General features: G+C 55.0%; 52 protein-coding genes, 1 tRNA gene and 4 pseudogenes (1 of these 57 cut by a window edge). 23 read left to right on the top strand and 34 right to left on the bottom strand.

All coding sequences use genetic code 11. The annotated features are described in order from the left end of the window. A protein-coding gene (locus tag PMI28_RS01340) for a hypothetical protein (RefSeq protein ID WP_157395797.1) crosses the window boundary here: on the bottom strand, positions 1-4,667 show its 5' portion. It extends 871 nt beyond the left edge of the window; the window shows 4,667 of its 5,538 coding nt (coding positions 1-4,667); it begins with the start codon at positions 4,665-4,667; its stop codon lies beyond the left edge, outside the window. Between the two features lie 541 nt (positions 4,668-5,208). On the opposite strand from PMI28_RS01340, the gene PMI28_RS31735 reads away from it, so the two are divergent. The 4 genes and pseudogenes from PMI28_RS31735 to PMI28_RS31330 all read left to right on the top strand — a co-directional run. Then, positions 5,209-5,415 carry a JAB domain-containing protein gene (locus PMI28_RS31735; RefSeq protein ID WP_081501480.1) on the top strand — a complete coding sequence of 69 codons (207 nt, stop codon included), beginning with the start codon at positions 5,209-5,211 and terminating at the stop codon, positions 5,413-5,415. A gap of 221 nt (positions 5,416-5,636) precedes the next feature. After that, positions 5,637-5,831: pseudogene (locus tag PMI28_RS30185) on the top strand (TraI domain-containing protein); the annotation flags it as partial. A 771-nt stretch (positions 5,832-6,602) separates the two neighbouring features. Next, entirely contained in the window at positions 6,603-7,445 is an 843-nt protein-coding gene (locus PMI28_RS29170; protein WP_007992507.1) for a hypothetical protein, read from the top strand. A 253-nt stretch (positions 7,446-7,698) separates the two neighbouring features. Continuing rightward, positions 7,699-7,948: pseudogene (locus PMI28_RS31330) on the top strand (site-specific integrase); the annotation flags it as partial. Between the two features lie 207 nt (positions 7,949-8,155). On the opposite strand, the gene PMI28_RS01345 reads toward PMI28_RS31330, so the two are convergent. Continuing rightward, a complete protein-coding gene (locus tag PMI28_RS01345) occupies positions 8,156-12,289 on the bottom strand; it encodes an NACHT domain-containing protein (RefSeq protein WP_007992505.1) in 4,134 nt (1,377 codons plus the stop codon). 111 nt (positions 12,290-12,400) lie between these two features. Between PMI28_RS01345 and PMI28_RS31325 the strand changes: the two are divergent. The 5 genes and pseudogenes from PMI28_RS31325 to PMI28_RS01360 form a co-directional block, all read left to right on the top strand. Beyond that, a pseudogene (locus PMI28_RS31325) lies at positions 12,401-12,622 on the top strand (helix-turn-helix domain-containing protein); the annotation flags it as partial. Then, positions 12,621-13,293: pseudogene (locus PMI28_RS0128990) on the top strand (site-specific integrase); the annotation flags it as partial. The pseudogenes PMI28_RS31325 and PMI28_RS0128990, both read left to right, overlap by 2 nt. A 773-nt stretch (positions 13,294-14,066) precedes the next feature. Further along, positions 14,067-15,284: a hypothetical protein gene (locus tag PMI28_RS01350; RefSeq protein WP_007992501.1), complete on the top strand. Its 1,218-nt coding sequence runs from the start codon at positions 14,067-14,069 to the stop codon at positions 15,282-15,284. Further along, on the top strand, positions 15,281-15,742 hold the full coding sequence (locus PMI28_RS01355; RefSeq protein ID WP_007992499.1) for a three component ABC system middle component: 462 nt from the start codon (positions 15,281-15,283) through the stop codon (positions 15,740-15,742). Before PMI28_RS01350 ends, PMI28_RS01355 begins: the two co-directional genes overlap by 4 nt. After that, complete coding sequence (locus PMI28_RS01360) at positions 15,739-17,739, top strand: DUF3732 domain-containing protein (protein WP_007992497.1); 2,001 nt, start codon at positions 15,739-15,741, stop codon at positions 17,737-17,739. Before PMI28_RS01355 ends, PMI28_RS01360 begins: the two co-directional genes overlap by 4 nt. A gap of 902 nt (positions 17,740-18,641) precedes the next feature. On the opposite strand, the gene PMI28_RS01365 is transcribed toward PMI28_RS01360, so the two are convergent. Then, positions 18,642-20,036: a B12-binding domain-containing radical SAM protein gene (locus tag PMI28_RS01365; protein WP_007992494.1), complete on the bottom strand. Its 1,395-nt coding sequence runs from the start codon at positions 20,034-20,036 to the stop codon at positions 18,642-18,644. Positions 20,037-20,075: 39 nt separating this feature from the next. Between PMI28_RS01365 and tmk the strand changes: the two genes are divergently transcribed. The 3 genes from tmk (at position 20,076) to PMI28_RS30175 (ending at position 23,748) form a co-directional block, all read left to right on the top strand. Further along, on the top strand, positions 20,076-20,708 hold the full coding sequence (tmk, locus tag PMI28_RS01370) for a dTMP kinase (RefSeq protein WP_007992492.1): 633 nt from the start codon (positions 20,076-20,078) through the stop codon (positions 20,706-20,708). 47 nt (positions 20,709-20,755) lie between these two features. Continuing rightward, a complete protein-coding gene (locus PMI28_RS01375; protein WP_007992490.1) occupies positions 20,756-23,458 on the top strand; it encodes a tetratricopeptide repeat protein in 2,703 nt (900 codons plus the stop codon). Between the two features lie 89 nt (positions 23,459-23,547). Then, positions 23,548-23,748 carry a hypothetical protein gene (locus PMI28_RS30175; RefSeq protein WP_007992488.1) on the top strand — a complete coding sequence of 67 codons (201 nt, stop codon included), beginning with the start codon at positions 23,548-23,550 and terminating at the stop codon, positions 23,746-23,748. Between the two features lie 97 nt (positions 23,749-23,845). Here PMI28_RS30175 and PMI28_RS01380 read toward each other — a convergent pair whose 3' ends face one another. From PMI28_RS01380 to PMI28_RS01405, 6 genes are all read right to left on the bottom strand, one after another. After that, on the bottom strand, positions 23,846-24,058 hold the full coding sequence (locus PMI28_RS01380; RefSeq protein ID WP_007992487.1) for a hypothetical protein: 213 nt from the start codon (positions 24,056-24,058) through the stop codon (positions 23,846-23,848). Positions 24,059-24,422: 364 nt separating this feature from the next. Further along, positions 24,423-26,624: a hypothetical protein gene (locus tag PMI28_RS01385; RefSeq protein WP_007992486.1), complete on the bottom strand. Its 2,202-nt coding sequence runs from the start codon at positions 26,622-26,624 to the stop codon at positions 24,423-24,425. A 27-nt stretch (positions 26,625-26,651) separates the two neighbouring features. Next, positions 26,652-26,831, bottom strand: coding sequence for a hypothetical protein (locus tag PMI28_RS01390; RefSeq protein WP_007992485.1), 180 nt, complete (start codon positions 26,829-26,831; stop codon positions 26,652-26,654). 466 nt (positions 26,832-27,297) lie between these two features. Then, complete coding sequence (locus PMI28_RS01395; protein WP_007992484.1) at positions 27,298-28,848, bottom strand: TIGR04141 family sporadically distributed protein; 1,551 nt, start codon at positions 28,846-28,848, stop codon at positions 27,298-27,300. A gap of 228 nt (positions 28,849-29,076) precedes the next feature. Continuing rightward, positions 29,077-30,177: an XRE family transcriptional regulator gene (locus PMI28_RS01400; protein WP_007992483.1), complete on the bottom strand. Its 1,101-nt coding sequence runs from the start codon at positions 30,175-30,177 to the stop codon at positions 29,077-29,079. Continuing rightward, entirely contained in the window at positions 30,170-30,787 is a 618-nt protein-coding gene (locus tag PMI28_RS01405) for a hypothetical protein (RefSeq protein WP_007992482.1), read from the bottom strand. The genes PMI28_RS01400 and PMI28_RS01405 overlap by 8 nt, the downstream gene beginning before the upstream one ends. A 557-nt stretch (positions 30,788-31,344) precedes the next feature. Here PMI28_RS01405 and PMI28_RS01410 point away from each other — a divergent pair. After that, the gene (locus PMI28_RS01410; protein ID WP_007992481.1) at positions 31,345-31,629 is read left to right on the top strand and encodes a hypothetical protein; all 285 of its coding nucleotides are present in this window, start codon (positions 31,345-31,347) and stop codon (positions 31,627-31,629) included. Positions 31,630-31,729: 100 nt separating this feature from the next. Here PMI28_RS01410 and PMI28_RS30840 read toward each other — a convergent pair whose 3' ends face one another. The 11 genes from PMI28_RS30840 to thrS form a co-directional block, all read right to left on the bottom strand. Next, positions 31,730-32,029, bottom strand: a complete 300-nt coding sequence (locus tag PMI28_RS30840) for a hypothetical protein (protein WP_177318991.1) — start codon at positions 32,027-32,029, stop codon at positions 31,730-31,732. 44 nt (positions 32,030-32,073) lie between these two features. Then, the gene (locus PMI28_RS30835; RefSeq protein ID WP_007992479.1) at positions 32,074-32,316 is read right to left on the bottom strand and encodes a hypothetical protein; all 243 of its coding nucleotides are present in this window, start codon (positions 32,314-32,316) and stop codon (positions 32,074-32,076) included. Between the two features lie 345 nt (positions 32,317-32,661). After that, positions 32,662-32,738, bottom strand: a tRNA-Pro gene (locus PMI28_RS01415). 89 nt (positions 32,739-32,827) lie between these two features. Continuing rightward, positions 32,828-33,184: a MerR family transcriptional regulator gene (locus PMI28_RS01420; RefSeq protein WP_003179985.1), complete on the bottom strand. Its 357-nt coding sequence runs from the start codon at positions 33,182-33,184 to the stop codon at positions 32,828-32,830. Further along, the gene (gene ihfA, locus PMI28_RS01425) at positions 33,165-33,467 is read right to left on the bottom strand and encodes an integration host factor subunit alpha (protein WP_002553164.1); all 303 of its coding nucleotides are present in this window, start codon (positions 33,465-33,467) and stop codon (positions 33,165-33,167) included. Before ihfA ends, PMI28_RS01420 begins: the two co-directional genes overlap by 20 nt. Before the next feature lie 3 nt (positions 33,468-33,470). After that, complete coding sequence (gene pheT, locus PMI28_RS01430) at positions 33,471-35,849, bottom strand: phenylalanine--tRNA ligase subunit beta (RefSeq protein WP_007992478.1); 2,379 nt, start codon at positions 35,847-35,849, stop codon at positions 33,471-33,473. 26 nt (positions 35,850-35,875) lie between these two features. Continuing rightward, entirely contained in the window at positions 35,876-36,892 is a 1,017-nt protein-coding gene (gene pheS / locus PMI28_RS01435; protein ID WP_007992477.1) for a phenylalanine--tRNA ligase subunit alpha, read from the bottom strand. 109 nt (positions 36,893-37,001) lie between these two features. Then, positions 37,002-37,358 (bottom strand): 50S ribosomal protein L20, encoded by a 357-nt coding sequence (gene rplT / locus PMI28_RS01440; protein ID WP_007905879.1) that lies wholly within the window; start codon positions 37,356-37,358, stop codon positions 37,002-37,004. A 28-nt stretch (positions 37,359-37,386) separates the two neighbouring features. Continuing rightward, complete coding sequence (gene rpmI / locus PMI28_RS0128980; protein WP_002553160.1) at positions 37,387-37,581, bottom strand: 50S ribosomal protein L35; 195 nt, start codon at positions 37,579-37,581, stop codon at positions 37,387-37,389. Positions 37,582-37,641: 60 nt separating this feature from the next. Continuing rightward, the gene (gene infC, locus PMI28_RS0128975) at positions 37,642-38,193 is read right to left on the bottom strand and encodes a translation initiation factor IF-3 (protein ID WP_172435703.1); all 552 of its coding nucleotides are present in this window, start codon (positions 38,191-38,193) and stop codon (positions 37,642-37,644) included. Further along, positions 38,193-40,115 (bottom strand): threonine--tRNA ligase, encoded by a 1,923-nt coding sequence (thrS, locus tag PMI28_RS01445; protein WP_007992473.1) that lies wholly within the window; start codon positions 40,113-40,115, stop codon positions 38,193-38,195. The genes infC and thrS overlap by 1 nt, the downstream gene beginning before the upstream one ends. 383 nt (positions 40,116-40,498) lie before the next feature. Between thrS and PMI28_RS01450 the strand changes: the two genes are divergently transcribed. Continuing rightward, positions 40,499-40,798: a hypothetical protein gene (locus PMI28_RS01450; RefSeq protein WP_007992471.1), complete on the top strand. Its 300-nt coding sequence runs from the start codon at positions 40,499-40,501 to the stop codon at positions 40,796-40,798. A gap of 292 nt (positions 40,799-41,090) precedes the next feature. Further along, positions 41,091-41,303 carry a cold-shock protein gene (locus PMI28_RS01455; protein ID WP_003179963.1) on the top strand — a complete coding sequence of 71 codons (213 nt, stop codon included), beginning with the start codon at positions 41,091-41,093 and terminating at the stop codon, positions 41,301-41,303. Between the two features lie 70 nt (positions 41,304-41,373). Here PMI28_RS01455 and PMI28_RS01460 read toward each other — a convergent pair whose 3' ends face one another. Further along, positions 41,374-41,694 (bottom strand): I78 family peptidase inhibitor, encoded by a 321-nt coding sequence (locus PMI28_RS01460; RefSeq protein WP_007992470.1) that lies wholly within the window; start codon positions 41,692-41,694, stop codon positions 41,374-41,376. A 170-nt stretch (positions 41,695-41,864) separates the two neighbouring features. Further along, positions 41,865-42,170 carry a hypothetical protein gene (locus PMI28_RS01465; RefSeq protein ID WP_007992468.1) on the bottom strand — a complete coding sequence of 102 codons (306 nt, stop codon included), beginning with the start codon at positions 42,168-42,170 and terminating at the stop codon, positions 41,865-41,867. A 132-nt stretch (positions 42,171-42,302) separates the two neighbouring features. Here PMI28_RS01465 and PMI28_RS01470 point away from each other — a divergent pair, with 132 nt between their 5' ends. After that, entirely contained in the window at positions 42,303-42,515 is a 213-nt protein-coding gene (locus PMI28_RS01470; RefSeq protein WP_007992467.1) for a hypothetical protein, read from the top strand. Positions 42,516-42,548: 33 nt separating this feature from the next. Here the strand turns inward: PMI28_RS01470 and PMI28_RS01475 are convergent, their stop codons facing one another. From PMI28_RS01475 to PMI28_RS01510, 8 genes are all read right to left on the bottom strand, one after another. Continuing rightward, a complete protein-coding gene (locus PMI28_RS01475; RefSeq protein ID WP_007992466.1) occupies positions 42,549-43,595 on the bottom strand; it encodes a nucleoside hydrolase in 1,047 nt (348 codons plus the stop codon). 25 nt (positions 43,596-43,620) lie between these two features. Continuing rightward, positions 43,621-44,025 carry a D-ribose pyranase gene (gene rbsD, locus PMI28_RS01480; RefSeq protein ID WP_007992465.1) on the bottom strand — a complete coding sequence of 135 codons (405 nt, stop codon included), beginning with the start codon at positions 44,023-44,025 and terminating at the stop codon, positions 43,621-43,623. Beyond that, positions 44,022-44,939 (bottom strand): ribokinase, encoded by a 918-nt coding sequence (gene rbsK / locus PMI28_RS01485; RefSeq protein WP_007992464.1) that lies wholly within the window; start codon positions 44,937-44,939, stop codon positions 44,022-44,024. The genes rbsD and rbsK overlap by 4 nt, the downstream gene beginning before the upstream one ends. A 75-nt stretch (positions 44,940-45,014) precedes the next feature. Further along, positions 45,015-46,034, bottom strand: coding sequence for a LacI family DNA-binding transcriptional regulator (locus tag PMI28_RS01490; RefSeq protein WP_007992463.1), 1,020 nt, complete (start codon positions 46,032-46,034; stop codon positions 45,015-45,017). A 3-nt stretch (positions 46,035-46,037) separates the two neighbouring features. Beyond that, complete coding sequence (locus PMI28_RS01495; protein WP_007992462.1) at positions 46,038-47,015, bottom strand: ABC transporter permease; 978 nt, start codon at positions 47,013-47,015, stop codon at positions 46,038-46,040. After that, entirely contained in the window at positions 47,012-48,565 is a 1,554-nt protein-coding gene (locus PMI28_RS01500; protein ID WP_007992460.1) for a sugar ABC transporter ATP-binding protein, read from the bottom strand. Before PMI28_RS01500 ends, PMI28_RS01495 begins: the two co-directional genes overlap by 4 nt. 55 nt (positions 48,566-48,620) lie before the next feature. Next, entirely contained in the window at positions 48,621-49,577 is a 957-nt protein-coding gene (locus tag PMI28_RS01505) for a sugar ABC transporter substrate-binding protein (protein WP_007992459.1), read from the bottom strand. Positions 49,578-49,768: 191 nt separating this feature from the next. Beyond that, on the bottom strand, positions 49,769-50,230 hold the full coding sequence (locus PMI28_RS01510) for a hypothetical protein (RefSeq protein ID WP_007992456.1): 462 nt from the start codon (positions 50,228-50,230) through the stop codon (positions 49,769-49,771). A gap of 351 nt (positions 50,231-50,581) precedes the next feature. Between PMI28_RS01510 and PMI28_RS01515 the strand changes: the two genes are divergently transcribed. The 3 genes from PMI28_RS01515 (at position 50,582) to PMI28_RS01525 (ending at position 52,816) form a co-directional block, all read left to right on the top strand. Then, positions 50,582-51,670: an asparaginase gene (locus PMI28_RS01515; protein ID WP_007992455.1), complete on the top strand. Its 1,089-nt coding sequence runs from the start codon at positions 50,582-50,584 to the stop codon at positions 51,668-51,670. Between the two features lie 182 nt (positions 51,671-51,852). Continuing rightward, complete coding sequence (locus PMI28_RS01520) at positions 51,853-52,122, top strand: DUF1654 domain-containing protein (protein ID WP_050548714.1); 270 nt, start codon at positions 51,853-51,855, stop codon at positions 52,120-52,122. A gap of 4 nt (positions 52,123-52,126) precedes the next feature. Beyond that, a complete protein-coding gene (locus PMI28_RS01525; protein ID WP_007992451.1) occupies positions 52,127-52,816 on the top strand; it encodes an endonuclease in 690 nt (229 codons plus the stop codon). Positions 52,817-52,908: 92 nt separating this feature from the next. Here PMI28_RS01525 and PMI28_RS01530 read toward each other — a convergent pair whose 3' ends face one another. Continuing rightward, positions 52,909-53,271 carry an SPOR domain-containing protein gene (locus tag PMI28_RS01530; RefSeq protein WP_007992450.1) on the bottom strand — a complete coding sequence of 121 codons (363 nt, stop codon included), beginning with the start codon at positions 53,269-53,271 and terminating at the stop codon, positions 52,909-52,911. Between the two features lie 250 nt (positions 53,272-53,521). Here PMI28_RS01530 and csrA point away from each other — a divergent pair, with 250 nt between their 5' ends. Then, a complete protein-coding gene (gene csrA, locus PMI28_RS01535) occupies positions 53,522-53,713 on the top strand; it encodes a carbon storage regulator CsrA (RefSeq protein WP_007975691.1) in 192 nt (63 codons plus the stop codon). A gap of 181 nt (positions 53,714-53,894) precedes the next feature. Here the strand turns inward: csrA and PMI28_RS01540 are convergent, their stop codons facing one another. Beyond that, positions 53,895-54,350: a DUF2214 family protein gene (locus PMI28_RS01540; protein ID WP_007992449.1), complete on the bottom strand. Its 456-nt coding sequence runs from the start codon at positions 54,348-54,350 to the stop codon at positions 53,895-53,897. 203 nt (positions 54,351-54,553) lie between these two features. On the opposite strand from PMI28_RS01540, the gene PMI28_RS01545 reads away from it, so the two are divergent. Continuing rightward, the gene (locus tag PMI28_RS01545) at positions 54,554-55,306 is read left to right on the top strand and encodes a carbonic anhydrase (RefSeq protein WP_007992448.1); all 753 of its coding nucleotides are present in this window, start codon (positions 54,554-54,556) and stop codon (positions 55,304-55,306) included. Between the two features lie 75 nt (positions 55,307-55,381). Here the strand turns inward: PMI28_RS01545 and PMI28_RS01550 are convergent, their stop codons facing one another. Then, positions 55,382-55,576, bottom strand: a complete 195-nt coding sequence (locus PMI28_RS01550; RefSeq protein WP_007992447.1) for a hypothetical protein — start codon at positions 55,574-55,576, stop codon at positions 55,382-55,384. Between the two features lie 251 nt (positions 55,577-55,827). Here PMI28_RS01550 and PMI28_RS30165 point away from each other — a divergent pair, with 251 nt between their 5' ends. After that, a complete protein-coding gene (locus tag PMI28_RS30165) occupies positions 55,828-56,034 on the top strand; it encodes a hypothetical protein (protein ID WP_081501479.1) in 207 nt (68 codons plus the stop codon). A gap of 43 nt (positions 56,035-56,077) precedes the next feature. On the opposite strand, the gene PMI28_RS01555 is transcribed toward PMI28_RS30165, so the two are convergent. After that, the gene (locus PMI28_RS01555) at positions 56,078-56,266 is read right to left on the bottom strand and encodes a DUF2986 domain-containing protein (RefSeq protein ID WP_007992446.1); all 189 of its coding nucleotides are present in this window, start codon (positions 56,264-56,266) and stop codon (positions 56,078-56,080) included. 305 nt (positions 56,267-56,571) lie between these two features. On the opposite strand from PMI28_RS01555, the gene PMI28_RS30645 reads away from it, so the two are divergent. Further along, positions 56,572-56,727, top strand: coding sequence for a hypothetical protein (locus PMI28_RS30645; protein ID WP_157395796.1), 156 nt, complete (start codon positions 56,572-56,574; stop codon positions 56,725-56,727). Positions 56,728-57,043: the final 316 nt, after the last annotated feature.

The following is a 57,043-nucleotide window of genomic DNA, read 5'->3' as shown; positions in this document are numbered from 1 at the left end:
GCGATTGTCAGCATTTCGAATTGTTTGCCAAGCAACCGCAGCTCGAACGGACGTAGGATGCCTACTATCTCGACCTCTCGCTGCCCAGTGACTATGTCGAATGAGAAGCGTCCGTCGATCCACAGATGCCAAATGAAACCAGCATTAGAGGCAGGATGATTCGCTGGTGGTACGCTCGGCAAGCTTGTCGGTGGCGCTGTGTCGCTGGGATTGAAGACCCATTCATCAGAGTCTGGAAAACGCTTCAGCTGGGTTGGCCAGAAATAACGGGTTTGCAGCTTCGTCGGCACTAGTTGCAGCACAAGCGCCCGCATTTCCTCCTCAATTTTCCGAAGCTCTTCGCACAATGCCTCGGTCAACGTCTGGCCGACATCGGTAAGGCCTAACGCCTCGACGGCTTTAATCACCTCGGGCAGCGCACCGCCACCGTTTCGATAGGAGACGACAAGCGCAGTGACCTGATCGAGGTTCGGATTATGTGATTGCGCAATTGCTTTAACAGCCGTCCGCTCTTGGCCAAGGCTGGCTCGCGCGGCTTGAAGTGCAAGAACTTTCGCGTCCCCGCCCAACGCGAGTCCGTATACTTTTCTCAGGACCGGATCGGCAGGCGGATTCAGGATAGTTGCAAGTATTTTTTCAACAGCGTCGTAAATGGGCAGGAGGTAAGTGACGAAAGAGCTCAACGCCTTCCCGGCCGCGTACTCAATCGCAGCAAGCGCTGTGGGCGTGAACCCAACGCTCTGGAGCAAAAACGCTGCGAAGTTCCGGTCAAGGTCACTCTGGAACTGCCGGACGCTGGCCTCAAGGAGTTCCCGTAACCGCCCCGGGTCGATCGCCTGGCCAAGCTCACCGTAAAGTGCGGCCGCTTGGGTCGTTACCTTACCAACGATCACGACGAGGCTATCACGGTACTTGACCGTGCCGAGCCCGGCTTGTTGAATGCTTACGATGGCGGCGTCCAGAGTCTGGGACGGCAATCTAAGCTCGTTGATGCCGGTAATTCCGCTAGCCAGTGTGGCGCATTGTGCTATTGCTTCTTCCAGCGCTGCACGGTCGCTCGCGGTCGGCTGACCGCTTGAGAAAATAGAATCGATTGCCTCGCACTGGCGAGCGATCTCGGTAAGGGTTCCAGTCACACTTTCGCGAAGGCGAATAATGGCGGCTACAGGATCAAGATAGTCACGCGTCGAGGAGCATATTGTGCCCGCGACATTGACAAGCTTTTGTCGCTCAAGGTTCACTTTCCTAGTGACCGCAAGCGCTTGTTCGGCAGCGGAGGTCAGTGAGGCTAGCGCCACGTGGAGTGGTCGTCCGACAGGATCTGCAGGTACCTGGATCCGTTTTGCGGCATCTATGATTTCCTGGGCATTCGCCTCAAGGCCGGCGTTCGCCGCCATCACGCCGTCGCCGATCAATTTCGCAGCGTCGCCGACAGCGTCGCACACCGCCTGAGTGGCGCGCCCAGCTTTGGCGATGGCAGCGATTGCACTGCTCTCGATAATCGCGTCGAACAGACCGGTCACAACTTTGAGAATGCGCTCGTACCCAGACCGCGCGGCTGCGGCGACCACATCAGTGAGGCGATCGGCGAGGTCACGCCCTTGCTTGATGAGGGGATCGATGAGTCTCTGCTTTAACTCCCGTCGAACCAGATCAGATAGCTCGTCAAGGAGCAGTTGGGCCTCGATGTTCGGGATTGGCCAAATTGTAGCCAACAGTTCCCTTAGGCGATTTTCGATTGACGCCCTTGCTTGATCAGGGAACTGGTCCAAGATGCCCGACGCAAAATCAAGCGCCTCTTGAGGCGTCATCAAGTCGCTATGAGGTTGCAGAAGCGGCGTCAAATCCCCGATAACCGCGGAAACAAAGCGATCCTGAATCGCCTGGTCCCGAACATCCTCGAGGACAGGATTGAGGACCGCAAGCCTACTGGCGATCAGTGCAACGCCTGCTCGCAATGCGATATTGATCGCCTCGCGCTTCTGGTCCAGTTCAAGATCGAGCCTGGTGCGCAAATCAGTCTCGAGCACGAGGATTTTGGCCAAACTGGCCCAAGCGTCATCGAAGACAGCCCCATAGAGGCCTTCTGATATCGCCTTTAGAGCAGCTCGCGGGTCGGCAAAGATCTCCGCACAGCTAAGTGTGCCGCGGTCACCAAACAGGATCGAACCGAAACCATCTATGTCGACTGCATCGCAAAACGAATCCTTAAGCCATTCTAGGAGAAGTCGAAAAGCATTTGCTGCAAGCTTCTGGACTTGCTCTTCCGCGCCTCGGAAAAGGGTTTCAAAAATATCCCGTACGGTCGTTATGATCTTTTCGAATGCGTCAGGAACAGGATCTTTGATCACATCCGCAATGGCATCAAGCAGGGTGCGGACCTTGGGTACCAAGGTGCCAATCGGCATCCTGACTTCCTCCGGTTTTTTTGCGGAGATCACTGTGTCCAGTAGTTTTTTGATTTCTGCTGGCTGACCTCGGAGAGGAGCCATTGCATTGGTTAAACTTGGATAAACATCGGCCAATGACAAGCTCCCGCCGGCCAGAACATTGTCGGCCTTCGCTATGCCGGCTTCCAGACGAGCAACGAGGCCGCTCGTGCCATCGGCGCCATAAAGCGCCTCACGCAAGTCGCTTGCGACCTTTTGCACCAGTTCAAGATCAGCACGCGCTCCGAAAAGCGTCTCGTCAATAAGCTGCGGGGCTTGATTGAGCGAGAGCGCAGCGGTAGCGACCTTGACGATATCGGAGAGGAGAACCACTCCGAGAAGCTTCGCATCACCAAAGAACTGGGCGGGATCGAACGCCCCGGCAGCAGCGCTACCAAAGTCGAGCTCCCCTGTTGCTAGTAGCGCCTGGTTCTTCTTACCTCCAACCGGACCTGTCAGGCGTGAGATCGCGGCTACATTGAGATCAGGAGAGGCTATACCACCGCTACGCTCTGATTTAGCCGAGGCTCGTAGCGCTAATGCGTCCTGCCTCAGTGTCAGGAAGATCTCGTGATCGGTATCAATGCCATCGCGCTTGTAGCCGTCGAAATAGCGAACCTCCACTTGGCCGTGCGGGAGCCCGAGCATCTGTTCGACGCTCTGCATACTGACAAAGCCCCGGTCCATCATTGGGTAAAAAGGTGGCTGGCTTGCGCCCTCCATTCGGCCGTCGCACGCAAAATGCTCCTCGCCATTCAGACCGTCTCGACGCCCCTGCGCCGAGAGCAGCCAGCTCGTTGTATCGAAACTTGTATCACCTTCCCGATTCGGCTCCGCGTAATGGTGGCGGGCGCCACCGAGCCAGGCCATGCGGCGATGATCAATTTCCCCGTTGTAGTAATCCACGAGCGCTCGCATCGCGTCCTGACGACCGACGACGTTGTTAAGAACAAAAATCAACTTGCTGCGGACACTCCCTGCGTCTTCGGTCGACCATTCGAAAAGGATGTCCGAGACGATCGAGCCTTGCACCATCTGGGGCCAGAATATCGACTGATTCGGTAGAGGCTCCGATGCGGGCGGAAGCTGGAGAGGCACGTTGACTAGTTTCGCAAGATCGGGCGTGACGAGTGTTTTGAGCTGTACTCGACGAGGTGGAAACTCGCGTCCCTCAAACGGTTGATACGGACCCGGATAGCTCCGCGGTTTGCGCGGTGTAACGATAAAACGACGACGAATGAGGTAAGAAACCGGATTGCCCGCATAGTCTGGATAGATCACGCGCTCACACACCGTCAGAAGTGAGGCGCGAATACCGAGTGGGAACAAATAACCCTTTTCGACGGCTACGACCTCGGTATCGCGTCCGAGATAGCCACGATAAAATAAGCGCTCGAGCAGAACACCGGTTGGCTCACCGTCGGCGGTCCAAAATATGCTCGGTGGATCTCCTCGCCATGTCATTGCAGTCAATCCACCTAGCGCGCTGACACTTATGTCACCGTCTTCGAACGGCCGAGCGATCGCGATGCCGGAATCTTGGTTGGCGTAGTTATGCGTAGGTGCCGTGTCGATCTCGTTCAGAAAGCCGATGACTGCATCGGGCCGCACCACTGTTGGTTTCGGGATTGCAACTGTGTCTGATTCAGTTTGGGCCTGGTGCAAGGACGTTATCCCCTCAGGCGCTAAATTCCGTAATGCCGGCCACCCGTAGATCGACGTCTGTAAAACGATGTCCCAATGATTTTGGCGGTCAAGCGATAGCATCGCCTCACCAGCAGGCTCCTGTTTGTCTAGGTTCGTGGGAAGGCGAAGAGGTTCTAGTCGAGTAGACCACAAGGCACGGACCGACGAGCGGCCTGCACGATCGAGCCGAGCAGTCCAGAGAGGCGTGGCGCCACTTTCAGGCAGTTCATCTGGCACGATCCAGCGCCCAGAAGAAGAAGGCGAAAAGATCAGTCGACCTGCCATTTCGAGCGCTGTTTCACTCTCGCTAGGGCCCTCGAACTGGTCGACAATCAGCTTCTGCGCAGTACTGAAGTCCAAGCCCTGTAAAGTTGCTGATGAATAGCCAGGGAAGGCCGCCTCCAGTTGAGCCGCAATCTCGACGCCAATATCGGCACGTTTGTGCACGATCGGGATGAGACGTGACCAATCGGTCAATTCATCAAGCAAAATGCGCGGTGTCCAACGCGCTGTTTTTGGGATGGAGAATACAAGGCGCGATGGTCGCGACATTCGAACTCGCATCGCCCCCCATGCTTCCGCCGATTGGCAAGCATCATCGCCTAATGGCTTATCTTTGATTTGCTCTGCGATATGTTGCGGAGGGAATAGTATTAGGAGCTTGCGATTCGCAATGCTGTTGATCGTCGTGAGGCGCGGTTGGCTTGCGCTCGAGCCTAAGCCACTGCACTTTAAACCTAGGATATGAAAGGTGAGATCAACATGGTCACGAGGCCTCGTGGCCCGGAGCACGCACCCCTTTTCATAATTTGTGACTCTAAAGATCTCTTCGACTGGATCGCCCGAGTCCCCGTTCAGTGAGCGCGGCATAGCTAGCGTTACTGTCTTCTTCGCTAGCCCAAGGTCCCAGTCTGGGTCTGTCATTTTCCACCTCCGAAACGAGATATCCGAGAAATTCGGTCACGAATTCGTCACATAACCGGTCGCACTAGGTTGATCTAGCGAAAAACAAAAAGCTGTAGCGAGAGTCACTGATTCGGGGGAGCATAGATCATTATAAAAAATTGGAGCAGATCTCCAATGAGGTACAAAAATATTTACTTGTCTATTTCTTGACCTCAAGCATCGCGTCATTGCGTCTGAACATCTCTCCTACGGAACCGTAAATTCGGTATCGGTATATCCAAGACAGATCGTGCAACGTGCACTCGAGTTTCAATGCGGAGCGTTGACTCTCGCTCACAAGCTCACGTCTAGAGCAGACGAACCAAACCCAAGTGACCTCGAACTGACAATCTAATTGCGTGAATCTCCTCCGCAAGCGGACATCGAACCGGGATCACTTCATCATTGGCAAAGGAGAACCCTTCTCCCTAGCTGATGAAGCCGGCCTCCTTTAACCGCAGTACATTTGCGACTGACTGTAAAGCGCCCTTTGGGGCGCTTTCTTTTTCGTCCTAGCCAAGGGTTAATACGTCTAAAGCCAAACCCGATTAATAAAATTAAACCGTCTCAGACCAACTCCGCGCTCACCTGCTCTCTCAAGGCGTCAACGGCACCCCAGAAGGAAACATCGTCGTATTCAACGTCTTGCAGGAACACGGCATTGCCCTCCCAAGCATCGACGGCAAGGCCATCTGGAAAGCAATTGTCACGAGCGAGTCAGCCTGGTCTGACGGATTCACCTTCCAGAAACTGCCACCGGCTTTGATTTAGGACGCGGGGACAAGCCCGGCCGCCTTCTCGGGCTCAATCGCTATCGAAAAGACCGAGCGGCCACCGGCAACGGCAGAAGCTTCAGAAAGCCCTTCAAACACGACAGCAACGAACGCGCCAAAGAAACCCAGAAAAGCCCTGGCCCAGTAATTCCATTACCTCCAACGGACCAAGAGTCAGCGCTACATGCCCACTCGACTTACTGATGGATCTATTCGGGGCCCACCGAAAGGAGAAGAAAATCTCGATCCTGCAGCTGCACCATTTTCGATGGCACTAGGCAAAAAAAACTCAAACCAATCCAATAACAGCGCAGCAAAGGTCAACGAAGAGCCGAGAATCCACTCAATGTGGTGATTAGGCTCTCCAATGGAGATCGGGCTTGAGTTCAGGCCAGCTGAAAATCCGATTTTTTCAACAAAATTGGCCAATAGCTGCCTCTTGGAACCGATTGAAACCAACCTAAGGCGGCTAGTCATCTACAAATCTAGGAACAACGCCCCGAATTGAGTGGCATCTGCACATTACCGGAAGACTATTTCGTACCGACGCTGGAGCATGGCTGCTTCTAGGCGCTTGCATCGGTTTAAAACATAGAAGCGAACGGCGTGTCTGCGCGTTTTCGATGGATTTTACGCTTTCAAAATCGCCGGATGGATCAAGTCGGCCAAAATGCATAACTACTCCAAAACATCCCTGGTACGTCTATTTTGACCAATCGTAGGGTTCGTCTACCATCTACTCAAACATTAAGGATGAAAGGAATAAGCCATGGCTGGGTATGAGCTTTTGCAGCTTATCGTGATCGGTGTCATTGCCGGCGCATTTGGGCAAGGGCTACGCACGATCGTCGGCCTCAAGAAGGCGAGCGATGAAGCAGCGGCGGAAGGAACGACACTTCGCTCGGAAGGGCTGGACGTTTCTCGTTTGATCTTCAGCCTTTTTATTGGGGCGATCGCTGGTGGCATCGGCATCCTCACCGTAACTGGATTCCAAGCAAGCGCCACTGTAAATATCTCTGCCGAAATGTTCTTCGGTGTTGTGGGTATTGGCTATGCTGGTACCGATTTCATTGAGGGATTTGTCCGCACACAAATACCGAAATGGGGGGGGCAATCATTTGTCCCGACCATGAGTCCGCGTTCCCTGCATTCTACTACCGAGTTCTTCACCACCATCTCAAGCACAGACAGAATCAAGCAAAGCTGCGAGAAGCTTTTGAAAATCCCTGAAAACGCTTCCGATTGCTCAGGTTTCGCAAAGGCAGTAGCTCAGGAATTTGCAATCACGTTGACCGGACAGGCCAATGATATCGTCGGTCAGTTGACCTCAGCCAATGGCTGGACAGAATTGGGATCGGATGCTCAGGCTGGACAAAGAGCTGCTGCAGCTGCCGCAAGAGGCGAGTTCGTGATCGGAGCGCGGATGGAGACGGGTAACGGACACGTTGTGGTTGTTGTAGCAGGCTCCCCCCTCGCGCATGGCAAGTACCCGTTTGCCTACTGGGGAAAGCTCAATGATCCGGCGAATGCCGGATTCAACAAGACGGTGAACTGGGCCTGGGACCAAGCTTCTCGCGATAGTGTTACCTACGCCAGTCGAGGTGTTGTTTAGGTGGGGCGTATCTGACGTTTTTATAGGGCCAGGTCTGGTTTACATCTGAGAAGGGCAGTCCTCGAACTGGATTGCAAAGCACATTGGCATAGATTTACAGACAAGGATTGGCATCGCCGCTTACTTTTTAATATTGCGCTATGCTAGGAAGAATAAACCCAACAGAGCATTTTCATCCGTATTTCGTCGTTAGAAAACGACCTGCCGTTCTTGGTCAGTGTACACAGACGTCAATAACAGCCTGGCCGACACTTGGAAGCCTCATGACCTGCGCCGTACGGGCGCGACTATAATGCAGGCCCTTAGGTGTCAGCCTGGACGTTATCGATCGCTGTCAAATCCACGTGCTGGCCGGCTCACGAGTGAGACGCCACTACCTACATCACGACTATGCCGAAGAGAAGAAACGTGCCTGGAGTCTGTTGGGCGATCGACTCAGTGAAGTCTTTTCCGCAACCTACGAGCACCGTCTGACCGAGTCGATGATGTCCTTTCCAGCGTAAGCAGCGTACTGAATCCCTACCGCCTACATAAGTCGGCTTCTTGAATCGAGACACCTTTGATCAGTTGCTCAAGCGACTACACGTCAGACTCAAGGCCAAGGTCTGATTTATCAGGGCACTTGAATGATCGATTCCGATTCAGCATCAGCCGCCCGGGCCGTTTCAGAAACTGGAAAAAACGGGCCTTAAGAGCCCGAAGGTTAACCGTTAAGTAGCAGCTATAGATACCCAGCGATGCTGTCGGTAATCATGAACAATCGTTCGCAGCGACCTATGAATGGTTTCATCAGCGGTGAGCTTTCGTGCCCAGCCGTCTCTGTTAGGGCGACCTGATTTGCATAGAGCAACGACCACAACTCGCCCCAGCAACGGGTCCAGTTGGCGCAGTTCCTGAAGGTGTAACTGGAGTTCGAGCTCGGACAACTGGCGATAAAGGTATTGAAAGGATTTGTCGAGGTGATGACATAGCCTTCGTTTTTGCATGGAGCTGAGCCGGTGGAGGGAAGGACTGCGTAACAGTCTAAGGGCTGCCTGATCCGCACGCAGAATGTCATTTTGAAAATAGTAAATATTCATCACCCGCCCAACCAGACTGACCTGTGATTGGGTGGCGGAGGGTTGCAAGGCGAAGTCAACAATTTCCTCCAATACCGGATTGCTCAGCCGCAGGCCTTTGATAGTTAAGGTCTGTTGCAGTCGGTGCGTTAAATGATTTTTTACCCCTGCCGTCTGGCCCAGCGCCGCATCCAAAAGTTCGCGAATAGTTTGTTCGCCGTTTTCCGTCGTGGTGCAGGCCGTGAGCAATACATGCGCAGCAGCCTGGGCGCGAGTACGGTGCCTGGTTTCTTTTTGCGTCCAATGAAGCATTTGCGGGTAATCGATCTTCTCAATCAGATTTTGCCTGACCAACAGCTCGAGCAATATGTAGGCTGATTTACGCTCTTCGATCAGCGTCCCTCCTGCCGCCGTGAGACAAAACTGCTGGAGTCCAGCAGCGTGACACAGAGCTACTGGGCGCAGGCTCTCCCAGGTCCCGCTTACTATCATCTTTTTCAGCGAGGCAAATGCCAGTTGGCTGGACTGATCGGCAATGGCCAGGCGTAACGCGATATCCAGTTGAGCGGGTGTTTGTAACATAGTGGGCAACGCCGCTCGCAGTACCGCCAAATGACGAGGGAATTTTTGCGGAGAATTCAAGATAATCTGAATGGCTTGCATAGCGCCACCCACTTCCTCGGCAAAAGCAATAGGTAATAAGCGGGTCAGAAACTGCGCATCAAGCCACTGCTGGCACGGAATTTTCGCGATAATTTCATCCACCGCCCTCGGACAACATTTTATCTCTTTAAGTCTTCGCACAAAGTTATAAATGACCTTGGCTTTTTCCAGGTCTATTGGTTGTCCCTTTTGCGTCGGACTGTTCAAGTCTGCGATGAGCCGTTCACATTGATGAATAGCAAGCGATTGCAACGATGGGGCCGTAAGAGAGCTATGCACCAAACGAACGACGAACTTATGGAGCAAAACGTTTAAGGCACCAGCGCTCAAGTCCAATGCCAGGCGCCGTAAAAATCCGATGCGGACCGAGTCCAGAGCTGCGTTATTGTTTGAGTTCAACGCCCGCAGTGAAAGACGCAGTTCAGTACTCTCAACCAATGACGTGCTATCACCTCGCAAATTGCAGAGCGTCGGGAAGCGCGACCATAAGGTACTTAGGCAGCGCTCTGCCGACGAAAGCAAGGGGCCGATTTTAGCCGGCGATTCTGCTCGAGCCCAACTCAGCAATTCCTGCGCCAGGAAACGCGCCTGTTCCTCGTTGATTGTTTCAGCACATTGAGCGAGAAAATCGAGAGTCGTATCTCTTTCCCTAACGATATAGAGGCAGCGTACGGCCGTCTCCAACACATACGCCGGATCGGTGTTCAGCCCGCCACGCAGGATATCCGTCACAACCTGGGCGACGTTGCCACTATGTATGCCAACTTTGATTAACTCACCAATCAAGTCATGCTCTTCTACAAGCCTCCTGCATACCGGCCAGTCAATGGGGGCCAGCCAGATCATTAGCTGAGATGTCCATTGAACAACCTCCCAGGTCTGGTAGTGGCGGCTTGCTAGAATCAGCTCGTGAACTTCATTGGCCCTTGATAGAGCAAGATGGTGGATCAATTGGCAGTAACGTTTCAACACATCAGCAATGCCATTTCGTGCTTCATTCAAAATGTAGGCACGGGCACTGCCATATCCGATCTCGGCCATCAAATGCAGGCGCAGGGCTGCACTCCAAGGGCCTGGATGGTGCTGACTGAGTAAGTTGCCCAAGGTTAAGTCCATTTCCGAGGAATTCTGGAGTAGCCAATGAGCACAGTGCCAAAGTTGGTGTTCCCGGATAGGGAACTCAAAGCTGTCGTCTGCATGGTTCAGCAGGTCGGTCTCACAGCTGCCGGGGGAATATCGGGATTGCTCGGCCAATGCAAGCCCCGCGATATACTCAAAAAAAGTCTGGTGAAAAAACTCCACCCGACCAGCTGTTCGCCTTAATAGGTGTCGACTAACCAACTCCCTGAGGTCGTTTTCATCGACCCCCTGATGCGTCACCAACTGATCGAATTGTCGATCGGTCAAGGAGGGCACTTGCTGTGAAAACATCGCTAACGCTACTTGCTTGGTCGCTTGAGAAAGGTCTTTGCCCTTGGCAGTCGATTTGGGTGCGCCGGCACGTCGGTCCCCTTGAACTCGTTCCTTCAGGTAACGCAAATACAATAGGGAAGAGTTGATATTTTCAGGCACCTCGGCGGGCGCATAGAGCTCAAACAACATGCGCAAGGCCAATGGGTTCAGGCACACCTCCCGGGCGGGGCGACCCAAGGCAACCAGCTCCACAAGTCTTTCAGCGTACATAGACGCCTGTGCTTGGGCATCGGCCCCAGGATAAAATGCCGCGCAATAGGACCTCAAAGCGTCGGTAAACTCATGAGTGTCATATTCACTCAGATAAAGCTGTACAGAGTGCGGCGCAAGGTGGTCGAAATTCAGATCGGCCACTTCCTCCGGACGGCTGGAAACTATCAGCGAGACGCCATTTTCCACCAGCTCACGAATGAACTTCAACGCGGGTTGCGATAGATCTTCTCGATGCATCAACACATCGAAGGTATCTAGGTACACAACAAACCGTAAGCCCACTTCACGCAGATTGGCAGCGTGGTTCAAGAGCGCCTGGCGCACTTTGTCAAAACCTGCGTTGAGGATTAGCGTGGCAAGTTGTGTCGCCGCTAGGGCTAGGGTCACCACATCGGTTCGCTCACTCCAGCGACGATGGCACCCCCAGAGCAGGCTGGTCTTGCCAAAGCCGGCAGGCGCAATAACCGCAATGAGCACGCCCTCACCTATGGTGTAGTCAGCTTTTTCGATCCACAGGTCGACTTGGGCCTCAATGGTTCGCGGGATGTAAACCTCGGAAAGCATGACCAGACGCTGCGCGCCATCCTGATCATCAGCCCGGGCAATGGCCAGTGCGGACATTTCTCGGGTCTGGTCCAAGGCATCAGCCGAAAAATTGCCATTCAAAGCGTTTTTGATTTGCTCGAGGCGTTCCAGCACTTCAGCCTTGTCCACGACAAAACGTGCCTGGAAGAACGTGGAGAAAACTTCTTCACTGCTATGCAGCCAGATAGCCAGGTCGATCCCTTGCAGCAATCTCAGTTGAATCTTGCCAAGAATATTCTGTGCGTAGGCCAATGACTCGACCGGGTCCAACGTCGACAACTCCTTGAAGTCTGTGAGGGCCTCCGTCACTGCTTTGGGTAGAAGTTTTGGAGACTCCCGTAAAACCCGTGCCGTTTCGTGGAACAGGGAAGTGGCTTTGCCATTGGCCTTTCTGGAAAGAGCCAACACATAGGTGAAATCCTCAGGTGATGGCAGCATGGCCGGGTACTTTTTGGTGGCAAGTATGAACCGACACACTTCTTTCAGGGTTTGCGGCAACGTGTAATCACTTGCATAGTGCTTACATTGCACCACGCCAATGGCCGCGCCCTTTCGTAAGAGCACGACATCGCGTCCCTTGTCCGCCGTCCCTTGCATAAGCCACGTGCTGTCGTGGACCACACCCAAACCGCATTGTGTCTTCGCCTTGGTCCCCTGGCCCTCCTGGAACAATCGAAACGTCAGCAACTCGAATGCTCTGTCTCCCAGAACTTCAACAGGGACGCTCAATGGCGTCGCATCCATTGCGCGCAGCGGACTGATGGTCTTCAGTTCATCGTAAATCTGGGCGTTGGCGATCTGAACCGGCCCATCGTCCATTGCGTTTGATTGGCCCTGTTCCTGATTGGACATGTATCTACTCCGTTTTGATTCAGCAGGTACCGAGGCGCGGACCTTAATCATAAAAGCATACTTTACTTGCAGAAAATCCAAGCCTGAAAATCGCCTGAGTCACTCATGGCGCGTTCAGTGCTGGAAGAAAGAACCTTCCTTCGGCGCTTTCGAAAGGCAACGGGCCTTACAGCTATCGATTACTGTCAGAGACTGCGCGTTGGGCGGCCGCGTGAAATGCTGTAATTCAGCAATTTGAATGCGGAGTCTATTGCGTGGGAGGTTGGTTACAGCGACACAAGCGCGTTCCGAAAGATTTTTATCGGGATTACGGAGCTCACGCCGGGGGAACATTCGTCCATTAGAGAAGGAGACCTAACTCGCGCTCTGGATCAGCCTGGGCACGCTGTGCCGGATTGGCGAGTTGCTGCAGACCGAATGGAAAAATGTCGATCTGGACCAGCAGACCTGGTTCCTCCCCAGTGAAAACGTCAAAGGCACCCGGGGTAAGAAACAGGACCATCATGTCTTTCTCTCCCCCTTCGCTTTGCATTTCTTTCAGGAGCTCAAGACCCTGACCGGAAACTCCCAGTGGTGCTTTCCGAACAAGCAGAATGATAGGCATGGGACATGAAGTGGTGAGCAAACAAGTGGGTGACCGCCAGGTCCGCTTTAAAAACAGTAAGGCCCTCTCCAAACGGCGTCATGACGATACCCTAGTCCTCGACTATGGCCAGAACGGCAATTGGACGCAGCATGACCTGCGCCGCACCGGCGCGACCATGATGCAGGCCTTGGGGATCAGCCTGGACGTCATCGACCGCTGCCAAAACCATGTGCTGGCAGGCTCGCGTGTGAGGCGCCACTACCTGCATCATGATTATGCCGAAGAAAAAAAACACGCTTGGAACCTGTTGGGTGACCGACTCAGTGCGGTGCTGTCCTCGACCTACGAGCACACGCCAAACGAGTCGATGTTGTCTTTTCCAGCGTACGCGGCGCCAGAGACGCGGACACCCTCATAGGCGGTTGCACCTTTTGTTCTCCAGAACTTAACATCCGCGACACCCCGTGTTATGACCTTAAACTCGCGATGAGCAAAGGTGACAGACTGCATGTAAATATTCGTGAGCTTCACCGTCGCGGAACTGTTCGACAAAGTATGGCAAACGCCCATGGTCAAATTGGTCCACGACGTTGGTGTTTCCGACGTCGCCGCCACCAAAGCTCGCCGCAAAGCCGGCATGGCTCTCCCTGGCCCTGTCCACTGGTTAAAATCAAAAAAGCAGCGACAACGCAAACCCGAGCCTCCTCAGGTTCCAGGTTCTCGACGTGCCCCCCGCCCTGCAAGGCTGGCACTGATTCGAACTCACCAATAACCCGACGTACGATTGAAGCCCCTTTCAATTGACTGAGCCCGACGCGCTGAAACCACACCAATCTGATTATGACAATCTGGATCGCTAGTTACCACTCAACGGCGTAGCGCAAGATGCTGCGTGGCGAGCAGACGGGATCTGAAAAGACGTGCTCCGCTCTGCATCCCTTGACCTGCTCTGGCGGCGGAAAAGTTATTCGACGGTCGCAGAGGCATATTGATCGAGAAGTCTTTCTAACCTTTTCGATTAAAAAAATAACGGCATGACTCAATCGGATGGCGTTTAGCCAGCCTGGGTTGATAAGATTGCGCTCTGAATGTATTTAACCTGTATATCAATACAGTATCGTGGATTTTCCTGGCCAGGATGGCGAAGTTAGCTACTCACTGGCCGATCTTGTTTCCAAGATTGGAGTTGCTGTGAACGCGAAGCTCGATTTTGACGCATCAAAGCTCTACGAAGCCCTGAAGTACCAAATCCACGTAGCGATCGACTACTGCCATACCCTTGATAAGGACGATGTCCTTTGGATCGAGGTGTTTGGAGATGTCACCGTCGAAGGCCGTGATCAGGTTGAGGTTAAGGAGTACAGCGACAGCCTGACCGACAGCCATGAAAACCTCTGGAACACTCTCAATAATTGGCTAAAGCCTGATTTCAATCATCAGCAATACGCCAACCTGATCCTGCTGACGACTCAGGCCTATGGTGAGCGAGCAGCTATCAAAGATTGGCATCAGTGGAATGCTGATCAGCGTCTGGCTGCGCTGGAAAGTATTCTCCAGGATGCCGAGGCTCGCTTCGAAAAGGCCAAGCAGGAAAAAGTGGCAACTGCTGACCAAAGCGAAGAAGGTGGTACAGGAGGAAAAACTCCAGGGCCTTCTAAGGCGCTAGCCCTGCAGCGCAAGGTGATGGCAAAAGCCATGCGTGAATCGCTGATGGAGGCCCTGCCCAAGGTCAAGATCATCACCGAGCAACCTGACCTGCTTGGCTTGATCGCCAGGTACAAGAGGGCCCACCTTAAAAGTATCCATGAGCATCGCATGGACGACTTCTTGAATGACCTCTTTGGCTTCATGACCAGCGCCGTCAAGGTCACAGAAGGATGGCGGTTCACCACCGCGGAATTCGACAGCAAATTCACAGAGCTCACCGCCCGCTACCTGATTGGCTCGGTGAAATTCCCCCGTGTCAACACTGAGGAGATCGAGCGGGAAGCTGCCGAGATGAATGTGCGTGACCGCATTTACGCCCAAAAGCTAGATGAGATCGGCGGCGAGGAGGAGCTTATTCTTGAGGCTACTGCCGATCTGCTTCATGCCCACGAATACATTGCCGAGCTGATCAAGGACTGCACCACGTCACAGAGCGACGTGGAAAGCTATAGCAAAAACCATATGCGCACCCATAGTGCCAGCAGGGCAAAACTGATGATCGGTTGCGACGAAACCTGGTCGGTTTCGAAACTGAAGCAGGAATCCCTCAAGTTCTACTACGCGCGCTGTGAATTGGATGTCGTGGGCTTCCGAAACTACGAAGACACGCCCGTTGAATTCCGCAATGGCATCTACCACATGCTCGCAGATGCAGTGCCCGCAAGCTCAGCGAAGGAGTTTCACTGGAGGCTCTGGAAATGAGTGCAAAACCCATTGAACACCTTTTCACGCTTCAGCGTTCCCCCATCGCACTGGCACCGGTGATCCACAACTTCTTCGCCCATTCCGAACCTAGGGAGCGAGACCTGCTGTTGAGCTATCTGGTTCTACCCATGGTGCTGTACCCGGCCATGCAGACGTACCTGCTGGCCGTGAGGAAGACCAGCAACCTGCGCACGCTCTGCAAAGAGCAGTCGCGGCTGGTAGGGCTCACCTACAACACCCAGCAGTTCAAATCCCTTACCAACGCCGCTCTGCTTGTCCTTCAAGCAGAGCAAAGCATCGAGATCACCGACGACCTAACTGTGAAGTCGGTCGGGGACGTCAGGGCCTCCAATGCCAACCCCAAACAACTCGAAGCCGCCCGCCGTCTTTCCATGGTCTGCGCAGAGGCAGACGTCGTTTCCATCTACAGGACGTTAGGATTCAAGTCTCTATGAAATGCTTTCTGCGGTACATCGGCGTAGTCGACACTCAAGACAAAATTCACAAGGTGCGACTCGAGCCTGGGCTCAACGTCATCACTGGCAAGTCATCCACTGGCAAAAGTGCGGTCTTGGAAATATTCGACTATTGCCTCGGTAGCACCGAAGACACAATTCCGGTGGGCACGATCACTGAGCGCGCCGAGACCTTTTTCATCGCGTTGCAATTTCCCAGCTACTTCATCGTGGCCGCACGCAAGAAAAAATCCGACCGATGCTTTTTGCTTGAGGTGCAAGGCTCCGACCCAGATCGATTGCTCCAACTAGTCGAGCAACCCAAGGCCTTCTTCGATCCCAAGCACTACATGCCACTGGCAGACTTCAAGAAAAGCCTCGGGCGTTATTTTGCGATCACGCTGGAAAACATCGACGAAGACCCGTACCTGAAAGCGGCCGGCCGCAACAAATCTGCCACTCCGTCGGTACGCAGTTTTTCTTCCTTCATGCTTCAGCATCAAAACCTAGTGGCCAACAAGCACGCGATTTTCTACCGCTTCGATGAGAAGGAAAAACGTGACCAGGCGATCAATCACTTCAAGATCCTGATGGGTCTTGTGGACGAAGCTTATTTTGATCTGTACCGGGATCATGAGGTTGCCAAGCACGAACTCAAAAAAATCCAGGCGCAGATTCCCAAGCAAGCTCAGCGCAAAGAAGCTGCGATAGCTCGCTACAACCGTTACCTGACCGAGTTCAAGTCCTTGGCAGGTCTTCCTCTAATTGATGCCACGGCTGAGGACATCTACAGCAAACCCGCGACGATGCTGAAGATGATTTCCGGGCGCTCCGTCAAAATCGACGTGCTCTCAGATCAGGTCGAAATGCGCCGGGCTGAACTTCACGCTCAACGAATTGCTGAGCTCATCGAGAAGCGCAAGCTGCAGGGTCAGATGAGGCTGGTCAATGAGTCTCTGACCTCTGCAACACAATTCAGCTTGAGCATGACCGCTGAGACACTGCCCGATTCCATTGAGCTGTCCGAAGCTCATTGCCCGCTTTGCGAGGCTCACACCAGCACCCCAGCCATGGAAGCCAACAAACTCGTAGGCGCTATTGAGTGGTTGAATGACGAACTCAAGCTGTCCGCCTATGCCCGGGAGAGTTTCGCAGCAGAGCGCCGAAACATTCAGGAAGCGCTCGATAGGGTGAACGTAGAGCTGCGTCGTATCCAGGCCGACATCCAGCCACTCGATGAAGAAATTGCCAAGCTCAAGACATCCAAATCAATCGATGAGCAGGCCACCAAGGCCAAACTTCGGCTTGAAATCGCCATTCAAGATCAGTTGGACAAACCTGAGTCGGAGCTGGCCACTGAAGAAAAAAATCTGCGCTCGGAGGTTGATCGCCTGGCCGGTTTACTTGAGAAATACGACATCAAGGACAGGTTGAAAACGCTAAGCAATGAGATCGACGCCAAGATGTGTGAGCTTGGCAACCACTTCGATTTCGAGGAAACGTACAAGCCTTCAAAGCTGCGCTTTGACGTTGAAACGTTCGACCTGTGGTATCAGCAAAATCATAATACCCGGGTCTATCTGCGCTCGATGGGAAGCGGTGCGAACTGGTTGTACTCCCACCTCGCCTTGTTCATGTCCCTGCACTACCAGTTCGCAGCGCTATCGAACAAAGGATGCAAGATCCCTCCAATCCTGTTTCTTGATCAGCCCACCCAGGTGTACTTCCCTGCCTCACTGGATGACGCAGAGGATTTCGATGCCCAAGAGCTTTCAAAACAGGCCAAGCGTGAAGACGCAGTCGACGCAGACATGAGTGCTGTGACCAACATGTTCACTCAATTGGCCAAGTTCTGTGACGAAACCGGTAAGAAGACAGGCGTAACTCCGCAAATCATCGTCTCGGATCATGCAGATAGGCTGACCCTAGGCGATGGTTACAAATTTCCGGATTATGTCCGAGCTACATGGAGAACGCGGGGCTTCATCGCCGACTAGGAGTCTTCATCCTGAGGGGGGGATTACTCCCCCGTTTCCTGATCAGGCCACAGTGGTTGGTGCATCAATCATTACGCCTGAGACCGGAGGGGACGAAATTCCTCTCCTCCCGCTCATCGATACTCGGCCTGTTACCAAAGCTGACAACTTGTCGTCAAAGCCCAAACGCGGCGCCTGATGTAATAACAAACATTCACCGACTTGCCACAGGCGTGCTTGCGACTGGATAGGACAAAAAAATGAGGTGCCCCATACGCCGACGTGCCGACCACCGAACTTTTCCATTACTTTGCTCCTCAGATGTGTTGGCCGGCTAAATCCAGTTTTTTGAGATATTCGCGCAGCGGGTCGGGCCCAGACAGATACCCGACCTACTTACCTTTGGTGTCCATGGTGCCCGCCGCCGTATTGACCAACTGCGGCAGCACTACCGTCATCACCACAAGTGCCCTGCTGGATGCGCTGATCGCCCCGCCATTAGTCTGCACAATTACTGGGCTATTACCGAAATATCTGCTTCATATATTGGTAATTTGCTTTCGATGGCGATCCGTACGATGCTGATCGTTCCCTTTATAGATCTCCTTACTGCTTCAGGCTAATTGCGGCCTAAGCCGCGTCCGCGGTAGCAGCTAGCTCTGTAAAACCATGGTTTATGAAGACTGCTAATACCATCGAATTCGGCGAGCGAAACATCCAAACGCGCACGCTACTGATTTGGCCAGCCTGCTGCCTCCGCACTAAACCCGTCCGTGTACTCCCGCTTGGGCGCATTGCTATCTCTCATCTCGACTCCCTATACATCTGATGCTTCCAACTTGTTGCCGTACGTGGAATCGAGGCAGGGTCAGTTTGTTCACGCTCAGCGATACAGATGCCTGCCCATCGACATTTTCTTCCAGTCAGGACGGGAAACGTGGAAAGGCGCGAAACGGCAACTGCGATGTATCGCTTGCCGCAACATCACGATCAAAGTCCGCACGCGTATAGTCGCGCGGGTAATAAGAGAAGCTCTTCAGGTAGAAATATGCGTCTGCATCCATGTAGCGCCTAGACAATTCCAAGCTTGCGGCCTCAGCCGACTTTGCGTCGAAATCATGGCTGAGATGAATCATTGATATCCCGCTGTCGTTCGCGCTACTTGGGTCGACCGGCGCAGCACCGCTCCTTGACCATTCACGTAAAAGAATGTCCGCAGTTTTCGGTGGGCCATAGGCCACGACCGGGCCGACCGAGACTCCGGTAATCGAACCCTTGTGCTCATCGAGAAACGAACGCGTTTCGTCTAAAGTCTTGGTCGTTTCCCCGGCATAAAGCAAGACATTGACCTTGGCGGCGATGCCATGATCGCTGCATGCCTTGAGCAAAGTAGACGCTCGCTCTAAGTAGCGATCCGGATTGGGCGATTTGCGCATGTTCAGGATTTGCGTCGGCGACGCCGTTTCGAGCCCGAGATCGAGTACCTTCATACCTGCCTCGGCGAGACAGGCGATCGTTTCAGGCGTGAGCGCATCGACGCGGCTTTCCGTCCGCCACTGGACATTGAGGCCCGCTGCCCGAAAGGCATTCGCTAGGCCTGTTCCCCATTTCTCATTAGGCGCGAACATCGATGACTGGAAATAGGGTCGGATCTCGCTGTCGCCATACTGGCTAGCAACCGCCGCAAATGCACTTGCAATCTGCTCCGGCGCACGTAGCTTCTCAAGCCGGATATCTCGCTCCTCACAGAAGGCGCAGCCCATGCCGCACCCGCGCGATGCCTCGATACTCGGTTGATAGCGCTCGAAACCTGATATCAAGGGATGCTTCAGGACAAAATCTGGTGTTGGCGCAGGCAGGCGGCGCAAGTCCGGCGAGTTCGTGAGGAGGCTTGCTATAAGCGGTTCTGCCAGCCCTGGGACGAGCAGGTTCGCCTCGGGCAGTTTCGCATGCAACCAGTCAGGATCCGGCCCAACTACCCAACGTCCCCCAACAATGATTCTGGCGTCTGGATCAACGCTACGCACTAGCCGGCAAAAAGTCTGCGCCCACGGAAGGGCATAGAAGCTGGGGATGGATAGCATTATTGGCAACCGAGACGGAAATACGCCTTTATCGAGCAGCACGCCAAGCACGTCGGCGGGTTCGCTGTGCTCGCCATGCAACAGCAGGGTCTCAGTCCCCATGGCATCTAGGATCGTTGCCAGCGATAATGCACCGTAGTTGAGATATAGCTGCCGGCGCGCAAGCATATGATCGCGCTTCTTCGGCGACAACATACCGGCAGATACGAATGCAACTGTATTCGAACGCTTCATTAAGTACCACTTCCTTGTGTTTGAGCAGAAAGGACGCACATGCCATTTATAAGTATCGAGGGCATCGACGGTAGCGGGAAGACCGAGCAGGTTAAGCTACTTGTTGAGCATCTGAGAAGCGCCGGTCAATCGGTGCTACAGACAAAGGAACCGGATGGTGGACAACTGGGTGCGGAAGTGAGGGCGATCCTGACACGGCCCGACCGCCGACTCGATCCCGTAGAGCAGCTCTTGCTGGTAAGCGCTGCTCGATTTGATCACGTACAAAGTATTATCCGGCCAGCATTAGCGAATGGCCAGTGGGTCATCTCCGATCGCTTCATCGATTCGACTTACGCGTTTCAGGTTGCGGTGTCCGACGTCGACCTGCACCAGTTGTTCCGGTCGACCCGCGACATCGTCGTGGGATCCACATTCCCGGATCTGACGATCATCCTCGACCTTCCGATCGAGGTCGCAAAGCATCGGCGGGGCCAGCGTCACGACGGCGTTGCCGACCCGGCGGAAGCGACGCGGGATTTCGCGGCCATCCAAGACGGGCTACTAACGGTGGCACTTGAGAACCCGAGACGCTGTCATCTCATCGATGCGGACCAGTCGCCAAGTGCGGTTGCGCGCGATATCTGGCAATTGGTCGAACCTTTGCTGCGAGACTCTCCGGCAACGAACTAAGCGGCCGTGGCACGTCGCCTCAGATCTACTAATACCCGGAACACTTCATGAATCCGCAAACCCGCAATCTGCTCATCCAGCGCGTGATTGACTCGCTTGGCATCTTGGCACCTGGCTCTATCTTCGAGCGTTTTGGGGTCATCCTGATTGAGCGAATGAACGATGTCAGGTTGGTGCAGCGCGGTTCGTCAGTAGGCGGCAGCCCCGTCGGGGGAGCGTTGGATGCCGTTTCCGAAGATGGCCGGATCGTCGTCGAGGCGTCGATCGTGAAGGGTTATTTTTCGGGCGCAATGAAAAAGCCTTGGAGCGATCTCGACCACACTCTCACGCTGGCACCATTGGCCGAAGACATCTATCTGCTGAGTTCGCAGCGCGCAGAAACTGGCGTAATCGAAGCGATGGTAAATGCGGCCCTCCAGCAGGACCGCATGGTCGGGCGACGCCTCCACCTGATGGACAGTCGCGCTATCGCCGAGGCCATCATTGACACGCTGATGCTACGTGACGATGCGATCGACGACCTGGCCCAGCATCTACCCGTCCTGGCTGAGATCCGCGATGACCACCCCGCGTCATTGAACGCTCCGCCGCTGAGCGCGCTTTATGTTAAAAATGAGGCGATCGACGCAGAACTGGACCGGCTCCTAGAAACAGCGCCGTGTGTCGAGATCGGCGGCATTGGCGGCATTGGCAAGTCACAAGCCGCAGCCGCCTGTCTACTGCGTAGCGAACGCCGTTTCGAGTACAGGTTCTGGGTCAGCGGTCGCGACATCGACAGTGTCGAACGGCTCTCGTCGGTTCCGGTCCAGCGCGGCGGTGCCGAGCGTAACGTCAGTGCGCTGTTGCGCAGGAACCGCACATTCTTAGTCGTAGACGATGCAAACCCGAGTCTCGTGGTAGAACAGTTAGCCGCATTATGTGGACCGAACTCTCGGATTCTGATCACACGGCAAAACGCGTCACCTGGAGCGTTCGCTATGCCTACTATGAAAGAGCTACAGGCTCGCGAATTGCTTGGTAATGGGCTTGACACCCAGCCGTCTATGGAGGAGTTCCAGACGATCTGGCGCGCAGTCGGCGGTCATCCTCTTAGCTTGGTGATGCTTAATGCCGCCGCCTACGAGGGCGTGTCGTGGAACGAACTCGCCGAGGACTGCGCCAATGTCGCTAATCTACCGGTTGGTGGCGCACGGCTTGCTGACCGAATTCTCGGACGGCTAAAACCGGCACTAGGGGAAGAGCTGTGCCTGTTCCAGTGGGCGGGCCAAAGTCACTGCGATCGCGCGTTCTTCAAGTACGTTATCGGACCGCTTCGCTTGAGAGCATTCGAGCGTCACGGACTGACCGCCCCCGAGAACGAAGCGTCGGTCCGCATCCACGATATCGTCTTCACCGCCCTTAGTTCGTTGGATTGGCTAACCGAAGAGAAGGCACGACAAATCGACAGTAAGCTCGAGGCGTTCATTCTCCAGCAGATCCGCGAGGACGGACATGGCTTACAGCTGATCGCATCGCAACTGAAGGGCAAGATCGCCAGTAATGTCGAGAAAGGTGATCGTCGTCCGGCATTCCTATACGCTTTGTCGATGGTCTGGATAGGCAGCGCCATTCAGATCCATTTGCTGCCCAACCCATTGGAAGAGGCTCAGCGGCTCAAGACGTTGGGCGCGGCCAATAACGACGTGGCCATCCTGGTCGTCCTCGAGACAATCGAAGCAAAGGAACGCTATCTCTGGCAAGCGTCAGGGGAAGCGGCTGCCGTAGAATGGCTAGGAACGGTCGTGCAGGCCTACGGCGATCTTGAGGCCATGGCTGATCTCAGTGCACGTCAAGCCGCTGTAATCAAGCACCACCATGCAAAAACGCTCCGTAACCTGGGGAAACATGCCGAAGCAGAGCGCTTGTTCGAGGAGGTGGTCGCCAGCCACTCGCTTAATGATGCCAAACTTCAACTGGTGCGGTCTGTCGGTCGCAGGCCTCAAGACTATGAGACGGCAAAACGATATGCGTCAGAGATCATCACTACGAAGCTGGACAACGGAACCGTGTCTCCCTCACTGCTGATGGCTCTAGGTGACGCGCTCAATGGCGCTCGTCAGACCTGGGCTGGTGACCTTATCGAACAGCATGAGGAGCTGTTTTTAAGGGAAGCGCTGTACAGTGCCGCCATCGGTATACCGCAAGGCTATCACTCTGTCGCTAGCTTTGTCCGAGCGCTGGTCTGGCATGCACCGGAGCGGGTCGAAAGCGTACTGGCGCGCCTGCCCGAACCAACACCGTTGATGCTAGACGATGACCAGAGCCGGGGCGGCTATGCGGAGATCATGCTGCTCGCAGCGGGCGTCGACGACGAAGCCGTTTACCTGACCCGCGCTCTAGACGCTTTTGAGACGCTGAAAGCGCCAAACATCTATCAAAAGCGCAAATGGGGCGAGGCGCTTTATAAACTTGGTCGCTACGCAGAAGCGGAGACTATCCTCGATACGATAGAAGACAAGAGCGGCCGGATTTGGTTGGCTCACAATTTGTCGCAGGTAAAACTCGAGCTGGGCAAGTTAGAGGAGGCTCTTGATCTCGTTAACGAGTCCGTCGCGGGGGCTACCGGCATGAACGAAAAATACCGTAGTAGCTTCCTTCTGCAGCGCGTCAAAGTGAAAATCGCTTTACTACAGAATCCCGCCAGCGATATAGCCGAGGGCTATCGATATACAACCAATCCCGGTCTTATCGCTCAGTTTTCCGCGTTCTGACCTAGGCGTGTCGGTTTTTTTGTGTCACCAGGGTTGAACTCAGTTCAGGGAAATAGGTACACCGAACTGAATGGTAAAAACGAGTGGCCATGCTGCGCATACCGCCGCAGTTAATGAGTGTGGCCCCGCAGAACGCAGGAGGGTTCCGGGCGGTGCGTAACGCAACTCAGGTATGGGCTATGAATGAGATTGAGCGAGAGCAGGCCAGGCTGATGCAGATCAATGAATGGCTGGACCAAGAAGTGATCCGCTTCACCCCGTACGAGGTGCATGCAGGCAATGAAAACTGAGCCTGTGTAGACAGAAAAACCGCCCTTTGTGGAGGCTTGTTTAGGTGGGGCTCTGAGAGAGGCCTAGATCCGAGGCACCTATACCTAGACCTAGCCGCTACTGCGCGGCACCCTCTTCCTCGGCGCTGGTGATTCCGCACCACTCACAGCTGTCGCCGAAAGACTCGTCGTAGGCTCCCTGGCTGACAATTTGATTATCCTCTTCGGCCAGGGCGTCCTGCTCGACGCATTCATTACACAGGGTCACGGTCGGGTATTGTTCGGCGGCACTGTCGGACTGCATATCCCCAAAAACGGTACAGGTTTTCATGGGTATAGCTCCTATATTGTGGTGGCCCAGTGTAATCAAATTTGCGGCTTCGAGGGCACCGGGCTTTGAGAGTCTGCCGTAACCCATCCACGTCCACCTTCTGCCGGTTGGGTATCACTAGTGTTCACGCCGACACCGAATTGACCCACGTGCCGACGCAAGACAGCCCCACCTCCAAATTGGTACAAATCCAGCGTAGGCGAAGGTTCGAGATGAGTCAGACTGGATCAGTAGCATTTCGGCAACTGGATCAATCGGCGCCGGCACGAACACCTTCACTTTTCATGAGAAAAACGGGCGCATCTGCATCCCGACGGTGCGCAACATGAGTCGTAATGGCGGCTACGAGCTCAATGCCACCCGCTCAGCGCCCCTCTATTATCTGGATCTCGAACGTTTGCTCAGGGAAATAGCGTTCAAAGCGTTTTTTTGCATTCTCCAATAGCTCAATCCGATTGACGTAGTCGCGACTGTAACGTCCTGACTCCACATTAATGAGGAGCGATTCGCCTTCTGTAGGACGCCTGATCTCACCCGCTATTCGAGCGGGCTTGAAACCCGTGATACTGGGATGTCCACGACCGTCATGCTCGGCGGCGATTAACAAATCACCATCTAGAGAAACCGCCCAGATCAAATTGCCGACTTCACCGCTTGCGAAGGTCGGGAACATGTCCAACAGCTTTATTCCATTAGGCTCGTACAAGGTCTCCAGCGTACTATTCAGTACGATATTCCCACCTTCGAACTCACTTGCACGTAAATTTTTTGGGGCGCGTGGCGAGCCATAGGTCTTGTCCAGATACGTTGTACGGCTTGATTCGTCCGCTTTCAAACGCCGAAGGAAAGACTGATAAAAGTGACCGGAGTTGACCTCCACCACATCCGGATCAGCACTTTGCCGAATCAAATCGAGCAACGCCTCGCCCATAAAAATGTCATAGGCAAGAATGGCGGAGACAGCATTCCCTTGAGGAATTTCGCTCGCATCGATCAGCACTTTGAAGAGCGGAATGTCTTCGTTGTTAAATGACACAACCCACTGAAGGCGAGCATAACTGGTCGTCAGGAATTCGACTTTTTTCGCTTGCCATGCCTCTACCTGCTCCGGACTGGCATCAAGAACCTCATCACTATGATGGTTTTTAGTGTCGGGAATATGTGCCAACACCTCACTTCGGATATCAGAAATTTCACGCAGCTCAATTTCGTAGCTTAAAAAATCCAATGGCTCGCCACCTGCCATATTCTTCAGTTCTTTGACGATGAGATTGGAGGTTTCATACACGTATATAAAAGGAAGACGTGCTTTTCTGTCGCAAGGAACCACGGAAAAATCAGGGGTGATCAGTTCATGTGGCTCATCCCAACCACCCGCCTCGTTCATCCGTTGCAGGCCAAGCGCCCACTTGATGTCGCGTGGAGCCGAGCCTTCTATCAAGTTATACCCATCAATTCCAATCAGCTTGGCCCGGGCATAGGGCCCCAGCCGGTCATCATGGACGTATAAAACCTGTTCGTCCTGATCAACCTTGTAGCCCACCACACAAATGGCGTGTCCGCCACGGGCTTTGAACACAGGCTTAGCCGTTTGCCCACCATGACTGTCAGTCACATCCTGTGCTTGCGACTCACTCGCGGTTTCCGGGCCAGCCGAAGCACAGTCCAGGCTGGCATCATTTGCAGCCGTGTTAGGAGCCGTAAGCACCTGGGAAAACACTTCGCCTGTGAGAATCATGGGAAGCGAGCTGTTGATATGCGCAATCACTGACTGCAGGAAATAAGGCTTGTCAGGTGCTTCCATACTCTTGGCGTGGTAGCGCAATCCTTCAACGTCTAATGAGCGCAAAATTTGCTTGTTGCTCAGTTGTTGATTCGGAAAGCTGTTGGATGAGTCTTCAACATGGTTGATGGCGTTGATCGTGATCTCGCTGCACGAGTGGATACTGCGTGTGCTACGCAATTTCAGCGCATGCAAGGAAGCCCAAATAGCCGTCGTTGCACAGGCGGCAACCACCTTGTCTTGTTCCTGAAAGGCAATCGACTCCACCTTGAGCGAGATCCCGAACAGGTCGACGCTGTATTCACGAGCGAGTCGTCGCTTACGTTTGCTCTCGCTTCGTTCATCCGGCATGACCTTCAGGCAGGTCTTCCCAATGAAAGTTCGAGGCAACGGTTTGATCACCATAAAGCCAAGGTAGTCGCTGTTCAGGTCATCGATTTCGGCCTGAGCAGCTTCACCACGCTTCAAAATCGATGTAATCGTACGGTGATCGACGGACGAAGAGAAAAAATGGAGGCGCGCACATTTGTGGCCGTCGTTGCCGAAGCGCTTAACGTAGTAGCGTGAAAAGTCTTCCAGGTAGTCCTTGTCGACGTAGTTGAACTCCAGAAGCACTGTCTTGGCTTCCAGGCAGGTCAGATAGGTAAACAGGTAGTCGACCTGATCCTTGCTGAAAATGTCCGGAAAGTTATACCCAAAGCACTCCCTGACAAGATTGGTGATCGTCGGCTTCGCGAATTCAGAAACAAGGTACGGAGTCATAGGCATAAAAAAAGCAGCCATCCGGCTGCTTTTTCCTTCGAGAATAGGTTAGAGGCTGCAGGTCTTAGCTAGCAGGGCCTGGCTCACGGCTTGGGAAGCGATACGCTTCTCAATCTCTTGGTCGTATTGGCGCAGGCGCTCACGGCTCTCTTCCATTCGCGCGGCGCGAACGTCAGAGGCTTCATACTTTCTACGATTGGTGAGTTCAATCAGTGCAATCAGACTCATGGCTTCTCTCAAGAAACGGCATGGATAATTCAAATTAACATGTGAGCTAAGCTAAGCACAATCGGTAGGGTTAGTGCTTGCAGCTCATCGAAGCCTAGGAAATTTTTGCAGGCGTTCGAGCTTTCAGTTTCTCAATCAGTATACAGATAGGGAGCTTGAGTGAACACTCCCCCTTCTTCAGAAGCGAATGAATGCCATCCTTCCACGGTTGAGACAACCGTTGAGAGCCAGCGTTCATAGCTCACGTTCACTCACCTTAGCTTCGATACTCAAAGGTTCCACGCCACTTCTGGTTATCGGCTCATGTGTAGAAAACTGAGCTTTTACCTTTCACAAAAACCTCCGTGCCTAGTGATGTTCGTCACTGGCGACTCCGAAAAAACCGGAGACACCTGAACCAGTTCGGCAGTCTCTTCCAAGCTATGGGCTGCGAGGCCTCCTGGTGTAGTTGAGAGCGCCCTTGTTTTCAGTTACCAATCCTACACACCTCAACCTGGTAGCCCATAGCGATCAATCGCTGGGAAAACTGCCTGAAGTTGACCTTTGAGAAGAAGGGCATATGCAGGACTTCGTTGGGTTGCATGATGGCGAATACTATCTTGTTTCTAGGCTGTGTGGCCGAGTCGAATACGAACTGAAACTCCCCCTCCTGAGCGAGATGTCTATTAACCTGCGCCGTTACGTCGGGATCATTGATAAGCGCCTCAGCGGACACGTACGCCTGGGAGAACAGATGGCTCAAGACGCTGGACGATGAGTATTTTTTTACGTGGATGATGTCGTATTGCGGCGTCATCAGGTCACAGAACTCAAATGGACTCGCAGCACCGCTCAAACGAATCAGCTTCTGATCAAGCAGAAAGAAATTTACGTTGTCGACGACCCGTCTTAAGTACGGGCCTTCCTGGTCGGTACCGTACCGAGGGAACTGGAGGGTAGATCGGGAAGCCGCTTCGAAGTATTGGTTGACCTGACCCGTGTAGTCTCGATCAATCTGGTACCAATCCCCCTCGCTTAGCAGGTAGATCTTTTCTTCGAATTCGATCTCCGCCTCAAGGCAACCGTACACGGGCCAGGCAGCGAGTTGCTGCTCATCCGCGCCATACAGGTAGATGCGCTCCGAACTCAGCGATTGCAGCGTGACCGCACCAAGGATCTGCTTGGCCAGGAGCACCTGTCGAAGATCCAGATCGTAGGCAATCGCAGGGCCGTTACGCGATCGCGCACGGTGCCTCAGATAACCAAAGCCGCTAATGTCATCAGATAATAGCTGGGGAGCTGCCGTGCGGACTCGATCAAACTCTTGAGCGTTAATCGCAACCACCAGTTGCTCATCAAGCTGCGCCACGAGCGTTGCATCTCGTACCGGGACAATGAAGTCCATCCACGGGTACTTTTCCTTGCATCGCTCGTCCTCATAAGCCGTCAGTAGACGAGCAGCGATCTCGGGAAGTTGTTCGAGCCTGACATCGGAGTGCAAAGCCAAGGAGTCCGAGCCACTCACATACTCGCCTTCATCCTGGTCGCTCTCAACGACTCCAGTGAGCGACTTGAGAATCTCCGAGTCGAATTTAAAATCGAACTCCGAAATGGCCAAGTGCTTTGAAGATTGCGCTTTTGAACGCAGCGGGGTTCGATCAATGCTCGCCTTTTCCACTGACTTGATGAGTAGCGGATCCGTCAGGCTTAACGCTGTTCTCAGTCCAAAATAGCGCTCGATTCCAAGTGCATCAATCAGATGCCGGGCGTGACCGAACGTGAAGCAAAACACTCGATCCTGAACCGCCATGACCAGGAGCGCCTTGAGCGACCGGCCTGTCAGATCCAGCTGCGCGACTTCCTCAATATTGCTGAACAGCTGTGTCCATTTCGGGTGAGACGGATTGGTCTGGTGGTAGAAGAGGCACTCGACGCCCTGCAGTGAAAATGAAATGGGCCGCAGCCTGGATTCATCAGTCAACGCGTCGAGAACAGTTCTTCCTGCCTTAAGCAAGAACACATTGATCGTGATCTTCACACGTCCTCCATGACTCAGCAGTTTGATGCCAAATTGACACCCGCCATTTCGCCCGTCAAGACGACTTCAAATAACCTCCACTCCTCGGGGCTGCGCCCGACTTATCCACGCCCATTCCCTGAGATCCACATCGACTCAATCAGGCTCGCTACATAAGCAAGGGATACCTGCCGACGGGGTTCATGTAGCTAAAGTATTCGGGGCGATTCACCCAATTGAATCAGGCCTTCACTTGACGAGAGACAACGGAGCCACAGGCACCCTGAGCATGAAGCGATCGGTGACAAGCGCATCTGTAAGTCCTGAATCCTTCAAGATACCGCGCCAAGTTGCATGATCCAGAAGCTCGATAGCCTTCTGAACAAGGCTGGGAGATTCCATCTCAATCTGTTCGTCCAGCTCCTCTCGCCGAGTGAATCCGTTGCGATTGAGATAGGTGAATCCCGACCGTGCCTGATCCTGGGTGATCAGATTCAGTGTCTGCGCACGGTAAATGAGCGCTTTGAAACTCACTTTCCAACGCAGCTTGAGCTCCCGGAGTGCAGACCAATTGAGGTACTGCCCCCGCATGGGAGGAAACTCTCCTGCAAAGCTCGCACGAGGCATCAACAAGGCGCTCGCAAACTGGTTGGCCTGATCTTCAGTGGTGCGACATCCCGTCTCGACCCCCTGGTGCATGACCAGGTGACCCAGTTCATGAGCAATGTCGAAGCGTTGACGACATGGGTTCTCCTTCGCGATGTTGCGCACGATCAGAGGTCGCTTGTTGTACAACGAGAATGCATCGACTCGGTCATCAGCATCCGCGAGGTTTACAACCAAAACACCAACACTTTCCACCAAACGGGTCATATTCGCGATTGGGCCTATACCAATCGACTGCTCACGTCGAAATCGCTCAGCGGCGACCTCCATCGAGTCGTGGTTCAGGAGCGTCTCGTCAAAGGTGGAGAACTTCACTGCGGGAAAATCGATTTCCTTTTCCAATCCGTCAAGGAACAGCTCAAACAACTCAACTTGAGAGGCGATGCTCTTCTTCACTGTTTGCGTAGACGAGCGAAGACTTCGAAAATGGCATTGCTCAAGCTCCACAGAGCCACGCCGAGGGCTCGATAAAAATCCCTCGGTAACGCCTAACGCCTTACTGAGCACTTCGATCTGCGCCCTGTTAGGAATAGTGTTAATTTCGAGCTTGTGCGCATACTGCCGGCTAACCCCTAGCAGCACACCCAATTCCGCAAGCGAAAGGCCTGCGGCGCATCTGGCCAACCGGAGTTTCTCGGGAGAAAACTCTTCGCCAAATGTGAGCTGTTGCGTTCTTTCATCCATCTATCGGGCCAACATCATTTGCAGTGTCCGTATCTGCGTCTTTCTTTTTACGACGCGGTTGAGCTTCAGTTACATCGACCTGAGGATGCTGCTCCATGGCTCGAACAGACACACCTGATCTCTGCTCATGCTTCCAAAGGCAAACGACATTCAGATTGGCGTCAAAACCGACAATCGCCGTTTCGATTTTAGGGAATTCAGGGTCCTGGTTGCTCGACAGGTAAACCCGCCAAGTGCAAACCTCTGGAGACACCTCGAACAAACTCAGTTGGTGTTGCTCCAGCGGATTGGCCTTAATGCGGTGAGTTTTCCTGATGTCTTGAGGATTGTCCGTGACCACCTGAAAAAGAACGCCGTTTACGCTTACCGTGAAGTCCAGGGTCGCATTTCTCAACTCCAGCCAAGGCAACGACTTGTCTTTACCTAAGACTTGGGAAAGCCCCTGCAGTCGACCGAACAGCAGCGTGCCGCGCGTGTATGCGGTGTCGTATTGGGTAGTGGAATCTTCCAACGCACCGTAAGCGACGGAAGATACTTCCTGACAAAACCTGTCCAAGTATTCAGGCTGCAGTCTTGGTTCGAAATAGCTGGGGTGTTGAGTCTCAAGCATCAGGCGGATCCTCAAAAACTATGCATATCGAAAAATCTGTCAACTGAATTTTTATGCATTTCCACAAAAGTGTCAACCGATGTTCGCCCACAAACCAATCGATCGAAAAGGGTTTCTGGAGACACTCCGGTGAACAAGCGGCTGGCAAACACATCTTGCAGTCTCAAACGCTGGATAGCGTGGCGATGCAGTCCGAGCATGCACGGACTCGATCTGCTCGGTCATATGGTAGGCAATGAGCAGATGGATCGATTAACGAGGAGGAAAAGCCCACAGTGGTATCCGGCAGAAGCCCAACGGCCTCGAGGCTCATAGGCGACATGCTGATTGGGGGGGGTTAGGAAGCGGGCATTCTCCTAGGAGCGCTGAGTTCGTCCGCCCTTGAGTAAGGAGAGAACTCTTCACGCCTAGGCTAACGCAAGCGTGCGCAGCGTATTTGAGAGGATTTTATAGCCGTGAAAAATACCGTAATGGCTGGAACTGCCTGACATGTAGACTCTCGTTTTGCCTTCGCTTAATCTCTGTGAAGCCCATCACGGCTCAACAAGGAGTAGTCAATGGCTATTTTTATGGTGACATGGAACCTCAATAAAGAGCGTGGGAATTACGCCCAAGCTCGGCAAGCCTTCATACAACATTTGGATCGCTATCAGAATGTCAGCGATCCAGGATTGGAGTCTGTTAGATGGCTTAACAGCGCCGCTACTGCGACTCAAGTTTCTGATGACCTAAGACTTAAACTCGACGTCAATGATCGTATTTTTGTCACTAAGATCAACGAAGGAGAGCACCAAGGTTGGCTTAGCAAGAATGTGTGGGAATGGATCAACGCACGGCTTTAACGTTGTCCGTACATCTTCGTTTACGCACTCGTTGCTTGTTCAAGCTATCCAGCTCCTTGAACAACGAAGCTTTAGAATCGACCCTTTCCGTAAATCCGAATCAGTAGATTTTATTTGTATCCGAGATGATGACCGTTTCGGTATGGAAGATTGAATCCCCCCAGCCGACCAGCTTACCCAGATCAGGCTGGATCAAATTGTGGCGCTCGGCGATCTCTCGCCACAATTCGCCCTTTTCGTGCATGTGGCGTGCAAGCGTCAACGGAACCGGCGACGCTGTTTCCATCCCTAAATATTTGGCGGTGTCTTGCCACATACGCTCCCAAAGGAAAATGTCGCCGCTGGCCACGTTGAAAGCCTCGCCACGGACTCGCTGAGCGCAGCCCAAACCCTGGCCCATGCCTGCAAACCGGCGCCCGTGAATTGCAGTAGCTGGCCGTAGGCCTAATCGGTGCCGGGGAATCGCATCGGGATACTTAGCGCATGGGACAGCTCGGCGAAGACACTGATGACCATCGCAATATTCATCGGGTTGCCGTAGATATCCCCGACTATGAGATCAGGATGCAACGCCACATAATCCCAACGGCTATGCTCGGCACGCTTTCTCAGTTGGGCTTCCTGAGCGACGTACAGGTTCGGTGGCGTATGCCCCGCATCGCTCTCCCGTGCAGGCGTGCGAACCATGCCCCAAGGTGGGAGCCGTAAATTTTGAAGCCCTAATAGATGACCACGCGCCGCAACGCAGAATTGGCTTGCTCCAGTCCGTCGAGCACGTTGGCCAACATGGCGGCGTTGCGACTGGCTTCCACCACCAGATTCCCTCCGACTGCCTGATGAGCCGCCAACTAGGTCCATCTCTGCCCTCCATCACCAAACTTCCTGGGGGGGGCATTGGCACACCGAAATCTTGCGCCCCTTTCCTCCCCAAGAGGTGAGGATTCCACCGAAAGCCAGCCGTTTTGTAGGGGTAAAAACGACCAAAAATAAAAAGGGGTCGCGAGATAAAATCTCGCAACCCCTTGAATTATATGGTCGGGACGGAGTGATTCGAACACTCGACCCCTAGCACCCCATGCTAGTGCGCTACCGGACTGCGCTACGCCCCGACTAGGCGTGAAACCTGTTCCTCATCTCGAGGAACGCTCAAGAATATATCGCAAGCTTTTGAAAACTGGAAGTATTTAAAAGCAGGAATTTATTTCTTCAGCACCACCAGAACATCTTCGAGCTCGGCGATCATCTGGCGGATCATTTGCTTGTATTGGGTGGTGTCGTCTTTGGCTTCATCGCCGGACAAGCGCAGGCGCGCCCCGCCGATGGTGAACCCCTGATCATAAAGAAGCGCGCGGATCTGCCGAATCATCAGCACGTCCTGGCGCTGATAATACCGGCGGTTTCCGCGGCGTTTGACAGGGTTGAGTTGAGGAAACTCCTGCTCCCAGTAGCGCAGCACGTGTGGTTTTACCGCACACAGCTCGCTAACTTCACCAATGGTGAAGTAGCGTTTGCCCGGGATGACGGGGAGCTCGTCGTTATGACTTGGTTCCAGCATAAGCCTCAACTCGGGCCTTCAACTTCTGCCCTGGACGAAAGGTGACCACACGGCGAGCCGTGATCGGGATTTCTTCCCCCGTTTTCGGATTGCGGCCGGGCCGCTGGCGCTTGTCCCGAAGGTCGAAATTGCCGAAACCGGACAATTTGACTTGTTCGTTGTCTTCAAGAGCGTGCCTGATTTCTTCAAAAAACAGTTCGACCAATTCCTTGGCCTCCCGTTTGTTCAGGCCCAGCTCTTCATACAGACGTTCCGCCATTTCAGCTTTCGTCAGAGCCCCCATACGTCACTTCCTTAACGTGGCGTTCAACCTTTGTTCGAGCGAGGTGAGGATGTTTTGCGTTGCGGTATTCACCTCATCGTCATTAAGAGTGCGCGATGGATGCTGCCAGGTCAAGCCGACTGCGAGGCTTTTTCTATCAGGATCAATGCCTTTACCCTGATACACGTCAAATAGCCTGAGGTCTGTCAGCCATTCGCCTGCATTTTCACGGATTACGTCCAGTACAGCCGTGGCTGCAACGTTTTTGTCCGCGATCAGTGCAAGGTCACGACGCACTTCAGGAAAGCGCGATAACTCGTGGAATTCAGGCATTTTGCCCGACGCGACTTCCGCCAGAACCAGTTCGAAGACGAAGACCGGACGGTCGAGACCGAGGGTTTTCGACAGTTCAGGATGGATAGCGCCAATGAAGCCGACCAGGCGACCTTCACGCTCGATGCGCGCAGTTTGACCCGGGTGCAGCGCTGGGTGCTTGCCCGGCACGAAAGTGAAGGAGTCCAGTGCACCGGCAAAACCCAGAACAGCTTCGACGTCTGCCTTGACGTCGAAGAAGTCGACAGTATCGCGACCCTGCGCCCAACCTTCCGGCAAACGACTACCGCAAACGACACCCGCCAACATCGGCTCTTGCTTCAGGCCTTCAAGCTGACCAACGAAACGCAGGCCGCTTTCGAACAGGCGCACGCGGTCCTGCTGACGATTCAGGTTGTGCTGAAGCGCCTTGACCAGACCCGGCCACAAGGACGAACGCATCGCAGCCATGTCATTGGAGATCGGATTGGCAAGCAGCAACGGCTCTACACCCGGATTAAACAGCTCGAACTGTTTCGGATCGATGAAGCTGTAGGTAATTGCTTCCTGATAACCACGGGCAACCAGCAGGCGGCGCAGTTCAGGCAGATCGCTACGGGCTTCTGCCTTGGCTTGCGGCGCCAGACGCGCTTGCGGATAACGAACCGGCAAACGGTTGTAGCCGTACAGGCGTGCGAGTTCTTCGATCAGGTCGACTTCCAGGCTGATATCGAAGCGATGGCTTGGCACTTCTACACGCCACTGCCCTGCCCCGTCAGCAGTAATGGACAGGCCCAAAGCATTGAGCAGACGCTCCACTTCAGCGGAATCCATTTCCATACCCAGCATTTGGGTAATGCGCTGGGCACGCAGGGTAATCGGAGCAATTTTCGGCAGATGCTGCTCGCTGACGGCTTCGATGATCGGACCCGCTTCGCCACCGGTGATTTCCAGCAGCAAGCCAGTCGCGCGCTCCATGGCTTCACGGGCCAGTTGCCAATCCACACCACGCTCATAGCGATGCGATGCATCGGTGTGCAGACCATAGGAGCGAGCCTTGCCTGCTACGGCGATCTGGTCGAAGAAGGCGCTTTCAAGGAACACATCACGTGTGGTCGCGGAAACACCGCTGTGCTCGCCACCCATGACACCGGCAATTGCCAGCGCTCGGGAATGGTCGGCAATCACCAGCGTATCGCTACGCAGGCTGACTTCCTGACCGTCAAGCAGAACCAGCTTCTCGCCCTCTTCGGCCATACGCACACGGATGCCGCCGTTGATTTCGGCGAGATCGAAGGCGTGCAGCGGCTGACCCAGCTCCAGCATCACGTAGTTGGTGATGTCGACGGCAGCATCGATACTGCGCACCTCTGCACGACGCAGACGCTCGACCATCCACAGCGGCGTGGGCCTGGACAGGTCGACGTTACGAATCACACGACCCAGATAACGTGGGCACGCGGCCGGCGCCAGTACTTCTACTGAACGCACTTCGTCGTGCGCGGCAGGAACCGAAGCCACTACCGGACGGGTGACCGGAGCGGCATACAGCGCGCCGACTTCACGGGCCAGACCGGCCAGGGACAGGCAGTCACCGCGGTTCGGCGTCAGGTCGACCTCGATGCTGGCGTCTTCCAGATCCAGATAAACGCGGAAATCTTCGCCCACCGGCGCATCGGCCGGCAGCTCCATCAGACCGTCATTACCTTCACCGACCTGCAGCTCGGATTGCGAGCACAGCATGCCGTTGGACTCAACGCCACGCAGCTTGGCTTTCTTGATCTTGAAGTCGCCAGGCAGCTCGGCACCAATCATGGCGAAAGGAATTTTCAGGCCCGGGCGCACGTTTGGTGCTCCGCAAACAACCTGGAAGGTTTCCGAACCGTTGCTGACCTGGCATACGCGCAGCTTGTCAGCGTCCGGGTGCTGTTCGGTGCTCAGCACCTCGCCAACTACCACGCCACTGAAAACACCGGCGGCCGGCGTAACGCTATCGACCTCAAGACCGGCCATCGACAGACGAGCAACCAGCTCGTCGCGACTTACCTGCGGGCTAACCCAGCCACGCAGCCATTGTTCACTGAATTTCATCCTGCTCTCCTAAGAATTCGTTACGACTAGCGAAATTGCGCGAGGAACCGCAAGTCGTTGTCGAAGAACAGACGCAAGTCGTTCACGCCGTAACGCAGCATGGCCAGACGCTCAACGCCCATGCCGAAGGCAAAGCCCGAGAACTCTTCCGGGTCGATGCCGGACATGCGCAGCACGTTCGGGTGAACCATGCCGCAGCCCATCACTTCCAGCCATCCGGTCTGCTTGCAGACGCGGCAGCCTTTACCGCTGCACATCACGCATTCCATGTCGACTTCGGCGGATGGCTCAGTGAACGGGAAGTACGATGGACGGAAACGCACGGCCAGCTCTTTTTCGAAGAACACCCGCAGGAACTCTTCGATGGTGCCTTTGAGGTCGGCGAAATTGATGTCGCGATCGACCAGCAGGCCTTCGACCTGGTGGAACATCGGCGAGTGGGTGATATCGGAGTCGCTGCGGTATACGCGGCCTGGGCAGACGATGCGGATCGGCGGCTGCTTCGACTCCATGGTGCGGACCTGTACCGGCGAGGTATGGGTGCGCAACAGCATGTTCGCATTGAAATAGAAGGTGTCATGCATCGACCGGGCCGGGTGATGGCCTGGGATGTTGAGCGCTTCGAAGTTGTGATAATCGTCTTCGACCTCAGGGCCTTCGGCGATGCCGTAGCCAATACGGGTGAAGAATTGTTCGACGCGTTCCAGAGTGCGGGTAACCGGATGCAGACCACCGGAGGTCTGACCACGGCCAGGCAGGGTCACGTCAATGGACTCGGCAGAGAGTTTGGCAGCCAGATCGGCTTCTTCAAACAATGCCTTGCGCGCATTAAGGACCTCTGTGACACGCTCCTTGGCAACGTTGATCAGCGCACCGACCTGCGGGCGCTCTTCTGCCGGTAAATTCCCCAGGGTCTTCATCACCTGAGTCAACTCACCCTTCTTGCCAAGGTAGTGAACCCGGATTTGCTCCAGGGCATTGATATCTTCAGCGCTTTGCACAGCCTCTAGTGCTTGAGAGACGAGCGCATCCAGGTTTTCCATGTACAGACTCCAGATACAAAATAGGGGAAGAGCTTGAAGGCTCTTCCCCTATTTATGACGTTTAACACCTGACCCCACAGATGCGAGGCCGGGTGACTGTCGGGGGTACTTAAGCCAAGGTGGCTTTAGCTTTCTCGACAATCGCAGCAAACGCCGCTTTTTCGTTCACTGCCAGATCAGCCAGAACCTTACGGTCGATCTCGATGGACGCTTTTTTCAGGCCGGCGATGAAACGGCTGTAGGACAGACCGTTGATACGAGCACCAGCGTTGATACGAGCGATCCACAGAGCGCGGAACTGACGTTTTTTCTGACGACGGTCACGGTAGGCGTATTGGCCTGCCTTGATTACCGCTTGCTTGGCAACACGGAATACGCGGGAGCGTGCGCCGTAGTAGCCTTTAGCAAGTTTCAGAATTTTTTTGTGACGCTTACGGGCAATGACGCCACGCTTTACACGAGCCATGAGTTACTTCCTCTATTCTTGACTAAAATTAACGAAGGCGCAGCATGCGCTCGACTTTTGCCACGTCAGACGGATGCAGCAAGCTGCTACCGCGCAGTTGACGCTTACGCTTGGTCGACATTTTGGTCAGGATGTGGCTCTTGAAAGCGTGCTTGTGCTTGATACCGTTAGCAGTTTTCAGAAACCGCTTAGCAGCACCACTTTTGGTCTTCATTTTTGGCATGTTCGGATACTCCGCATTCAGTTGATAAACATAATCAGAAGGCCTGCCGTGCCCTGTTGATTACTTCTTCTTTTTCGGGGCGATGACCATGATCAGCTGGCGTCCTTCCATCTTAGGATGCTGTTCGACCGAACCGTACTCGAGCAAGTCACCTTCAACTCGCTTGAGGAGTTCCATCCCCAGCTCCTGGTGGGCCATCTCACGGCCGCGGAATCGCAAGGATACCTTGGCCCTGTCCCCGTCACTCAGGAAACGTACCAGGTTGCGCAGTTTTACCTGGTAATCCCCTTCCTCCGTCCCTGGACGAAACTTGATTTCTTTAACCTGAATCTGCTTCTGGTTTTTCTTGGCCGCAGCAATCTGCTTCTTCTTTTCGAAGATCGATTTGCCGTAGTCCATCAGTTTGCAAACAGGTGGTACTGCATCGGCGGAAATCTCCACCAGATCCAGCTTGGCCTCTTCAGCCTTAAGAAGCGCGTCTTCGATTGACACAATCCCGAGCTGTTCACCCTCAGCCCCAATTAACCGAACCTCGCGTGCCGAGATATTCTCGTTGATCGGGGCTTTCGGTGCAGTTCGTTTATCTTGTCTCATTTCACGCTTAATAATAATTACTCCGAATCTTGGCGACCACGCCGGGAAACCGCTTGGGCGAGGAACTCAGCGAACTGGGCGACGGGCATCGAGCCCAGGTCAGCACCTTCACGAGTACGCACAGCGACAGTCTGCATCTCGACTTCCCGATCTCCGATAACCAAGAGATAAGGAACCTTGAGCAAAGTATGCTCGCGGATTTTAAAGCCGATCTTTTCATTTCTCAAGTCAGACTTGGCACGAAACCCGCTTTCGTTGAGAGTTTTTTCCACTTCGGCGGCAAAATCAGCCTGTTTATCAGTGATATTCATCACCACTGCCTGGGTCGGAGCCAGCCACGCCGGGAATGCTCCCTCGTAGTGCTCGATCAGGATTCCGACGAAACGCTCGAAGGAGCCCAGGATCGCCCGGTGCAACATCACCGGGTGCTTGCGGCTGTTGTCTTCGGAGACGTATTCGGCTCCCAGACGCACAGGCAGGTTAAAATCGAGCTGCAGGGTACCACACTGCCAGACGCGACCGAGGCAATCTTTCAGCGAGAACTCGATCTTCGGACCGTAGAACGCACCCTCGCCCGGCTGCAGATCGTACGGCAGGCCCGCGCTATCAAGGGCCGCGGCCAGTGCTGCTTCGGCGCGATCCCAAAGCTCGTCGGAACCGACGCGTTTTTCCGGACGAGTGGACAGCTTCATTTCGACATCTTTAAAGCCGAAATCGGCGTAGACGTCCATGGTCAGCTTGATAAACGCAGCGGACTCGGCCTGCATCTGCTCTTCGGTGCAGAAGATGTGGGCGTCGTCCTGGGTGAATGCGCGCACGCGCATGATGCCGTGCAAGGCACCCGATGGCTCGTTACGGTGGCACGCACCGAACTCGGCCAGGCGCATCGGCAACTCGCGGTAGCTTTTCAGGCCCTGGTTGAACACCTGCACGTGGCAAGGGCAGTTCATTGGCTTGATTGCGTAGTCGCGGTTTTCCGACTGGGTGGTGAACATGTTGTCGGCGTAGTTGGCCCAGTGCCCGGATTTCTCCCACAGGCTGCGGTCAACGACTTGCGGCGTCTTGATTTCGAGATAGCCGTTATCACGCTGAACCTTGCGCATGTACTGCTCGAGCACCTGGTACAAAGTCCAGCCATTCGGGTGCCAGAACACCATGCCCGGCGACTCTTCCTGGGTGTGGAACAGGCCCAGGCGCTTGCCGATCTTGCGGTGATCGCGCTTTTCGGCTTCTTCGATGCGCTGGATGTAAGCCGCCAGCTGCTTCTTGTCCGCCCATGCGGTGCCGTAAACGCGCTGCAATTGCTCGTTCTTGGCATCACCGCGCCAGTAGGCGCCGGACAGCTTGGTCAACTTGAAGGATTTCAGGAAGCGGGTGTTCGGCACGTGCGGACCGCGGCACATGTCGACGTATTCTTCGTGATAGTACAGACCCATGGCCTGCTCGTTCGGCATGTCTTCGACCAGGCGCAACTTGTAGTCTTCGCCACGAGCCTTGAACACTTCGATCACTTCGGCGCGCGGAGTGACTTTCTTGATCACGTCGTAATCTTTCTCGATCAGCTGCTGCATGCGCTGTTCGATGGCCGCCAGGTCGTCCGGGGTGAAAGGACGTTCGAAGGCGATGTCGTAATAGAAACCTTCGTCGATGACCGGGCCGATGACCATTTTGGCGGTCGGGTACAACTGCTTGACCGCGTGGCCAACCAGGTGGGCGCAAGAGTGGCGAATGATCTCCAGCCCCTCTTCATCCTTTGGCGTGATGATTTGCAGCGACGCATCGCTGTCGATGATGTCGCTGGCGTCGACCAGCTTGCCATTGACCTTGCCGGCAACGGTGGCCTTGGCCAGGCCTGCACCGATGGATGCGGCGACCTCGGCTACGGAAACCGGGTGATCGAATGAACGTTGACTGCCGTCGGGAAGAGTAATAGTTGGCATGGCGCCTCCTCTCCTAGTGGTGACCCCTACCAAAGGTCACGTGGGTTGGGATGAGCCAGTACAAGATCCGGTCCAGGCCATTCAATGACGAACGCCTGCCTTACAGCGGCAGGAGCCTTGCGGCCAACCGGGAAACCGAACCAGAGTGACTGGGATTCAAATCAGGGTTAATCGTGCATTTGCCGCTACCGGGACTGAAGGTCCGTCGGAGCCTGCAAACGCCCGAGCGAGGCATGCTAGCACAGATGAACGGTTGTCGACTTGCACGCATTCAGACAGTGAAGATTTCCTCACTTTTATGGCACAGAGTGAACTTGAGATATACGAGCCGCCTCAAATTGACTGAGAATCGCCCCAGATATCGACCCCAAGGAGTTCCTGTCATGCACCTTATCCGTCTTTTTGCTATCGCTGCCCCGCTAGCCTTGCTGCTGCCCCTGAGCGCCCACGCTGCCTGGCCAGCGGGCGTGAAAGCGCAGTACATGGGCGACTGCACAACAGCTGCCAGCCAAAGTATTAACCCGGCCGAAGCGAAAAAGCACTGTGCATGTGGCGCCGACGTGCTGGAAAAGAAATTCACCACTCAAGAAATCGCGCAGTTGATGGACAAAAACAATCCACCTGGCCCTGAATTGAGCCAGCGCGCCCTGAAAGAAATCTCGGTGTGCAGAGTCCAGAAATAGAGCCGCGCAGGACGTTTTTTGAGTAATCCGGGGGCCTAAAACAGCCAAATATCGGCTGATTCACATAATTTACGCAGCTTTTACGGGTTTTTTTAACCCCCTATTTTGCAGCGCAAACCCCCTGAAACCGGGGCTCACAGCCATTCTTGGCGGTGAAAGACGTGCAATATGAAAGCAAACGACGCGTCTGGGGGGCTCCCAAACCGAACATTTCGACTATGATACTCGGGTGTGCCCAGTTGGCCTGAGCAGCACAGTACTACTGAAAATATATGTTTCTTGGAGATACACCATGTCTAATCGCCAAACCGGCACCGTTAAATGGTTCAACGATGAAAAAGGCTTCGGCTTCATCACTCCTCAAGGTGGCGGTGACGACCTGTTCGTACACTTCAAAGCTATCGAAAGCGACGGTTTCAAAAGCCTGAAAGAAGGCCAGACTGTTTCCTTCGTGGCTGAGAAAGGCCAAAAGGGTATGCAAGCTGCTCAAGTTCGCCCAGAGTAATTTCCAGGCGCACTAAAAAAACCCCGTCCATGTGACGGGGTTTTTTATGGGTGAAACAAAAGCCGAACGATCAGCCGCAATTGACGCGGGTGACCACCCGGCTGGCATCGGTGTTCAGGTTCAGACGGTCGGAGCGATACTCCAGCGTCACCATATCGGTTGGCAGCAGGAACCTTGCGCTCTGTGCCCCTGCGCGGGTACGCGCCTGCTCAAGCAGTTGCGGCGATGCCTGTTTGCCGATGGTGAACTCGGCAGCCTTCGCTTCACAGCGGCTGTGACCCGTGTCAGTCGTCGCAACATCAACTGCTGCCGACTCCGTTGAGGTAGTGCTGCAACCGGCCAGCGTGGCAACGGCCAACAAAGTACCCAATGACGCGAGCTTCCAAGGCATGAAGCCTCCTTATTTCAATGATTAAGCTGAGATCGTGCGACAACCAGACTGGCGTTTGGTTTCACAGGCAGGCAGTGCTAGCACCCCGCCCGCGATCCGGACGAGCCGCGATTTTGCCTGAGCATCGCCCTCCCCTTAACCACTCAATCGTGACTGAATATGAACGACGCTCAATAGACGTCGATGTAGTCGTAAGGAGGATTTGGCCAGTTCTCCTTCAAGGCATTGAAAATTTGCATGACCCAAACTTCATCGCTGGCCGCGACCCGCCCGACATAACCGGAGCCCTTGGCCCAGGTTTCAAGTCGAAACAGCAAGCCGTCGATATCGGTACCGCCCACGACACCCGAGGAGATATAGGCAATGCCTCCTTTAGTGACCCGCAACTGAGTGTGCTCATCGTCACTGGCGCTGGCCAGCAACTGACGCACCGCCTCAAGGGTCAGGCCATCCGGGGAGTTCAAATCGATCTGCACAGCGTGCTCCTTGTAAATTCGACAGAGACCAAGTGTCGCACAGCCCTCTTTTCATGCCTAAGTCGACGTGTCAAAAGCCCCGCAAAATGGTTAACTCGGCACTCAGACTTCCCCGACTTCACGAGTGCCATCATGACCACCGTAAGCATCGACGCTGACATCAAGGCCAAGTGGCAAGACGGCCACAGCTCCTACAGTCCAGGCAGCACGGAAGAGCTCGCCATCATCGGTATCGACCTTCTGGTCAGGGATCTCGGAACCGAAGCCGCCCAATCTTTCATCGAGCAGATTTTCGAGAAACATCTGTCAGACCAAAAGGCCGAAGCGCTTAGCGCACGGGAGTGAAACCCGCAGACAGGCACCTGCGGGACATGACGCTTATTTCAGACGGGCCAGACGCTCGGTCAGCAGATCGAAGAAGCCTTGGGCATCGCCGCTTTCAACCCAGAAGGCATTCTTTGGCGCTTTCAAGCCGTCATACCAGTCGACGATGGTCTGTCCAAAGGTCGGGCCTTCGCGGCTGTCGACCACCACGTTGACCGAGCGACCGCTGAACAACTGCGGCTTGAGCAGGTAAGCGACGACCGTGGCGTCATGCACCGGGCCGCCCGGAATGCCATAGTGCTCCATGTCGCCCTTGATGTATTCATTGAGAATGTCGCCCACCAGACGGCTGGCATTGTTGTTCAATGCAGCAATTTGTTTCAGGCGCGCCTCACTGGTAAGGATCTTGTGGGTCACATCCAGCGGCAGGTAGGTCAGCTTCACGCCACTCTTGAGTACCACTTCAGCAGCTTGCGGATCGGCGAACAGGTTGAACTCGGCCACCGGCGTAATGTTGCCGCCATTGAAGTGTGCGCCGCCCATGACCACCACTTCCTTGATGCCCCGGATGATATCCGGCTCCTGGATCAGCGCCAGGGCCAGATTGGTCTGCGGGCCAAGCATGGCGATGGTTATGCTGTGGGGCTTGGCCGATTTCAGGGTTTCGATCAGATAAGTGATGGCGCTGCCCTTGGCCAGGCCTTCCCTGGGCTCATGCACGGCAATGCCCGACAACCCTTCCTTGCCATGAATGTCCTCGGCGTAGACGGGTGCGCGCATCAAGGGCTTCGGCGCCCCCGCATACACCGGAACCTCTTCGCGCCCAGCCCACTCACGGGCCAATCGCGCATTGCGTGAGGTCTTGTCCAGACGGACGTTGCCCGCAACGGTGGTCAATGCCCGGACATTCAGCTCGTCCGGCGACGCCAGGGCGAACAACAGGGCAACGACGTCGTCAGCCCCCGGATCGGTGTCGATGATCAAGTCGATCTTTTCCGCCACCTGGGCAGTCGTTGTGGTAATCAGGGACAAAAGCAGCAGACTCCCGAGCAGTTGGTGCAATTTCTGAGCATAGCGATACTTGGCGCACTCCTTGTGCATGGGCAATCAAAATGTGGATCGCCAGTCAAAACGTAACCCCGGCGACCAGCACAATGTTGCAGTACGGCTGGCACTCGCCCGTACGAACAATCGCCCTTGCCTGTCGGCTCAGGACTTTGAACTGGTCATGCGTGAGCAACTCACGCCGACCCAAGACGCCTTCGCCGTCCAGCTCATTCAGTGCGATCAGGGCCGACGGCTTTTTATCGAAAATCTCCTGAGCCAGCACATGGTTTTCAACCTGCATCTCGCTGAGCACGACCTTCAAGGTGCTGACAAAATCCGGAATGCCATGGGTCAGGGCCAGGTCGATCAACTCAACGCCTGGAGGAACCGGCAAGCCGGCATCCCCGATGACGACCATGTCGCCATGCCCCAATGAGGCGATCAGTCGCGACAGTGCAATGTTGAGCAGTGGTGTTTTTTTCATGGGACTTTAAACGCCTGTACATCGCTCAAGGCGGGAATCGAAGGTTGCGCACCGGCACGGGTGACCGACAGCGCCGCAGCCACCTGCCCGAAGCGGATCGCCTGCGCCTCATCTTGACCCGCGGCCAGCGCCGCCGCGAAACCGCCCACGAACGTATCGCCGGCCGCCGTGGTGTCGACAGCCTTTACGGCGGTCGCAGGGAAATGTTCGAAGCGCTGGCCACTGGCAAACAGCAAGCCTTGTGCTCCAAGCGTGATGATCACCTTGCCGGCGCCCATGGCAACCAGACGGGTCGCCGCGGCTTGCGCGGTTTCCAGGGAGTCCACCGACAGACCGCTCAGGGCCGATGCTTCGCTCTCGTTGGGAATCAGGTAATCGATAGACGCGTACCAGTCCGATGGCAGCGGACGGCTGGCCGGTGCCGGGTTGAGGATGACCGTCTTGCCCAGTTCGCGACCGCGCTTGAGTGCATGACCAACAGAGGCATCGGGCACTTCCAGCTGACAGATGAGCACGTCTGCCGCTTGTATCACCGAATCAAAACGGTCGATGGCTTCAACGGTCAATGCACCGTTGGCACCGGGGACGATCACGATTGTGTTCTGACTGTTGTCGTCGACCACAATCAACGCCACGCCGCTGGAACCGTCAATGGTGCTCACCGCCTGGCAATCGATCTGCTCGACCAACAGCGCCCCGCGCAGCGCCTCACCATAGGCGTCATTGCCCACGCAGCCGATCATCGACACCTGGGCTCCGAGCCGCGCCGCAGCCACGGCCTGATTGGCGCCCTTGCCGCCGGAGACAGTGGCAAACGACTCGCCAATCAACGTTTCACCGCCCTTGGGCAAGCGCGGCGCCCGGGTCACCAGGTCCATGTTCAAACTGCCTATCACCACTACTTTTGCTGGCATACATTGCTACTCATCGATTCTGTTTCGGCGGCGCTGTGGGTTCAGCGGCTCTCTGTTTTCAACGGCTCTCTGTTTTCAACGACACTGGGCAAACACGCCGGCCAGTGGCGCCGTCGATTCACGGATGACAATACTCGGCGTCACGATTCGCTGATCGGTCATCAGGTCTGGCGTGGCGATTCGCCGTAAAAGCACTTCGGCGGCCATTTCGCCGAGTTGCAGGATCGATTGCCCGACCGTGGTCAATGACGGATAGACATACCGACTCATCTGGATATCGTCGAAGCCGATCACCGACAACTCGCTCGGCACGCGAATATTGCGCTCGGCGGCGGCCCGTAGCACGCCGATGCCGATCATGTCGTTGGCCGCAAAAATGGCGCTAGGCGGATTGCTTTCCAGTAAAACCGCGGCAGCGCTGTAACCGCCGGTGCTGGTGAAATCACTTGCCAACATGCGCTCGGGAGAGACTTCGACGCCCGCCTCTTTCAAGGCCCGGCAATATCCCGCCAGACGCATCTGCGCCACACTGGTGTTTTCCGGCCCGCTGATCGTGGCGATATCCCGGTGCCCCAACTCCAACAGGTGCCGGGTCGCTAGATACGCACCGTATTCATGGTCGATGCGCACCAGGTCCGCATCGACACCGTCCAGTCCACGGTCGACGATCACCATGGGTGTGCGGACGCCTTTCAGGCCTTGTGCCAGGCTACTGTCGCCACCGGCCGAGGCGACAATCAGGCCGTCGATGCGTTTTTCCAGCAGCACACGCAGGTAGCTGCGCTGCTTGTCCGGATTGTCGTCGGAGTTGCACAGGATGACGCAGTAACCGTTTCGCTCGCAGTAATCCTCGATACCCCGGGCCAATTCGGCGAAATACGGGTTGAGGTTGTTGGGTACCAACAGGCCGATGGTCGCCGTGGTTTTGGCCTTGAGTGAGCGGGCCACGGCACTGGGGACATAGTCGAGGGTTTTGATCGCCGCCTCGACCTTGATCCGGACTTCGTCACTGACCGGACGAGTCCTGTTCACCACATGGGAAACCGTGGTGTAGGAAATGCCGGCAAGGGCTGCCACATCTTTGATAGTTGCCATGATTCAGGTCCGCCGGCTTGCGCGTTGACTGCGATAGGTGTCCAGCACCACCGCGACCACGATCACCGCGCCGGTAATGATGCGCTTGGTCGGTTCGGTTGCCCCGATTTGCGCCAGCCCCGCGGCCAGTACGGAAATAATCAAGACACCAAAAAACGTGCTGATCACCGAACCGCGCCCGCCCATCAGGCTGGTCCCGCCGATCACGACGGCCGCTATCACTTGCAACTCAAGACCGGAACCGGCATTCGGGTCCGCGGCCTCCAGGCGAGAAATCTGGAACAACGCAGCAATACCGGCCAACAATCCCATCAGGCTGAAGACCAGGATTTTGTACGGCTTCGGATTGATCCCCGCCAGCCGCACAGCCTCTTCATTGGTGCCGATACCGATCAGGTAGCGCCCGAACACCGTGCGGGTCAACACGGCCTGGGCGATGAAAATGATCAGCACCGCAATGATGAACGACGGTGAAATGCCGAAGGCGATCGGGTTGGATAACCAGGCGAACGCATCGCCGATGTAGGCAGTACGCGAACCGGTCATCTGGTACGCCACCCCGCGAGCCATTTCCAGCACCCCCAGGGACACGATGAACGACGGTATCCGCCACGCCACCGTGATCGAGCCGGTGATGGTACCTGCGAGCGCCGCGATAGCCATACCGAGCAGCGCCGCAGGCAGAACGCCCCAGCCCCAGCCAAGAATCGCCACACTGACGGTCGAGGCTGCCAGCGCCAGCACCGAGCCTACCGACAGGTCGATGCCACCGATGATCAACACAAAGGTCATGCCGACCGCCAACACCATCAAGTCCGGAATCTGGTTGGCCAGGGTGCTGAACGTGTCGTAGGACAGGAAATGACTGCTCAGCACCGAGAACAGCACGATCATCGCCAACAAGGCACCTGCCAGGCCCAGATAGGTGCCCAGGCCGTAGAAGTTGCCATTGCGTGTGCCGGCGAAAGTAGCGGTTTTCATGGAAGATCCCTAGTCGCGGCTTCAAAGAGCTGCGCATCACGTTTTTGGTAGCCGGCGAAAGCCGCGGCGAGCAATTCATCCTGGGTCCAGCTGTCGCGATCGAACGTATCGATCAGGCTTCCTGCCGACAGCACACCGATCCGGTCGCAGATCAGCATCAGCTCGCGCAAGTCGCTGGAAACCACCACCAGCGCCTTGCCCTTGCGGGTCAATTCACCGAGCAGGTTGTAGATATCGAACTTGGCGCCGACGTCGATGCCACGGGTCGGCTCGTCGAACAGCAGTACCGAGCAATCACGCTCCAGCCAGCGCCCGATGACAACTTTTTGCTGATTACCACCGGACAGCTCGGACACCCGCTGTGCCGGACCGGAGCTGCGGATACGCATGGCGTCGATCTGACGCTGGGCCAGAGCGTTCTCGTCATCGTTGTCGACAAAGCCAGCGCTGGAGATGCCGGGCATATTGCCCAAGGCGATATTGGCGCCGATCGACTGCGTCAACAAAAGGCCTTCGCCCTTGCGATCTTCAGTGATCAACGCGATGCCATGCCCCACCGCATCCACTGGCGAACGGATGCTGACGACCTGCGCCGGCGAGCCCAGGGCAATCGTACCGCTGTCGGCGATATCGGCACCGAAGACCAGACGCAGCAACTCGGTGCGCCCCGCGCCGATCAAACCGGAAATCCCGAAAATCTCGCCGGCACGGACTTCGAACGAGACGTCGTGAACCTTGTCGGAACGGGTCAGCCCCTTGACCGTCAACATCGGAGCGCCGATCTTGCGCGCCCCCATATCGATGTGTTCGCCGAGTTCGCGCCCGACCATCAAGTTAACCAGTTGCTCGCTGTTGTAGTTGGCCATCGGCTCGACACAAACCAGGTTGCCATCGCGCAGCACGGCAATGCGCTGCGCGACCCGCGCCAGCTCTTCGAGGCGATGGGAAATGTAGATGATCGATACGCCACGAGACTGCAGGCGGGTGATTTGCTCGAACAGCATTTCGACTTCACGTGCAGTGAGCATCGCGGTCGGCTCATCGAGAATCAGCACATGACAATCGCCAATCAGGTTGCGGGCGATCTCGACCATTTGCTGGTGGCCGATGCCCAATTCGCCAACCAGGGTGTCCGGGTCAATGGCGTCGAGCCCGACCTGAGCCATGGCCTCGATGGCAGCCTTGCGCAACTGCTTGCGGTTGATCCAGCCGCCGTTGTTGGGCAAGTTGTGAAGAAACAGGTTCTCCGCCACCGACAAGGTTGGCAGCAGATTGAGCTCCTGCATGACCATGCGGATACCCAGCGCTTCAGCCTGAGACCGGCTACCCGGGCGATAGTCCTGCCCCTGAAACCGCATCTGGCCGGTGGTCGGCGTGACCAGCCCGCCAATAATCTTCGACAGCGTGCTTTTGCCTGCGCCATTCTCACCGGTCAATGCCAGCACTTCACCGCGCATGAGCGTCAGGTCGATGCCGGTCAACACCGGTTGGGCGTAGGTCTTACCGATGCCGCTGACCGAGAGGACAGCGTTCGTAGCGCAAGCGGACATAAAAACTCTCCACGCGCCCGTCCGGCTGGACGAGCGCCGTTGCGTCGCCAGAAGGTTACTTGGTGACCAGTTCTACCGGAGTTTCGATCACGCCATTGGCGCCGCTGTCGACCTTTCCACCCTTGAGAATTTCCAGTGCAGTCTCGATGCCGAACACCGCCTGCCTGGCCGCGAACTGGTCCGCCGTGGCCAGCACGCGACCATCCTTGAGCATTGGCTGGATGGCATTGATGTTGTCGTAGCCGACCACTTGCACCTTGCCGGCCTTGCCCGCAGCGCGCACGGCAGACACCGCACCGACCGCCATGCTGTCGTTGCCGGCCAACAGGGCCTTGGTTTGCGGGTATTCACTGAGAATCGACGCGGCCACCTTGTTACCTTTGTCGATCTCCCAGTCACCGGATTGCAGGGACACGACCTTGATCTGCGCCGCCTCCATCGCATCCTTGAAACCCGCAGTCCGCTGCTGGGCATTGGTGGTGGTGGACACACCTTCGATGATGCCGACTTCATCACCCGCCTTCAGCTGCTTGGCCAGGTAGTCGCCGACCAGCCGTGCGCCCTTGCGGTTGTCCGGGCCTACGAACGGAACATTGATGTTTTTGCTTTTGACGACGGCGGGGTCCAATTGATTGTCGATGTTGATCACAGTGATACCGGCATCGATGGCTTTCTTGATCACCGGAACCATGGCCTTGGAGTCTGCCGGCGCAATCACCAGTGCATTGACCTTGGCCAGGATCATCTGCTCGACGATGCGTGTCTGGCCGGCGGTGTCGGTTTCATCCTTGATGCCGTTGGAGATGAGGTCGAATTCGCCGGAGTGATCTTTCTGGTAGGCCTTGGCGCCGTCTTCCATTGTCAGGAAGAACTCGTTGGCCAGGGATTTCATGACCAGTGCGACCTTCGGTTTTTCAGCGCTTTCAGCAAAGGCCGAAGAGACAGGCAGTACAGCGGATGCGGCAGCCAGCATAGCGACAGCGAGAAGACGTCCAGCGAATGGCAGCTTCATGGGTTCACTCCGATCTTATGATTATTGTGAGCAACATTTGCGCTGACGTAAGCTTCACGGCCCTGCGACGTAGAGTCATCACTGGAGCCGCGCAAACGTTTGCGAGAGCCAAACTATGCGAATCCTGCCGGTATTTGTCAACGACCGAAAAAACGCTTTCAGAGATGCCGGGCGATAAAACGGCATTCAAATCATGCCGTGGTGTTGACCACTGATCCCGTGCCAGAACCCTTGGTCAGCTCTTTGATCAGACTCGCGCTCACTTGCAGGATGGCGCCGTTTGTTTCAGCAACCTGCCCCTGAATGGCCGCCACCGCGGTGGTCTTGGCTTCCGGAGTCGGATAGGACGCCGCCTGGGCTTGCGCCAGTTGCTGCTGTTGCTCACGCAATTGCTGTTGCAGTTCCTTCAGACGCTTGAGCAAGACCTTCACTGCAACGCTGGTGTTATCACTGGTTTCCGATTCGGCCTGTGCGCCGGCACTTTCTCCCAGCCCTACCGGGCCCGTTTTGACCTGGGCACCGTCGCTTTCCTGTGCAGCCGGCGATTGAGTAGTGGCATCAGCTGTCGCGTCGCTCAAGGCACGAATGGTGGCGGCCGATTTGCCACCGATTGTGATGCCGGCGGCATTTGGAAAACCAACGGATAACGACATGTGAACTCCTGAAGAAAAGATCCCTTGAAGGAGCATCGACCGACGAGCGCGTTTCTTTAGTCGTTACTGAGAATTTGACGCGTTGAAATATTAAACATGGCTGCAATCCATTTCGGTTAGCCGAACGCAAAAGCTAAACATGTTCGGCAATCCGGATGCCCCGACCCCGGAATCGCCCCCGACACAAACAGCAATACCGTTACAAATCATTAAGTTAAGCGTGTTTTTCGATTCAGAGTATTACTGGTACGGATCCTGCTCTTCACCTCGCACCCCCGGCGTTCAGATTCGCCCGGGGCGTATCTAGATGAACTTGCATCAGCACCGTCTCACAACTAGAAGAGAAAAATAATGACATCTGCACTCAAGACCTTTATTCCGGGCGCATTGGCCCTCCTGCTGCTTCTGCCCACCGCCCTTCAGGCCAAAGAAGCCGAAACCCAACAGAAACTGGCCAACGTGGTGATCCTGGCCACCGGCGGCACCATCGCCGGCGCGGGCGCCAGCGCCGCCAACAGCGCGACCTATCAAGCAGCGAAAGTCGGCATTGAACAGTTGATCGCCGGCGTTCCAGAACTGAGCCAATTGGCTAACGTTCGCGGCGAACAGGTCATGCAAATTGCCTCCGAGAGCATCACCAACGAAAACCTGCTGCAACTGGGCCGCCGCGTAGCCGAGCTGGCAGACAGCAAAGACGTTGATGGCATCGTGATCACCCACGGCACTGACACCCTGGAAGAAACGGCGTACTTCCTGAACCTGGTGGAAAAAACCGAGAAGCCGATCATCGTCGTGGGCTCCATGCGCCCAGGTACCGCGATGTCCGCCGATGGCATGCTGAACCTGTACAACGCGGTGGCCGTGGCCAGCAGCAAAGATGCGCGGGGCAAAGGCGTGCTGGTGACCATGAACGATGAAATCCAGTCGGGTCGCGATGTCAGCAAAATGATCAACATCAAGACCGAAGCGTTTAAAAGTGCCTGGGGTCCGCTGGGCATGGTGGTAGAAGGCAAATCCTACTGGTTCCGCTTGCCAGCCAAGCGCCACACCATGGATTCCGAATTCGACATCAAAACCATCAAGAGCCTGCCTGACGTCGAGATCGCCTACTCCTACGGCAACGTCAGCGATACCGCCTACAAGGCCCTGGTTCAGTCAGGCGCGAAAGCCATCATCCACGCAGGCACCGGCAATGGCTCGGTATCGTCGCGAGTGGTGCCAACCCTGCAAGCCCTGCGCAAGGATGGCGTGCAGATCATTCGCTCCTCCCATGTCAACGCCGGCGGCTTTGTATTGCGCAATGCCGAACAGCCTGACGATAAATACGACTGGGTCGTGGCCCATGACCTGAACCCGCAAAAGGCCCGGATCCTGGCGATGGTCGCACTGACCAAAACCAATGACAGCAAAGAGCTGCAACGGATGTTCTGGGAATACTGATCCACCCTCGCCCGACCGGGTCCGGTCGGGCACCACGCATGCCACTCACCATTCCTGGCGAGTGGCTGCCGCTTGATCTGACAAAAAAACTCCCTTCGCCTTACACCAAATGCAACAAACCGCTGTCAGAGGATTTTCTTGATTTTTAAGCAGTTGCGAAATGTCCTACAGTTAAATACTGTATGCACGTACAGCTTAATAAGGATAATCCCGTGGACACCAACTCTGCCTCTCCCGACACCTATGTACGCATGGGCCTGCGCGTTCAGAAAATCATCAACTCTCCCACCGCACAAAAGACCAGGGCGGCGCTGATCTTCCGCCTTCCCGACGAGCCAGTGGATGAATGGGAACGCTTGCTGGAAGAAATCGACGAAAACGACAACGTCACCCTCGCCTATCGCGACGATGGCGGCGTGCAGATTTTCTGGGTTTTGCCGAAGGAAGATTGAGTCGATGAGTGTCCGCTGGTTTGCTTTGTTGTTTCTGTTTTTTGTCATGGGCGCGCAAGCCGACGCCCCCCGCACCTTTACCGAAGCGAAGAAGGTTGCGTGGAAGCTGTATGCACCTCAGTCCACCGAGTTTTACTGCGGCTGCAAGTACACCGGCAACCGGGTGGACCTTGCTGCCTGCGGTTATGTGCCACGTAAAAATGCCAAGCGCGCCTCCCGCATCGAATGGGAGCATATCGTCCCGGCCTGGCAGATCGGCCATCAGCGCCAGTGCTGGCAAGAAGGTGGTCGCAAGAATTGCACCCGCTACGACCCGGTTTACCAGAAGGCCGAGGCCGATCTGCACAACCTGGTGCCCAGCATTGGCGAGGTCAATGGCGATCGCAGCAACTTCAGCTTTGGCTGGTTGCCCGAGCAGTCGGGGCAATATGGTTCGTGCCTGACCCAGATCGACTTCAAGGCCAAGAAAGTCATGCCCCGCCCTTCCATTCGCGGCATGATCGCCCGGACCTACTTCTACATGAGCAAGCAGTACGGCTTGCGCCTGTCGAAACAGGATCGGCAACTCTACGAAGCCTGGGACAAAACCTATCCGGTACAGGCCTGGGAGCGTCAACGCAACCAGAGCGTGGGGTGCGTCATGGGGCACGGCAACGAGTTTGTCGGCCCGGTAGACATGAAGGCCTGCGGCTGAATCCAGGCAACACTTGAAACAAACAAGGCCTCGGGGCTAAACACCCGAGGCTTTTTTGTTTCTTCATTCAACGTCTGCGCTACAGAACGTTATTAAGCGGCCGGACGCTCAAGCACCAGTAATTCGATATTCTGTTTCTTCGAGCGAGTGAGCGCTGCACGGACTTCGTCCTGCTTGGCTTCGGCCTCGGCTTTTGAATTGAACGGCCCCATCAGGATTCGGGTATTGCCATTTTCCTTGACGACGCTGGACATGAAGCTGTGCTCGATCAGCCAGCCACTGAGATCGCTGACCGCTTGAGGGGTTTCACCTCGCACTTCGAGATCCCACTGCGGGCCGGACACTGGCGCAGGCGCGGCAGCCACGGCCGGTTTAGGCTTCGGCGCATCCACACTGTTGCCCTCGCCACATCCCACCAGCGCCAATACTGCGATTACCAAAACCATTTTGCGCACGCCGTTTCCCTCTAAATGCCTAAAGCGGCGATTTTAACATCCATGAATACTTCGCGAGTGCCGTAAAATGGGCTCAAAACAACGAGAATGATGATGGCGGCCTCTGTATAGTTACGCCTTGGGAATTAATGCCACATCTGCACGTCAGAAAGAGGCACCCAAACCGTGAGACTTCGCACTAATCTATACATACCACCGACCTCTGCACTGTCCGAAACAGGTGCCCCACTAAGCAATCAAGGAGAAGACCATGCTGATACTCACCCGCAAAGTCGGTGAAAGCATAAATATTGGTGATGACATTACGATCACCATCCTGGGCGTAAGCGGCCAGCAAGTCAGGATCGGCATCAACGCTCCGAAGGACGTTGCAGTGCATCGTGAAGAAATTTATCAGCGTATTCAGGCCGGCCTGACCGCCCCCGAAAAGCCGCAATCCTGAATTCTGCTGCAGTCAGTAGCCAGCCCGTTCAGTCCGGAATCACGGCTGGCTAAAGATTCGGCATCGCATCGCCTCCGCTTGCTTAACCAAACCTCCAGGGATCGATACTAGCGGCAAGCTCAATGCTCTGGCTGTCAGACGTTTCTGGTTTGCCCCAAGGAAGGACGCATTCGCCCCGTGGTTAACCGAACATCACGCCACGCGCCATACCCGTCGCCGCCACCACCATCAACAGCACCAGCAGCGCCTCGACATGACTGATCCGTGCAAACAGCTTCGCACGGCCGGTATCGACAGCGACTTTCCGGCCCAGCGCGATCCGCCATTTGATCAACGTCACCATGGGTGCAATTTCCAGCAGCAAGATCAGGACGAACAGCGTCATCTTCAGATGGAACAGCGGCTGATGCAGGTAATAGTCCGTGCCTTTTTCGTACCCGCCAAAGGCGCGCATCCCCCCACTGATCAATAAGACGACAGCAGAAACACCCCAGATATTGTCCGCAACCAGAACACTACGCACCTCTCCTGCCCCGTCGGCCAAACGCCGAAAAGCCGTGCCTCGCGTCAGCACCGCCCACAATCCCAAGACAACCGCCAAAAGATGAACCGCCGCTAGAAGCCAGTGAGTCAGCATCGAAAAACTCCTGCCAGGTCGAAGTTGGATGAGCCTGTCAGTAGTAGCCCATGAAATGGCTGCTTGCACGGCATCTTCGGACAATGCCCGGAACACAATATGACAGACCAACTAGACTCCACTGCGTTGGCATTGAGCGTCCGTGGCAGTACCAGCCCCAACAGCAACTCACTCTCACCGCATTGAACTGAGTAAACAAAATCATGTGTGAATCATGTGATTCAAGCTCTGCTTCAAACACAACGGGTCGTCGTCGTTTTCTTCAATTTGCCGGACTGAGCGCAGGCGCCCTGCTGCTGACCGGCACACTGCCCGGCAAGATCATCCAGGCAGCTGAAAAAGCATCGGCCCCACCAAAACCTCAAAACGTAATCAGTCCCGAAATGGCTTTGAAAAGACTGATAGAGGGCAATGAACGATATGTAAGCGGTAGTTCCACGACTCACGATTTCAAGGCCGAGCGAGAAGCCTTGGTGACCGGTCAAAATCCGTTCGTGGCCGTACTCAGCTGCTCCGACTCGCGCATCGCTCCGGAGTATGCGTTTGACACTGCGCGAGGCGATCTTTTCTCCATCCGCGTCGCGGGTAACTTCGTTACCCCGGAAGGTTTGGCCAGCCTTGAATACGGGGTTGCCGTTCTTGGCGCTCCACTGATTCTCGTACTTGGACATGAGAGCTGCGGCGCCATCGAGGCAGGTATCAAGGCCGTCAAGGATCAGACGATTTTCCCCGGCCATATCCCGAAACTGACTGACGCACTTAAATCAGCAGTCGAGGCAGTACTCAAGCAGCCCGGAAGCTTGATGGAAAACGCTACGGTGCAGAACGTCAAAAACTCGGTCAACAGCCTGAAACATGCTTCGCCATTGCTGACTGATGCGCAGAGCAAAGGCACGCTGAAGATCGTGGGAGGTGTTTATCGCCTGGCAACCGGCAAGGTAGAGCTGATCGCTTGACCCGCGTTGCGCACATCGCCAGCATCAGTGCATTCCCCCATATGTAAAGAGCCCAGCGCGACGGCTGGGCTCTGGTTACTTCCGGTTTTCCATCATTTTGTCAGCAAGGGTTTTGGCCCTCTCGATCAACAGGTTCTGCCTGTCTTCGTGAGTAGCCCCGCCAACAACCGGGGCAGTCAAATTGCTTTCGGCAATCAATGCAGCGCAGAAGTATTGATCCCAGACAGCCTTGTCCACAGATGCCTGCTTGCTGATTTGCTCAACGTTCATAGGCGGCTCCTTTTGGTGAGGCAGCACCACTAGTTTACGCCTGAATGGCAAAGAATCCGGGCAATTACCTGGAGTCGCCCGCCATTCGTCGCTTATGAAAACCCGACGAGGAATTCCCGCGTATCCGTGGCTTGAGGATTGCACAGATCGCGCGTAGCGGCGCGGGAACGACATAATTCTGACGCAGCAGCCATTCAATTATTGTTTAAGGACTCCAGCGATACGCTTGGTCAGTCACCGGGAGATGTAACGTGTCAACGCTCAACGAAATCGCAATGAACCACGCGAGAATGGCTAAGAAAAACGCAGAAGAATCAACCGAACTGAGCCAGCGACACCTCCAGATCGTAGGAAGCATCGAGGTACCGTCCATTGAAGCACCGCAAAACATCCCATTGCACCTGATCGCTGGAGCGCAGGAAGGGCATCTTGCTCATGCAGCGGGTTTCGCACTCTGAGCTTTTATGAGGCAGGCGACGATCTGTACGATTTCCTCGGCAATCACTTGTTGCCTGGCACCCGCTCAGCAATCGCCTCAGAGGAAATGATTGAGTCGTGACTGGATTCAGCAGCCAGCTTCAATCGGTCAGCCTTACTAATGTACTTAGACTTGTTTTGCGGTGCCAATTTGGCACTGGCCTTTTTGGCGTGAGCCTTTAACAACTGCTTTATTTTTTTACGACGGTTCATACTTTTCTACTCAGCCTGTAAGTTTCTGAATGATATCAGCTTAAATTTTGGCTGTGGATTCAACCGGTCGCGGCCTCCACCAAAGACCGCTGGCCACGAAACAGCAGGAACGCAGCGAGAAGGAACGTTGAGGCTCGTTTCCCCGAGGAATCAATCGCAGAGACATTTTTTAGCTGAGGACTCCCCCATGGCAATGCCACGAATGTGCTTTTTCGAGGTGCAATTGGCAGTGTTTTGACCTGGCTTGTTAACCCCGCCAAGGATTTTTTTTTGGCTGACCGGCTTGTTTCCCCCCGATTTCCCCCATGGAATTTGAAAAAAAGACGAAAAAATCGACGGCGCTCACATCTGCCTCCCGACTCGCCGGAAAGCCAGTAATGGTGCGGGCTGCACTGCCCAAGCTGGCAATGAGCGACGAGCCAAGACACTGCCGTTGGTCGGCAGAGTTGATCAAAAAATGAACGGAATCGGATTTTTTCGTTCAGAATACGCAGCAGGTAACACGGGCTCTGCCCTTCACCTGACCCCAGAAGCGGAAGTTAAACCTCATATTGCACCAGGTGCGAATGAGGTTTTTTATTACCTGAAAATGGACACGATCGAATGATTAAAAATTCATTCGAAAAAATCGCTATTATCTTGGCAGCGTAACGCCGCAAGATTAATCAATAGAAACAGCTGGATCTTAACTGCAGTCGGCAACGGAAAATTTTAATTAAGCCGCGCTAAGACTGTCTTTGATTCACTGTTCAAAAAAGAGGTAACCATGGAACTTAG

This window comes from Pseudomonas sp. GM48 (genome assembly GCF_000282335.1).
In the GTDB taxonomy this organism is placed as follows: domain Bacteria; phylum Pseudomonadota; class Gammaproteobacteria; order Pseudomonadales; family Pseudomonadaceae; genus Aquipseudomonas.
This window is presented reverse-complemented; position numbering and strand designations above follow the sequence as displayed.

What these genes read in the sequence shown, in the direction of transcription:
- PMI28_RS30840 (WP_177318991.1), bottom strand. Translation starts at nt 32,029, where the DNA reads ATGGGCCAGGGTTTGGGCTGCGCTCAGCGAGTCCGTGGCGAGGCTTTC.
- PMI28_RS01360 (WP_007992497.1), top strand. Translation starts at nt 15,739, where the DNA reads ATGAAATGCTTTCTGCGGTACATCGGCGTAGTCGACACTCAAGACAAA.
- PMI28_RS01515 (WP_007992455.1), top strand. Translation starts at nt 50,582, where the DNA reads ATGACATCTGCACTCAAGACCTTTATTCCGGGCGCATTGGCCCTCCTG.
- pheS (WP_007992477.1), bottom strand. Translation starts at nt 36,892, where the DNA reads ATGGAAAACCTGGATGCGCTCGTCTCTCAAGCACTAGAGGCTGTGCAA.
- rbsD (WP_007992465.1), bottom strand. Translation starts at nt 44,025, where the DNA reads ATGAAAAAAACACCACTGCTCAACATTGCACTGTCGCGACTGATCGCC.
- PMI28_RS01390 (WP_007992485.1), bottom strand. Translation starts at nt 26,831, where the DNA reads ATGAGTCTGATTGCACTGATTGAACTCACCAATCGTAGAAAGTATGAA.
- PMI28_RS01410 (WP_007992481.1), top strand. Translation starts at nt 31,345, where the DNA reads ATGGCTATTTTTATGGTGACATGGAACCTCAATAAAGAGCGTGGGAAT.
- PMI28_RS01545 (WP_007992448.1), top strand. Translation starts at nt 54,554, where the DNA reads ATGTGTGAATCATGTGATTCAAGCTCTGCTTCAAACACAACGGGTCGT.
- tmk (WP_007992492.1), top strand. Translation starts at nt 20,076, where the DNA reads ATGCCATTTATAAGTATCGAGGGCATCGACGGTAGCGGGAAGACCGAG.
- PMI28_RS01500 (WP_007992460.1), bottom strand. Translation starts at nt 48,565, where the DNA reads ATGTCCGCTTGCGCTACGAACGCTGTCCTCTCGGTCAGCGGCATCGGT.
- PMI28_RS01505 (WP_007992459.1), bottom strand. Translation starts at nt 49,577, where the DNA reads ATGAAGCTGCCATTCGCTGGACGTCTTCTCGCTGTCGCTATGCTGGCT.
- PMI28_RS30175 (WP_007992488.1), top strand. Translation starts at nt 23,548, where the DNA reads ATGCTGCGCATACCGCCGCAGTTAATGAGTGTGGCCCCGCAGAACGCA.
- PMI28_RS01405 (WP_007992482.1), bottom strand. Translation starts at nt 30,787, where the DNA reads ATGCTTGAGACTCAACACCCCAGCTATTTCGAACCAAGACTGCAGCCT.
- PMI28_RS01510 (WP_007992456.1), bottom strand. Translation starts at nt 50,230, where the DNA reads ATGTCGTTATCCGTTGGTTTTCCAAATGCCGCCGGCATCACAATCGGT.
- thrS (WP_007992473.1), bottom strand. Translation starts at nt 40,115, where the DNA reads ATGCCAACTATTACTCTTCCCGACGGCAGTCAACGTTCATTCGATCAC.
- csrA (WP_007975691.1), top strand. Translation starts at nt 53,522, where the DNA reads ATGCTGATACTCACCCGCAAAGTCGGTGAAAGCATAAATATTGGTGAT.
- PMI28_RS01365 (WP_007992494.1), bottom strand. Translation starts at nt 20,036, where the DNA reads ATGAAGCGTTCGAATACAGTTGCATTCGTATCTGCCGGTATGTTGTCG.
- ihfA (WP_002553164.1), bottom strand. Translation starts at nt 33,467, where the DNA reads ATGGGGGCTCTGACGAAAGCTGAAATGGCGGAACGTCTGTATGAAGAG.
- PMI28_RS01460 (WP_007992470.1), bottom strand. Translation starts at nt 41,694, where the DNA reads ATGCCTTGGAAGCTCGCGTCATTGGGTACTTTGTTGGCCGTTGCCACG.
- PMI28_RS01470 (WP_007992467.1), top strand. Translation starts at nt 42,303, where the DNA reads ATGACCACCGTAAGCATCGACGCTGACATCAAGGCCAAGTGGCAAGAC.
- PMI28_RS30645 (WP_157395796.1), top strand. Translation starts at nt 56,572, where the DNA reads ATGGAATTTGAAAAAAAGACGAAAAAATCGACGGCGCTCACATCTGCC.
- PMI28_RS01555 (WP_007992446.1), bottom strand. Translation starts at nt 56,266, where the DNA reads ATGAACCGTCGTAAAAAAATAAAGCAGTTGTTAAAGGCTCACGCCAAA.
- PMI28_RS01420 (WP_003179985.1), bottom strand. Translation starts at nt 33,184, where the DNA reads ATGCTGGAACCAAGTCATAACGACGAGCTCCCCGTCATCCCGGGCAAA.
- PMI28_RS01540 (WP_007992449.1), bottom strand. Translation starts at nt 54,350, where the DNA reads ATGCTGACTCACTGGCTTCTAGCGGCGGTTCATCTTTTGGCGGTTGTC.
- rpmI (WP_002553160.1), bottom strand. Translation starts at nt 37,581, where the DNA reads ATGCCAAAAATGAAGACCAAAAGTGGTGCTGCTAAGCGGTTTCTGAAA.
- PMI28_RS29170 (WP_007992507.1), top strand. Translation starts at nt 6,603, where the DNA reads ATGGCTGGGTATGAGCTTTTGCAGCTTATCGTGATCGGTGTCATTGCC.
- PMI28_RS01375 (WP_007992490.1), top strand. Translation starts at nt 20,756, where the DNA reads ATGAATCCGCAAACCCGCAATCTGCTCATCCAGCGCGTGATTGACTCG.
- PMI28_RS01525 (WP_007992451.1), top strand. Translation starts at nt 52,127, where the DNA reads ATGAGTGTCCGCTGGTTTGCTTTGTTGTTTCTGTTTTTTGTCATGGGC.
- PMI28_RS01475 (WP_007992466.1), bottom strand. Translation starts at nt 43,595, where the DNA reads ATGCACAAGGAGTGCGCCAAGTATCGCTATGCTCAGAAATTGCACCAA.
- PMI28_RS30835 (WP_007992479.1), bottom strand. Translation starts at nt 32,316, where the DNA reads ATGGTTCGCACGCCTGCACGGGAGAGCGATGCGGGGCATACGCCACCG.
- PMI28_RS01495 (WP_007992462.1), bottom strand. Translation starts at nt 47,015, where the DNA reads ATGAAAACCGCTACTTTCGCCGGCACACGCAATGGCAACTTCTACGGC.
- PMI28_RS01355 (WP_007992499.1), top strand. Translation starts at nt 15,281, where the DNA reads ATGAGTGCAAAACCCATTGAACACCTTTTCACGCTTCAGCGTTCCCCC.
- PMI28_RS01380 (WP_007992487.1), bottom strand. Translation starts at nt 24,058, where the DNA reads ATGAAAACCTGTACCGTTTTTGGGGATATGCAGTCCGACAGTGCCGCC.
- rbsK (WP_007992464.1), bottom strand. Translation starts at nt 44,939, where the DNA reads ATGCCAGCAAAAGTAGTGGTGATAGGCAGTTTGAACATGGACCTGGTG.
- pheT (WP_007992478.1), bottom strand. Translation starts at nt 35,849, where the DNA reads ATGAAATTCAGTGAACAATGGCTGCGTGGCTGGGTTAGCCCGCAGGTA.
- PMI28_RS01450 (WP_007992471.1), top strand. Translation starts at nt 40,499, where the DNA reads ATGCACCTTATCCGTCTTTTTGCTATCGCTGCCCCGCTAGCCTTGCTG.
- PMI28_RS01550 (WP_007992447.1), bottom strand. Translation starts at nt 55,576, where the DNA reads ATGAACGTTGAGCAAATCAGCAAGCAGGCATCTGTGGACAAGGCTGTC.
- PMI28_RS01520 (WP_050548714.1), top strand. Translation starts at nt 51,853, where the DNA reads ATGCACGTACAGCTTAATAAGGATAATCCCGTGGACACCAACTCTGCC.
- PMI28_RS01400 (WP_007992483.1), bottom strand. Translation starts at nt 30,177, where the DNA reads ATGGATGAAAGAACGCAACAGCTCACATTTGGCGAAGAGTTTTCTCCC.
- PMI28_RS01455 (WP_003179963.1), top strand. Translation starts at nt 41,091, where the DNA reads ATGTCTAATCGCCAAACCGGCACCGTTAAATGGTTCAACGATGAAAAA.
- PMI28_RS01345 (WP_007992505.1), bottom strand. Translation starts at nt 12,289, where the DNA reads ATGTCCAATCAGGAACAGGGCCAATCAAACGCAATGGACGATGGGCCG.
- PMI28_RS01490 (WP_007992463.1), bottom strand. Translation starts at nt 46,034, where the DNA reads ATGGCAACTATCAAAGATGTGGCAGCCCTTGCCGGCATTTCCTACACC.
- rplT (WP_007905879.1), bottom strand. Translation starts at nt 37,358, where the DNA reads ATGGCTCGTGTAAAGCGTGGCGTCATTGCCCGTAAGCGTCACAAAAAA.
- PMI28_RS01385 (WP_007992486.1), bottom strand. Translation starts at nt 26,624, where the DNA reads ATGGCTGCTTTTTTTATGCCTATGACTCCGTACCTTGTTTCTGAATTC.